This is a genomic window from Massilia sp. LMS1-1-1.1 (genome assembly GCF_040815535.1).
GTDB classification, from domain to species: domain Bacteria; phylum Pseudomonadota; class Gammaproteobacteria; order Burkholderiales; family Burkholderiaceae_D; genus Janthinobacterium; species Janthinobacterium aestuarii.
This window is the reverse complement of record NZ_JBFPNG010000066.1, coordinates 172,037-229,707: the sequence shown is the minus strand read 5'-3', so window position 1 is coordinate 229,707 and position 57,671 is coordinate 172,037. Positions and strand designations below refer to the sequence as shown.

Below are 57,671 nucleotides of genomic sequence, written 5' to 3'. Positions count from 1 at the left end.
CTCAGCGCGCCGCCGGGATAAGCCGCCGCCAGCAATTCATCATAGTGCTTGCCTTGTTTGGCCTGGCGCACCGCCTCGCTCCACGCCATCGTGCCCTCGGACGGCAAGTTACTGTGATAGCGCACGGTGACGCCATCGACGATCAGCTGGTCGGTCCACCGCGCAATGGCCAGGGCCGCCGGCGTGGCGGGGCTGGGACTGACACGCTGGGTCGCGCTGCTGTCGGCGATCTGCTGGCAACCCGCCACCGTCACCGCGTTCTGCTGCAGATAGGTGCGCGCGGCAATCGCCAGCGCCTTGGCCGCTTCCGGCTCACTAGTACTCGCTTCGCGATCGAGCACGCGCGCCACATATTCATTGACGCCGAAGCGGCCGCGCAATTGCGGACGGCCGCCCTTCTCTTGCAGCAGCATCAGCTCGCCGGTGCTGCGCAAGGCCAGGTTCTGGCCATTTTCAAAGCGCACGTGGTAGCGGCCATTCAGCGGGCCAGGTACGGCCACGCCACGTTCGCCGCGCACGGCACGGATCGGATAGCGCTTGAAATAATCGACCACCACGCAACCGCCGTCGTCTGCCGCACCCATTGGCGGCAGAGTGGCAGCCAGCCTGGGCGCCCACTGCTCGAACACATTGCTGCTGCCGCCCGCGCCGCCAAACCAGATCGGCGTGCCATCGGCCAGCCAGCCGGCCGCACCGCCGATACGTTCGTCTGCCCGGCGCTGCTGGTGCCAGGAATACGTTTTGACGCGCAGCTGGCTGCCGAACCAGCGTGCCGTACCCGCGCCGCGCCCATCGAGCACCACGCGCAGCAAGGCCGCTTCGGCGTCCACGCGGCTGGCGGCCGGGATGCTGTCGAGCGCGCGCAGCAAGCTGTCCAGGCGCACCGTGCGCGCCGGCGCCAGTTGCGCAGGATCGGACAGCCAGGCAAAGTCGCCTGCCGGCGCGCTACCCAGGCGGCCGGTCCAGTATTTGCGCCACGGCGTGGCAGTGATCATCAGACGCCTGGGCGAGAAAAACGGGCCGCACGATTGCGCCAGTGCCGCGTCGTGGCCGATGCTCTGGCCCGCATCGCAGCAATACACTTCTTCCGGGTCACGGCCGCCGCAGCGGTAGTCCGGCATCGCCACCTTGTTATCGCTCGCGTACACATACACGAACAACTTCCACAGGCTGGCCAGCGGCACTTGCCGCGCACCGTCGAACGGCGGTGGCGCCGCACCGCCCTGGCGCAGCTGCCGCACTTCGATTTTGCCGTCGCGCCACCAGGCCACATCCAGCGAGGCCGCCCATGCAGGCGCGGCCAGCAAGGTGGCAAGCAAGGTGGCAAGCATCAAGGCTGGACGTGCAAAGCCCATCACTCGACCTTCAGCGCGCGCGTGGTCTTGCCGCCGCCTTCGAAGGCTTTCTGCTCCGGCTGGTACATGCGGTAAAAGCGCGCCGGCGGCAGCACATAATTGCCCTTCTGCGCAAAGCGCAGCAAGTGGCGCACGGTCACGTCACCTTCCATCGGCTCGATCGGCACGGCGTAGCCGTCGCGGCGCTCCGTGTGGCGCGCGCGTTCCAGCGCGGCCGGCTTGTCGCCCGCCATGACCATGCCCCAGGTAGTCGATTCGACCATGGCACCGGGCGGCAGCGCCACTTCCAGCAAGCCAAAACGGTGCTTCGCACCCGGCGCTGCTTTCAAGGTGATTTCATCAAGATACAGCGCGTCCGTGCTGAGCGCTTCACCCGGCTTGACCAGCTCCGTCGTGTAGCCGCCCTTGCCCGCCTTCATGCGCAGGATGCGACGCTCGACGGCGACCGGCAAGGTTTGCGCTTCGGCGGCATGGCTGTCGTACTGCAGCACGGCCACCGTGCCGGCCGGCGCCGGTGCGGCGAGACGCAATTTATCGGGAATACTCTTGGTGTCGCTCCAGTGCCAGAGCGCCTGGCCACTGCGGCTGTCGCGTTTTTGCCAGGCGCCGTCCAGCGCGACGACGGGTCCCTTGCCGAACGATACGCCGCCCAGCTTCTTTTGTACCCACATCAAGGTCATCGCGCGGTCCAGAGTCGGCATTTCGGCGCGCACGCCGGCCAGCACCGCCTCGGCCTGGGTAGCTGGCACTTCGCCGGCCAGCATCAGTAGAGCCTGCGCCACCGGCGCTTTGGACTCGCGCAGCACCTGCCACGAGCTGGCCACCTGCAGCTGCAGCGAATGCGGCAGGGCGATGCCGTTCTGGGCGGCGACTAGCGCCACCAGGCCCAACGACATCGCTTGCGCCTCACGGTCAGAAGCTCCGCCCAGCAACAGGCTGCTCGTGTCGCCAGCCTGGCGCGGCTTGCCGCCCAGGACGGCGATCGCGCTGTCATCCACCAGGCCGGCCGCCAGGGTCTGCGTGGGCAGGCCCATCTCACGCGCCATCCACAGCACCAGCGCGCGGTCGCCCATCGCATCCGTCAAGCCATGTTCGCTGTAGACGGCCAGCAGTTTGTTCCAGTGCTCGGGCGGCAGTTCGATGCGCAGCGCACGCGCCGCGTACCAGTCGGCGTAATAGGCGTACGCCGTCATCAAGGCATTGCCGGCCGTGGCGTTGCCCCACCAGCCGAAGACGGCGTTCGGGCCGGCCATCGATACCAGGCGCAAACGCTGCGCCGTGAGCAGCGTTTGCAGGCGTTCGCTTGCAGCACCGGCGTCCGGCCCCAGGCTTTGCGTCGCCAGCGCCAGCGGAATCAAACGGCTGGCCGTCTGCTCGACGCAGCCATACGGATAGTCGATCAGGTCGTCGGCAATGCGCGCGAACTGGCTGGCCGCTCCCTGGGCGAACGAAACGCGGATATTGCGCGCGTCCGCCGGCAGCTTGAGTGGAATATCAGCGGTGACGCCATCGAGCGGCAGCACCAGCGAGCGCGGGCTGCTCCAGGCAGCGGGCAAGGTTTGCATGGCCGTGTCGAGCGCGTCGACCTGTTTGCCATTCTGTTTCAGCTCCAGGCGCAGCGGCCCGGTAGCGTCAGCGGCGAGCGGGAATTCGACGTAATTGACACCTGGTTTGGCGGACATCTTTTCCGTCTTCGGCTGCGCCCCGCCTGAGAGAACGACGTCGAGCGCCTGCTCCTTTCCCGTCTGGTTGAACACGGCCACCGAAGCGCGCGGCGCATCGCCGGCGCGCATCCAGTCGGGCGCCGTCCACTTGGCATAGAAGTTTTTATCGGAACGCAGATAGGCCGTGCGCTGGCCGACGCGCCCCTGTTCATCCATCGCGCGGCCCGTGATCCTCCAGCGGGTCAGCGCGTCGGGCATGGTAAAACTCACGCGCGCATTGCCATTCGCGTCGGTCTTCAGCGATGGCGCCCAGTACGCCGTATCGATATTGTCGCGGCGCGGACGCTCCAGCACCTTGACGCCACGCTCGTTGTAATTGTGGCGCGCCGGCGCACCCGCCGTGCGGCCCTGCGCCATGTCGTAGCTGATGAAGGACAGGCTGGCCGTCGTGCGCACGTTGTTGCGGCGCGGATGGTAGAAGAAGTCACTGATATCTGGCGCGATTTCCGGCTGCAGCACGTAGATCATTTCATCGACCACGCCCAACGCCACCATGGTGCTCAAAGGCTTGCCATCGAGGGTGGCCTTCACATCGAGCGTGACCTTCTCGCCCGGCTGGTAGACCTCCTTGTCGCTCTTGAATTGCAGCGCGATGCGCGGCTCGATCACTTGCAGGCCCGCGTTCTCGAAGACAAAGTCGCCATTGCGCGTGTACGCCACCGAGAACGTCATGTTCGGGCCATGCTCTTCTTTTACCGGGATGCGCACTCTCCACTGCCGCGGCGCCACGCGCTTCGCCTGGTACCAGTTGGCGGCGCCGGCCATCAAGCCATGGTGTTCCACCTTGTCGCGCTCGAGCGTCAACAGCGCCTGGTCGACCTTGTCGGAGAACGTGATCAAGGCCTCGGCCGTGTCGCCCGGACGATAGCGGGTGCGGTCCAGCACGATCTCGATGCTGCCCGGCGTGGTCTGGATTCCATCGCCGGCGACCCAGTGGCTGGCGGCGGCCAGCAGATTGCCGCGCTCGTCGCGCAGCGCCAGCTGATACGAGCCCGATGCGGGGAACGTCACGTCCCAACCCTTGGCATTTGGATCGAACGCGCCGTCGGTCTTGCTCTGTTTTTCCAGCTGCACCATCTCCCAGCGCACGGGCTTGGCCGCGCCCTGTCCATCGGCCAGCAAGTCGAAATGCACGGCTTGGCCAGGATCGGAAAACTGGCGCGTGGCCTTCAGCTGGTAGCTGCTGCTCGAGCGTTCTATCATCAGCTCGCGCGTCGCCTTGACGCGGTAGGCCGCGCCATCAGTCGCCAGCACGGTCAAGATGTAGCGCGAGGGATCGGCGGCGGGCGGCAAGCTGAAGTCCACATTGCCGCTGCCGTCGCTCGTCACTTCCTCGGTCTTCAGGGCCACGGGGAACAGGCCACTGTAACGCAGCTCGCCTTCGACCATGGTGTTTTGCTGGCCACGCAAGGACAGGGTCATCTTCGCGTTTTTCACGGGTTTGCCATCGGGGTAGCGCAGCGCGATGCTGCCCTTGACCGCCTCGCCCGTCTTGAATTCCGGCTTCGATGGCTGGACATTGATTTCAAAATGCGGCTTGACGTATTCGGCCACGCGGAAAGCCGCGCCATACACGCCATCCTTGTAATTGAAGCGCAGTTCATAGCCGCCGGCCGTGGCTTCCGTGGGCAGACGGAAGCGCGTGTCGGCACCCGTATCGCCGGACAGCTGCAGCGTTTGCGTCAGCAGCGGCGTGCCGTTCGGATTGAGCACGCTCAAGCTGATCGGCGCCGCGCTTGCTGCCTGCGAGTTGCGCGCCGAGGTGAACTCGCGGCCCAAAAACTTGACGTTGACCTCGTCGCCGGGCCGGTACAGGGGCCGATCCGTTACGGCATAAATCTTGGTGTTGTAGATTTCGCTGTCATAGTAAAAATTCTCGGACACGAACACGCCGCCGGCGCGGTCCTGGCCCAGCACATACGTGTGTTCCGGGCTGCCGCGCTCGAGCGAGGCGACACCATCGGCACCCGTGATGGCCGATTGCAGCACGCCGGTGCCGTCGGTCCACGCCACGCTGGCGCCAGCCACGGCGGCGCTGTTGTCGCGCCGCGCCGTCCATACCAGCATCTGGCCGGACGACACCTTGGTCACAGCCACCGTGTCCGACACGAATACCAGGGTGGTGGCGCGGTGTTCGCCAATGATCGCTTCGACCAGGTACAGGCCCGGCTTGCGTTTACCCAGCGGTATCATCACGTTGCCGGCGCCGGCGACGATGAAGTCGCTGCTGGAGCCATCGAGCTTGACGCCTTTGGGCGGCGCGATGGCCTTGGCTTGCCAGATCGGATAGCGGAAGCTGTCGACCAGTTCCATGCCCTTGATCGGCTTGTACTGCGGATGGTTGGCGAATACGGTGCGCCGGCGGATCGCGTCATTCGTCGCCAGCTGCGGCTGTTCCTTCGTTACCGCGAGGCGCGCTTCGCCGGAAAACAGCTTGCGCCAGGCCAGGCGCGACTGCTTCCACCAGCTATCCCACAGAAAACTCAAGGTGTTGGCCAGGCCTTCGCCCTGGTAATTGCCCTCGACCTGGATGCGGTGCAGATTGCGCTGCTTTTTCAGGAACTCCATCGGTTCGGGCACGCGGTAGACGACGATGTCGGCGCCCGAATATGCTTCCAGGTTCATGCGTCCCATGTCGCGGCCCGGCACCTCGAGGCGCACGCGCGCTTCATCAAGACTGCCATAACTGGCGTCCGACAGCAGGAAGAACGGTTCACCCTTGAAGGTCGTGTAATTGCTGGGCTCGCGCTGCTGCGCGGAGGCGCTGCCCAGCATGAGCAGCGCCAGAAAGCCCATGAATAGCAGCTTCATGACAAAAATCGGCTTCATGATAAAAAGGCCAGCCGGAACACCCCGGCGAAATTGGGATTGTTGACCACAGGTTGCCACCGCGTGTCCTTCCAGCTCGTAAGTTCTTTGATATCGACGGTCCGCAGACCATTGTCGTCGGGGGTGACGGTACCGGTGTGGTAGGCGATGCGCGCTCCCATCCAGACCATCAGATGCTGTTCGTCGCCCTGGTCGAAAAACAGCAGGTCGCCGGGCAGCGCCTGGCTGATTTCGCGGGCGATGAAACGGCTGTTGTGCTGCACCAGCGCCAGCGCCGTGACGAAGTGGCCGACATTGCCGCCTGTCTGCACCCAGCGGTTGCGCAAGGCGGCCTGCTTCGCATCCAGTTCCAGCTCGGGCGGCAGGCGCCGGTCGCTGGCGATGCCGTTCGCATGCAGCCACTTCGCGTCATGCACGGTGAGCGCTTCATTGACGGCAAAGCGCACCAGGCCGGCGCAATCGCGGTGCGTCCAGCGCGGCGACGGCCCCCGTTCGATCTGCGCGTTGACGATGCGCAGCATCCAGGCCTGGAAGGCGCGGCTTTGCGCCTGCGACAGCAGCACTTGCGGCTCGGCGGCCGCGCGCAGGGCCCAGGCGGGCATTGCCACGGTGGCGGCGCAAGCCGCCAGCCAGCGCAAGGCGGCACGCCGTCCATGCCGCCCATGCCACAGCGTCATCGCGCGGCCTCTTGCCATTCCAGCGTTTCCCAGGACGTACCGCTGGCTGGCTGCCGCTTGAGCACCATGCGTAGCGGCGGATATTTTTTCAAGGCGTTCAGGCGCGGCACCAGGTGTTCGTTGGCGGCCGCGCGCAAGACCGGTTCATTATTCGCCGGCAGGGTATCGAAGACTTCCAGCTGGATCAGCCGGGCCAGCGACGCCGGCGCGATCAGGCCGATCGTGCGCGCGCCATCGGGCAGCAGGTCGCTGGCGGCCGGCGCCTGCTTGCGGCGCACGGCCAGCACCTGGTCCACCAGCTTGCCGTCGGTGGAAAAGACAACGGTATTGCCGGCCACGGCCAGCGCAGGCGTGGACTGGCCCAAGGCTGTGGCGACGCTGCGCTCCCAACGAACGGCACCATCTTTACCTGTCGTTTTGCGCACGGGGTCCTTGCCGCCGATGGCCGCCTCGAACAGGCTGCCATAGACAGCGTCATCACCGGCCTGCGCACTGCGGGTGGCAACAAAAACCGGTGTATGCAGGCGGGAAGTGCCGTACCAGCACGCGGCGGCAGGGCCTTGCAAGTGTTCGGCCAGCGGCGCCACGGGCGCGGAGGTCTTGCTGCCCAGGCGCTTGAGCACAGGCTGCAGCGCGGTCCAGTCGACCGGCACGCTGAAACAGGCGCTCGGGTTGTGCGGCAGCTGCGGCCACAAGGCGCTGCTGTCATAGCCGCCGTTTTTCAGTTTATCGGCATTGAGCAGCACCTTCGATTGCCAGGCGCCCTGTTGAAAATCGAAGCGCAGCGCCTCTAACGCGCCAAAGAAAGGCTGGTAGCCGAAGGACAGGAAGTCCGCCTTGACGGCGATGCTGTGGCCCTCGGGCGCGGCGCCGTCGAGATGGAACTGCGCATGAAAGACGTTTTGCTTGGCCGGCTCCGACGCCAGCAGGCTGACTACGGTTTTCTCGGCCGTGCCATCGCCATGCTTGCCGTCGCTGCCGCCATACAGCATGCCGGGATGGGACAGGATGACCAGGCGCTGGCCGTGCGCGGCAAACAGCAAGGTGCGCTGGTAGGCATAGTTCAACGCATACACGGGCACCTGGCCGCCATCGACGCGCAAGCTGCCGGCCACGCGCATCTGCGTATCCTTCAAGGCGATCTTGCCCGCTTCTTCCAGCAAACGCGTGAGCTGGCTGCGCGACACGGCAATGGCGAAATGCTTGAGCGAGCCGTCGGCGTCGCGCCACAAGGCCACTTCCGCCGGCTGGTCCAGCACCATGCGCAGCAACTGGTCGCCCCAGCCCAGCTCATGCTCGTAAGCGATGCGGCGCAAGCTGCCCTTGAGCCCCAGCCGGTCTTCGCTTTGCTCGTAATAGAACAGGAAATCCTCGCGCAACACATCGCGCGCCAGCGGCACCGTCAGCAAGTCGCGCGGCAAGGCCGACAGGCTTTTCGTGCGGACCAGCGCGTCGGGCCGGGATAAATCGAGCTTCAGGCCGTTGACCGGCCCCATCGCGCCCCAGCCAAACACCCGATAGCCGACCAGTGCGGCGGCTACCACGGCCACGCCGGCAAGCGTCCCGAACAGGACTTTTTTATTGCGTACTTTTTTCGCCAGCACCTTGTATCCCTTTTAGCCTGCCGCAGCATTGACAAGTTAGTAATTATTGACAAATGGTAACATGGCATTTGTTGCCGCAGCGCACAGCTGATGCGACAGCGTAAAATAGCGGTTTCGCCGTTTTCATCGCCTCCCATGACCATCCTGCTCTCCACCCTGAACGCCCGCTACACCCACGCCTCGCTGGGATTGCGCTATCTGCTGGCCAATATGGGGCCGCTGCAAGCGCAGACGCGGCTGCAGGAATTCGTCATCGGCACGAAAACCACGGAACTGGTCGAGCGCATCCTCATCAACAAACCCCGCATCATCGGTTTTGGCGTGTATATCTGGAACGTCGAGGAAACGACAAAACTGGTGGCCATGCTCAAGCGCGTGGCGCCCGAGGTCATCATCGTGCTGGGCGGGCCGGAAGTGTCGCATGAGGCGGGCGAGCAGGAAATCGTCAAGCTGGCCGACTACCTGATCACGGGCTGGGGCGATGTCACCTTCCCCAAGCTGTGCGGCGAGATCCTCAACGGACCGAAGCCGCTGATGAAGATCCATGCGGGCGTGCAAGCGCCGCTGGCGGAACTGCAACTGCCCTACTCCTTGTATACAGACGACGATATCCGCCACCGCACGATTTACGTGGAAGCGTCGCGCGGCTGTCCGTTCAAGTGCGAATTCTGCCTGTCGGCGCTGGACAAGACGGCCTGGCCCTTTGCGCTGGAGAACTTCCTGGCCGAGATGGAGTCATTGCATGCGCGCGGTGCGCGCCTGTTCAAGTTCGTCGACCGCACCTTCAATCTGAACATCAAGACCAGTTTGAAGATCATGCAGTTCTTTCTCGACAAGATCGAGGCGAATCCGGACGACCCGATCTACGCCCACTTCGAGCTGGTGCCCGACCACTTGCCCGACGCCTTGAAAGAAGGCATCAGCAAATTCCCGCCCGGCGCGCTGCAGTTCGAGATCGGCATCCAGAGTTTCAATCCGGACGTGCAATCGCTGGTCAGCCGCAAGCAGGACAATCAAAAAGCGGCCGACAACATCCGCTGGCTGTGCGAGGAATCGAACGCCCACCTGCACGTGGACCTGATCGCCGGCTTGCCGGGCGAGGATGAAGCGAGCTTCGCGGCCGGCTTCAACAAGCTGGTGGCCTTGAAACCGCATGAAATCCAGTTCGGTATATTAAAACGGCTGCGCGGCACGCCCATCATTCGCCATACGGAAAACTATGGCATGGTGTTCGACCCGCACCCGCCGTACACCATCCTGGCGAACAAGCAGCTCGATTTCATGAGCATGCAGCGCCTCGTGCGCTTTGCCCGCTACTGGGACCTGGTCGCCAACTCGGGCCGCTTCGCCAATACGGTGCAATGGATGCTCGGCGATGCGCCATTTGAAAACTTCATGGATTTTTCGAACTGGCTGTATGCCCATACGGACGCCACCCACCGCATCGCCATGGAACGCCTGGCCAAGCTGGTGGCGCAATGGCTGCAGACGCGCGGCATGAGCGCGGTGGAGGCCAACGCCCTCGTGGCCAGCGACTATGCGGGCGGCGCGCAAGCGGCCGCACATGCCAAGCCAGCCGAAGTGAGTACTGGCGGCGCCAAGGTGCGCCCGGACGTCGCCCTGCCGCAGCGGCAGGCGCGCCACCTGGCATCCTGAGGGGCCGGTGATTGAACAGCGGTGGCGGTCTGCGCCATTCTCCCTTAAACTGGCACGATGCCGACTGTACAATCGCCGAAACTGACCCTCTCCCAGACCAGCTCCCAACAGGGAGCCCTTGTCACTGCCAGCGGCACCTGGCAGGTGCACGCGCTGGCGCATGACAATGCCATCAAGGCCATCGACGCCCAGCTCAAGCCCTTGCAGGGCGATGCCAAGGCGCAATGGGACCTGTCGGCCATCGACAGCATGGACCATATCGGCGCCCAGCTGTTCTGGAATGCCTGGGGCAAGCAGCGCCCCGCGCAGCTGACCCTGGCGCCGTCGCAGGAAGAGTTTTTTCGGCGCATCGAAGAAACGGGGCCGTTGACGACGCCGCCCTCGCGCGCCAACCGCCTCACGCCCGTGATGAAGCTGGGCATGGCCATCCTGCTGTTTTTCGAACATTTGAAGGGCTTTATTGCCTTGGTCGGCCAGGTGACGCAGGATATCGGCCGTTTCGCGCGCCATCCGATGCGCGGGCCATGGCGTGAAATTTCCGCCAATATCTTCCATGCGGGCTTCCAGGCGCTGGGCATCACGGCTCTCGTCGGCTTTCTGATCGGCGTCGTGCTGTCCTACCTGTCCGCGCAGCAGCTGCGCGCGTTTGGCGGCGACATCTACCTGGTCAACCTGCTGGGCATGAGCGTCATCCGCGAACTGGGGCCGTTATTGGCGGCCATTCTCGTGGCCGGGCGCTCCGGTTCGTCCATCACGGCCCAGCTGGGCGTCATGCGCGTCACGGAAGAGCTCGATGCCATGCTGGTGATGGGCATTTCGCACGGTTTCCGCCTGATCATGCCGAAAGTGCTGGCCCTGGCCATTTCCATGCCCCTGCTCGTCATCTGGACGGATACGGCCGCGCTGATCGGCGGCATGGTGGCGGCCAAGGTGGAATTGAATCTGTCGGCGCGCTACTTCATCCAGAAGCTGCCCGACGCCGTGCCGCTGGCCAACTACATGATCGGCCTGGGCAAGGGCGTGATTTTCGGCATGCTGATCGCGCTGGTCTCGTGCCACTTCGGCCTGCGCATCAAGGCCAATACGGAAAGCCTGGGGCGCGGCACCACCACCGCCGTCGTTACGGCCATCACCGTCGTGATCCTGGCCGATGCCGTGTTCGCCATCGTCTTCAATGGAGTGGGCTACTGATGGCGGACGACACCAATATCGCGTGCGGCACCGGCAAGGAAGGCCAGTTCAACCTGCACGGCAGCGCGCCCGTGGTGGACATCACCAATCTGTGGACCAAGTTCGGCCGCACCGTCGTGCACCAGGACTTGAACCTGGAAATCGAACGGGGCGAGATCCTTTCCATCGTGGGCGGTTCCGGCACGGGCAAGACGGTGCTGCTGCGCCAGATGCTGGGCCTGGAACATCCGGCGCGCGGCTGCGTCAAAGTCTTTGGCGAAGATATCAACAAGGCAAGTTCAGACCAGCTGCAACAGTTGCGCAACCACTGGGGCATGCTGTTCCAGCAAGGCGCACTGTATTCGGCACTGACCGTGTTCGACAATGTGGCCCAGCCCATGCGCGAATTGCGCGTGCTGCCCGAAGCGCTGGTGCACGACGCGGTATTATTGAAGATGAATATGGTGGGCCTGGGCCCGGAGCATGCGCTCAAGATGCCGTCGGACTTGTCGGGCGGCATGATCAAGCGCGTGGCCCTGGCCCGCGCCTTGGCGCTGGAACCGAAGCTGCTGTTCCTCGATGAACCGACGGCGGGCCTGGATCCGGACTTGTCGGAAAGTTTTGTCGCCCTGATCCAGTCGCTGCACCGCGAGCTGGGCTTGACGGTGGTGATGGTCACGCATGACCTCGACACCTTGTTCGCCCTGTCGACGCGCATCGCCGTGCTGGCGGAAAAACACGTGATCGCCATCGGCCCCACGCGCGAGGTGATCGAAGTCGACCACCCGTTCATCAAGCAATTTTTCCTCGGCGACCGCGGCAAGCGCGCGCTGGCCGTCCTCGATGAGAAACAGGCGGCGGCGGGCACGGCGGCGCAGCCAGGCGACGACGCCGGCACAGACACGAAAGCGGAGAAGTAATGGAAAACAGATCACATGCCCTGATGACGGGATTTTTTACACTGACCTTGCTGGTGGCCGCCATCCTGTTCGGCGTCTGGTTCAACCGCGACCGCGTGGAACGGGTGCCTTACCTGCTCGCCACCACCCTGTCCGTACCAGGCCTGAACCCGCAGGCGACCGTGCGCTACCGGGGCCTGGAAGTGGGCAAGGTCGACGCCATCGACTTCGACACGCAAAAGGCGGGGCAAATCCTCGTGCATATCAGCGTGGCGCCCGACACCCCCGTCACCAACACGACGTTTGCCACCCTCGGCTACCAGGGCGTGACAGGCATCGCCTACATCCAGCTCGACGATGAGCACGTCGGTTCCAAGTTGCTGGGCACCAGCAAGGACAAGCCGTCGCTGATTCCCCTGCGCGCCGGCTTGCTCGACCAGCTGGAAAAACGGGGCAAGCGCATCCTCGACCAGGCCGAGCAGATCACCAACAAGGTCAATAATCTGCTCAGCCCCGACAATCAGGCCGCCATGCTGGGCGCTTTCACGGAAGTGAGCAAGGCAGCCAAGGCCTTTGGCGCCATTCCGCAGCAGCTCGAGCCGACCCTGACGCAATTGCCGCAACTGACGGAACAGACGCGCCAAACCCTGACGGCTGTCAGTACGGCCAGCAAGAATGTGTCGGACCTGACGGCCACGTGGAAAAAACTGGGCAACGACATCCAGGCGCCGGGCGGCGTGCTCGACAAGGTAAATGGCACGGTCGACCGGGTCGGCAGCTCGGTGGAAACGGTGGCCAATGGCGTGTCGCTGGAAGTCTTGCCGCAAGTCATCGAGCTGAGCGGCGAAGCGCGTTCCTCGATGCGCGCCCTGAAAACCACCATGAGCACGCTCAATGAACAGCCGCAGAGCATCTTGTTCGGCGCCCCAGACATCCCGCCCGGCCCGGGCGAGCCCGGTTTTTCGGCACCGGGCAAATAAGGAGAACACCGCATGCCTATCCCACGCAATCTCAGCGCACTCATCCTGGCCGCCGCATTCCTGCTGGGCGGCTGCGCCAGCCGCGGCCCCGTCCCCACTTTCTATGATTTCGGCCCGGCCGCACCGCTGGTAGCCGCGCAGCCGGCCGCGCCGGCCGTGCCCGTGCTGGTGATCGCCGACGCCAACGGCCCGTCCTGGCTCGACAGCCAGCGCATGTATTACCGCTTGCTGTACGCCGATGCTCAGCAATCGCGTCCGTACGCCTACAACCGCTGGAACACGCCGCCGTTGCAACTGCTGAGCCAGCGCCTGAAAACCCGCGTGGCGCAAAGCGGCGTGAAAGTGCTGTCGACCACGGACGCGGCCGCCGGCATGCCCCTGCTGCGCATCGACGTCGATGATTTTTCGCAAAACTTCGATACGCAGACGCAGAGCAGCGGCCATGTGTCGCTGCGCGCCTCGCTGTTTCGCGGCCACCGCCTGATCGACCAGAAAACCTTCAGCCGCAGCGGCCCAGCCGGCAGCGCCGATGCGCAAGGTGGCGCGCAAGCGCTGGCGGCGGCATCGGACGCCATCGCCGCCGACCTGCTCACCTGGCTGGGCACGCTGAATATCACGAAAGAATGACCGACCCCGCATCCCCAGCCAGCCCGGCGGCGCCGCTGCCGCCGGTCCGTTCCTCGCCCGTATCGCGCGCGACCCTGCTCGCCTACGTCTTCCTGATCGTGTACGCGAGCTGGTTCCCGTTCACGGGCTGGCACAGCAATGGTTTGTCGCCACTGACTTTCCTGGAAAACACGCGCATGCCCCGCTACTGGACGGGCTTTGACGTGGGCATCAACGTCGTCGGCTACATCCCGCTGGGCGCGCTGATCGTGTATTCGCTGTTTCCGAGGATCACCGGTTTCTTTGCCGTCATCGTCGCCAGCCTGTGCGGCATGTTGATTTCGGGCAGCATGGAAGCCGTGCAAACCTATTTGCCCAGCCGTGTCTCGTCGAACCTGGACTTTTATACAAATGCGGCCGGCTGCTGCATCGGTTCCATCATCGGCGCCCTGACGGCGCGCAAGCTGCTCGACCAAAGTCATTTGTTCCGCTTGCGCCAGCGCTGGTTTGCCCAGCACGCCAGCCAGGGCCTGGTGCTCGTGGCCCTGTGGCCGCTGGCGCAAATCTATCCGCAAGGCTATTTGTTCGGCCTGGGCCAGCTGCTGCCCATCCTGTCGGATTGGCTGTCGCAGCTGGCGGGCATCGACATCGACCTGGCCGCGTATCTGCGTCCCGACGTCGTATTGACGGTTGAGCAATATTGGCTTTCAGAAACCATCATCACGGCTTGCGGCATGACGGGCGCCGTGCTTACCTTGCTGTGCCTGCTGCGCCGCGCCGCGCCGCGCACCATCTTGATGCTGGCCCTGATCGCCGCCGCCTTGATCGTGCGCTCAATGGCCAGCGCGCTGCTGTTCTCACCGGAAAATGCCTTCGTCTGGATCACGCCGGGCGCCCAGGGCGGCTTTTTGATCGGCCTGATCATGCTGGGCGGCCTGGCGTTCGCGCCGCACGTGGCGCAGCGCCGCATCGCGGCCGCCACCTTGCTGCTAAGCCTGGTGATGGTGAATACGACGCCGATCAACCCGTATTTCATGTCAACCTTGCAAGGCTGGTTCCAAGGCAAGTTCCTCAACTTCAATGGCGCGGCGCAATTTTTGGCCTTGCTGTGGCCCTTCATGGCCCTGTGGTTCCTGTGCCTGCCCTCGCACCGCCTGAACCGGCAGGAAGATGTGCAGCGCCAGCGTCGCGAAGACCCTCCATAAGCGTTATCATGACGCATTGATGATTCCGCAGGAGCATAGTATGAGCGACGCACCGTATTTTGAACGCCACGTTTTTTTCTGCATGAATAAACGTGAAGACGGCCGCAACAGCTGCGGCGACCATGGCGCGGAAGCGGCGCAAAAGCATTGCAAGCGCCGCATCAAGGAACTCGACATGAATGGCGCGGGCAAGATCCGCATCAACCAGGCCGGCTGCATGGACCGCTGCGAAGAAGGCCCGCTGCTGGTCATCTACCCGGAAGCGACCTGGTACACCTATGTCGACACCAGCGATATCGATGAAATCATCGATACGCACCTGGTAGGCGGCAAAATCGTCGAACGCCTGAAAATCTGAGCCGCATATTTAATTTCAACGTTTTAACTTCAAATTAAGCCTACGCCACCAGTATGAGCATCATGAACAGAAACTCGGAAAAATTTACCCTCGCCGGCCATGCAGGCAGCATGGAAGGCTTGCTCGATTTCCCGGCAGACACTCCGCGCGGCATCGCCCTCGTTGCCCATCCGCACCCGCTGTACGGCGGCACGATGGATAACAAGGTCACGCAAACCCTGGCGCGCGCGTTTGTCGCGCTCGGTTACGTGGTGGCGCGCATCAACTTCCGCGGCGTCGGTGCGTCCGAAGGCGTGCACGACCATGGCGTGGGCGAAACGGACGACATGCAGTTGCTGTATGAACACATGCGCGGCCTGTACCCGGGCTTGCCCGTCGCACTCTCCGGTTTCTCGTTCGGCACCTTCGTGCAATCGAAACTGCAGGAACGCCTGGCCGCCGCAGGCACGCCCGTCGAGCGCCTGGCGCTGATCGGCAGCGCGGCCGGCAAGTGGGCCATGGCCGACATTCCCGCCGACACCATCTTGATCCACGGCGAACTGGACGACACGATCCCCCTGTCCGCCGTCTTCGACTGGGCCCGTCCACAAGACATACCCGTGATCGTGATCCCCGGCGCCGACCACTTTTTCCACCGCAAGCTCAATCACATCAAGAACCTCGTGATTGCCCTGTGGCATGGTGACAAACCCGCAATTGCAGCAGATGATCATTGAAGTGTGGGCTTACTAGCGCCTCCACGGCTATAATTGATCCGTTTTTTCCACGCGGCCATGCAAGCAGCAACAGCATGGCCCTCAGCCTTCATCTTTTTCTCGCAGACCAGCCTCCATGAAAAAACTTTTAGCGGCACTGGCCTCCAGTGTATTTTTCTTTTCCGCCGCCTACGCCCAGAGCGTTCCAGCCCCGACCATCGCCGCCAAGTCCTGGCTGTTGCTTGACGCCACCAGTGGCCAGATCATTGCTTCGCAAGATCCGGACGCGCGCATCGAGCCGGCTTCGTTGACCAAGATCATGACGGCTTACCTGACGTTTGCCGCCATCCGCGAAAAGAAACTGGCGCTGGACCAGAAAGTCAACGTGTCCGTGCGCGCATGGAAAGTCGATTCGAGCAGCTCGAAGATGTTCATCGACCCGGCGACCCCCGTCTCAATCGACGACTTGCTGCACGGCCTGATGATTCAATCGGGTAACGACGCCGCCGTGGCGCTGGCGGAAGCCGTTGCCGGCGATGAAGGCACGTTCGTCGTGCTGATGAACCGTGAAGCCCAGCGCATGGGTCTGAAAAATACGCGTTTTGCCAATCCGCATGGTTTGCCTAGCCCCGATAACTATTCCACGGCGCAAGACTTGTCCGTGCTGGCCAAGCGCGTGATCGCCGACTACCCGGAATTCTACAAAATCGATTCCATCAAGAGCTTTACTTACAACAAGATCACCCAGCCTAACCGCAACCGCCTGCTGTGGCTGGACCCAACCGTCGATGGCATGAAAACGGGCCACACGGAAGCTGCCGGCTACTGCATGATCGCGTCGGCCCGCCGTCCAGGCGGCACCGGCGAGCGCCGTTTGATCTCCGTGGTGCTGGGCACTTCGTCGGACCAGGCCCGCACGCAGGAAAGCCAGAAGCTGCTGAACTGGGGCTTCCAGAACTTCGATACGGTCAAGCTGTACTCGAAGGGCCAGGCCGTGGCTACGCCGGAAGTGTGGAAAGGCTCGAAAGGCACCGTGAAAATCGGTTTCGCCCGCGATGTGCTCGTCACCGTACCAAAAGGCACGGCTGCCAAGATGAAACCTGTGCTGGAACGCAAGGACCCGCTGGTCGCGCCATTGGCTGAAAACGCCCCGGTCGGCAAGCTGAAAATGATGGTCGACGACAAGGTCCTGCTGGAACTGCCTGTCGTGGCGCTGGAAACCATCAACCAGGCAACGATCTTCGGCCGCGCCTGGGATTCGATGCGCCTGTGGATGAAATAAGTCTTTAGCGTTCCCCATAAAAAATGCCCGCAGATGCTGCGGGCATTTTTTTCGTCTGTCCCGCCGCCGATTTCTCCACAGCATGCTGTAGCGTAGCTGGCTATAATCGTGGCGTCACCTTCATCTCCACCATCAGAAAGCCAGCCCATGAGCCATGTGTTCCCCGCCAGCCTGCAAGCGCCGCGCAGCCGTTTAAGCAGCAACGGTCCCGAACTGTCGCGTATCGTTGCCGGCATGTGGCGCATCGGCGAGTGGAATATGTCGGCGCAGCAGCGCCTCGCTTTCATCGAACAATGCCTGGCGCTGGGCGTGTCGAGTTTCGACCATGCCGACATCTATGGCGATTACAGCGCCGAAGGGCTATTTGGCGAAGCGCTGGCCCTGCAGCCGGGCTTGCGCGACAAGATGGAACTGGTCAGCAAATGCGGCATCAAACTGCTGTCGCCGCACCGTCCCGGCCATGCCATCCAGCATTACGACACGAGCGCGGCGCACATCACCAGCTCCGTGGAACACACCTTGCGCCAGCTGCACACGGACCGCCTGGACTTGCTGCTCATCCACCGTCCCGACCCGCTGATGGATTTCGACGAGATCGCCGGCGCCTTCACGCAATTGAAAGCGGCGGGCAAGGTGCTGCACTTTGGCGTGTCGAACTTCAGCCGTCACCAGTTCGAGTGCTTGCACCGGCGCTTCCCGCTGGTGACGAACCAGGTGGAATTTTCGCCGCTGCACGTGGCGCCCCTGTTCGACGAAACCTTCGACGGCTTGCAGGATCTGAAAGTGGCGCCGATGATCTGGTCGCCGCTGGCGGGCGGCCGGCTGTTCCAGGGCGGCGATGCGAATGTGGAGAACTTGCGCAATGTGATCAAGCAGATCGCCGACCAGCTGCAGCGTCCGTTTGCCAGCGTCGTGTTTGCCTGGATCATGCAACTGCCTTGCCGCCCCCTGCCGCTGACGGGCACGGGACGCATCGAAGCCGTGGGCGTGGCCGTGGAAGGCACACAATTTACGCTCAGCCGCAGCGACTGGTTCGCCATCCTGCGCGCCGCACGCGGGCACGAGGTGGCTTGAGATTAATCGATCTCGTCAGGGTCGTTGAAAACCTGAGGTAAAGCAATGCCGCGCCAGCCCAGGTACCACGCCAGGTTGAGCAGCAGGGTGGCGCCGATGTAGACGGCGAAGAACAGCGCGAAGAAGCTGGTCTTCAGCCACACGAGCAGGGCGATGGCCACGATGAGCACCAGCAGCGCGGCCAGGCTTTTCTTTTGCTTGGAGCTGGGGAAACGCAAGGTCGACACCATCAGGCTGCCCACGCCCACGAGCAGCAGCATCAGCAGATAGCTGTGCAGCATGGAATCGATGGGCGCCGGCCAGGCCACCACGACGGCCGCCACGCAGGCGGCCCCGGCCGTGATCGGCATGCCGACGAAATACAGGGGGTCCGTACGCCCCACGTTCACATTGAAGCGCGCCAGGCGCATGGCGCCGCACGCGACAAAGAAGAAGCTGGCCATGCCGCCAAAGCGCAGCAGCAGCGGATCGTGCACGCCCATCTGCACGAAGCCGTAGCAGTACAGCAGGACGGCCGGGGCGCAGCCGAAATTCATCACGTCGGCGATGGAATCGAGCTGCACGCCGAATTGCGAACTGGTGTTCGTCAGGCGCGCGACATAGCCGTCGAGCGCATCGAACACGCCGGCCAGCACCAGCAGTGCCGCCGCCAGGCGGTAGGCATCCGCGTCGCCCACGGCGGCGTTATCGACGGAAATGACGATGCTGGCAAAACCGCATGCTATCGAAAGCAAAGTCACCATGCTGGGCAAGGCGTATTTGGCGCGCTGCAGGCGCGACTTGGGCAATGTATTCAAATGTATGGACAATCAAAGTAGCGGAAATAAGGCAATGCAGCGGCAAACGCTGCGCTACGCTCATTCTACCCTGCGCCGCTGCGGCACCGTCCGCGCACAAGCGCGACATATCTTTTCATGGATGCGCTACGCGGTATCAAAATACCTTAGAATCGTTTTACAGGACAGCACGCTGGCCCCACCGCTGTCCGCCTACCTATACAGGAGCCAACTTGATTGCCTCGTCACTGCGTTGGAAATACTGGATACCCGCCCTGCTGAGTGCAGCACTGCTGAGCGCCTGCGGCGGCGGCGATAGCGGCAGCAATACGTCGCTGAGCACCTCGACCCCGGCCGGACAGCTGACACAGGAGCCGGGCGCTCCCGTCCTCAGCAACAATATTGCCACCGATGGCTTTAACTGGTTCAACTACCGGCGCAGCCAGATCGGCCTGTCGCCGATGGTGCGCAATAGCCTGATCGACAGCGCGGCCCTGGGCCATTCCAGCTATCTCAATCTCAACAGTACGGTGGCGCACGAGCAGGTGCAGGGCAAGCCCGGCTTTACAGGCGTCAAGCTGGGCGACCGCCTGGCCAAGGCCGGCTACGTCGTCACCTCGCTGCAGGGCGAAGTCATCGCCGGCGCGGGCAACACATCCGGCTTTTACCTGGCCGAAGAGCTGGTCACGGCCATCTATCACCGCTTCGTCATTTTCGAGCCGCTGTTCAAGGAAGGTGGCGCGGGCGCGGCCGTCAGCGGCGCCGGCTATGCGTATTTCACCACCGACATGGCCGGCAACCGCAACTATGGCCCCGGGCTGGCGGCGGGACAGATCGTCACCTATCCTTTCAGCGGACAGCAGAAGGTGGCCGTCAGTTTTTCCAGCGATAACGAATCGCCCGATCCCGTGCCGAACCAGGACGTGGTCGGCTACCCGATCAGCGTGCATGCCAACTACGGCACGCCCGTCAGCGTGACGTCGTTCAGCGTGCGCCAGCGCGGTGCCGCCACGGACTTGGCGGTGCGCCTGCTCACCAGCGGCAACGATGTGCATACGCCGGTCTCGGCCGCATCCATCATCCCGCTGGCGACCTTGAACGCGAACACCAGCTATGACGTGAGTTTCATCGGCAAAGTCAATGGCGCGGACGTCACGCACAGCTGGTCATTCACGACGCGCTAGCCATGCCAAGCGGGCGCGGCGTCGAAGATGACTGGATGTAGAATAGCTGTTCCTGCTTTACGGCAATTGAGAAGTTTTGGGGCGCTCTGTACAGCATGCTGAAACCACACGCCACTTGTGATGATGATGCCGCCGTTGCGGCATCCGACATGGTCCGTATCCTCGACGTCGAGAACGGACTGGGCCGCATCATGGGCGACCGCATCCTGTACCTGAAAATCCTGCGCCGCTTCCTGCACGACCACGGCACCACGCCGTGCCAGATCCGCGCCGAATTCGACACGGGCAACTACGCTTCCGCGCGCCTGAAGGCGCATACCCTGAAAGGCGCCGCCGGCATGATCGGCGCGCGCCACGTGCACAGCCTGGCGGAAACCCTGGAATCGGCACTGCGTGCGCAGGCGCCCGACCTGGCCAAGCAGATGCTGCAGCTGGAACTGGCGCAGGATCAATTGCTCGGCGCGGTCAGCAGCATGCTGGGCACGCCGGAAGCGGCCCATACGGCGGCGCAGGACGTGGCGCCCGACCCGGCCGCACCCGCCATCCAGCTGCTGCTGGCGCGCCTGGCCAGCCACCTGCGCGAAGGCGACGGCGCGGCCATCGATATCCTGGAAAACTCGGCCAGCCTGCTCGCGGCCAGCCTGGGCGTCAACGTCTACCAGGAAGTAGCAGCCGCCGCGCACGAGTTCGATTTCGAAGGCGCCCTGGCGGCGCTGCTGCGGCGCCGCTAGCGCTCAGCTGTTGTACTGCGCCTCCTCCGCATACGCCACGCAACAACTCTTGCAACAGAAACGGCGCACGGCATCGAGCGGCTTGTCGCAGTACCAGCATGCGCCTTTTGGCGGCAGCGCTGCGATCAATTGCGGCAGGGAAGGCAATGGCGGCGCCACCATCCCCCTGCATTCCACGACTTCCGGCTGTTCGCTGTCCATGGCGCTTCCTTTCCTAGCGGCACTTCAAGGCCGCTCAGCAAGATTACGTCAGCGTCGTTTGAAGCCCATGACATTTCTCAACCGGGGCCACGCTTGCCCCATCGGCCCCTTGAAATTTCCAAACGACAACGTTGTCACTTCACACTACAATCAGTGTTCCGTTCACTTGCGCGCTCGCCATGAAACACATTCCCCTGCTGCTCTCCTGCTTGCTGCTCAGCGCCTGCGCCACGCGCGCGCCCACCGCCTACACCCTCAATTCAGGCGCCGAACGCACGCCGGAACAATTGGCGGTGGTGTTCGAACACGCCGACCTGACCCTGCGCATCGACCCTGCCAGCCGCAGCATTGCCGGCGATGCGCGCCTGACCTTCCTGGCCACGCAGCCGATCTCGCGTTTCGCGCTGGACCTGGACCGCAACCTGCCCGTCGACACCATCGAAATCGACGGCAAGGCGCTGCGGCCGCAAGACTATGCCAATCCGGACGGGCGCCTGAGCATGACCTTGCCGGCCACCCTCGCGGCAGGCGCGCGCACCACCATCCGCGTCGTCTACCACGGCGTGCCGCACGTCGCAGTGAAAGCGCCGTGGGATGGCGGCATGGTGTGGTCGAGCACGGCCGATGGCGCGCCATGGATCGCCAGCGCCGTGCAAGGCGAAGGCTGCGACCTGTTCTGGCCCTGCATCGACCATCCGATGGGCAAGGCCCGGCTGATCGACCAGCACATCATCGTGCCGGCGCCGCTGGTGGCCGCCGGCAACGGCATCGCGCTCGGCATGGACGAGGCCGACGGCTGGCGTACCTGGCACTGGCGCGCCAAGCATCCGAGCACCTATGGCATCGCCCTCAACGTGGCGCCCTACCGCAGCATGCAGAGCGAGTATGTGAGCCGCTACGGCAACCGCATCCCCCTGCAATTCTGGTATCTGCCGGAAAGCGAGGCCAAGGCTGGCGCCCTGTTCGCGGAATTGCCGCCCATGCTCAACTTTTTTGAAAGCGTCATCGGCCCCTACCCGTTTGGCGATGAAAAAGTCGGTATCGCCGAAACCCCGCACAAGGGCATGGAACACCAGACCATCAATGCCTATGGCAACAAATTCGCCAAGACCAGCTATGGCTACGATGAATTGCTGCAGCATGAATTTGCCCATGAATGGTTCGGCAACCAGCTGACCAACAGCAACTGGGACGATATGTGGCTGCACGAAGGCTTCGGCACGTATATGCAACCGCTGTACATGCAATATCTGCGGGGCGAGCAAGAGTATTTTGCTTCATTGCAGCAAATGCGCGCCGGCATCATCAACAAGGCGCCCATGGTGTCGGGCAAGCCGAAAAGCGAGGAAGAAGTCTACGACCTGAAAAAGGGCGGGCCGGGTGGCGACCTGTATGTGAAAGGAGCGCTGGTGCTGCACACCTTGCGCGGCCTGATCGGCGACGACGCCTTCTTCCGCGCTGTGCGCCTGCTCGTCTACGGCACGGAACAGCCGCAGCCGGGCCAGTTCCAGCCGCGCTATGGCAGCACGACGGAATTCATGGCCATCGTCAACAAAATCACGGGCAGCAATTACGACTGGTTCTTCCAGGTCTATCTGTATCAGGCGGCATTGCCCGAGCTGTCGGCCGTGCGCGACGGCGACACCTTGCGCCTGCTATGGAAGACGCCTGCCGACATCGTCTTCCCGATGCCGGTGGAAGTGCGTATCGGCAAGGAAATCCATACCGTTTCCATGTCGCTGGGCTTTGGCGAACTGCCCCTGACGGCTGGCGCCACATACACGCTCGACCCGCACTCGCGCGTGCTGCGCCGGGCCGAGCATATCGAGACGTTCCAGAAGTTCAGGGAAGAGCAGGCGAAGGGGAAGAAGGGCTAACAAACCCTGGGGTCAGACCCCCTCGCACGTTAGCGATGACCTTTGTGTTGGCGGTGTTGAGGGTCTGACCCCGGCCTTTTCACCGTTCGGACTTACTTCCGAAAGCTCCTGACCGCATCATTTGCATGCGCGTCGATGACTTTTTTGATCGCCGGCTGTCCCGCATACTTGGCGGACAGCCGCTTCCACTGCCGCTGCGCCTGGCCGCAAGCATCGTCCACGGCAGCGATGATCTCGCGCTGGCGCGCCTTGTCGTTGTCATCCCACTCGCCGGCAAAGTGCTCGCACATCTGGGCGTGCTCGACGAACCGCGCCACGTCCTTCGGCAGTTTTTCCTGCGCGCCAGCCAGCATGGGCAGGCAGCCCAACATGAAAACGAGCACAAGCTTCATCGAACCCTCCTTATTTGCCAATACAGAAACGGCTGAAGATCACGCCCAGCAGATCGTCAGGCGAGAATTCGCCAGTGATGCTCGACAGTTGCACCTGCGCCAGGCGCAGCTCTTCGGCGAACAGGTCCAGCGACTGGTCGTCCTGCGCCGCGTGCGCGGCCGCGATATCGAGATGCTTGCCGGCCGATTTCAAGGCGATCAAATGGCGTTCGCGCGCCAGGTACAGCGATTCGCCCGTCTGCTGCCAGCCGGCGATGCGCAGCAGCTCGGCGCGCAGCAAGTCGATGCCGATGTGCTCGTGCGCCGACAGGTACACGTGGGTGGCGTCGGGCATGCTGTCGACGCCGGGCTTGTGGCCGGACAGATCGATCTTGTTCCACACGCGCACCACTGGCACGCCTTCCGGGAAGGCGGCGACGATGGTTTCATCGGCCAGTGTCGGGCCGTGGTCCGCATCGAGCAGGTGCAGGATCACGTCCGCCTTGCCAATTTCGCCCCAGGTGCGCTCGATGCCGATGCGCTCGACGGCGTCGACGGTGTCGCCCGCGCTGCGGATGCCGGCCGTGTCGATGATGTTGAGCGGAATGCCTTCGATCTGGATGGTTTCGCTGACCTTGTCGCGCGTGGTGCCGGCGATCGGCGTGACGATGGCCACGTCGGCGCCCGCCAGCGCATTCAACAGCGACGATTTACCCACGTTCGGCTGGCCAGCCAGCACCACGTTCAGGCCTTCGCGCAGCAGCGCGCCCTGCGCCGCCTGGGCAAACACTTTATTCAAGGCTTCGATGACGGCTTTCAATTGGCCGCGCGCATTCGATTTTTCCAGGAAGTCGATTTCCTCTTCCGGGAAATCCAGGGTCGCCTCGACCAGCATGCGCAAGCCCGTCACCTGCTCGACCAGCGCGTGTATCGTGTTCGAGAACGCGCCCGACAGCGATTGCGAAGCGGACTTGGCCGCCGCTTCCGTGGACGCGTCGATCAGGTCGGCCACGGCTTCCGCTTGCGCCAGGTCCAGCTTGTCATTGAGGAACGCGCGGCGCGTAAATTCGCCCGGCTCGGCCAGGCGCAAGCCGCTGTCCCTGCCCGCTTCGAGCACGCGCGCCAGCAGCAGCTGCAGCACGATGGGGCCGCCGTGCCCCTGCAATTCCAGCACGTCTTCGCCCGTGTACGAATGCGGGCCCTTGAAGTGGATGGCGATGCCCTGGTCGATGATGCTGCCATCGCTTTCCGTGAATGGCAGGTAGGTGGCGTGGCGCGGCTTCAGTTGCTGCGCGCCGAACAGGGCCGTCATCAAAGGAGCGAGGTTTTTGCCGGAGGCGCGTACCACGCCGATGCCGCCGCGGCCAGGAGCGGTGGCGATGGCGGCGATAGGGGAAGAGTCGAGTTTCATGGGGATATTGTAGATTAAAAAAAAGCCCGCGCGAGGCGGGCTTTCGATTCGCTGGCCGGACTTACTTGACGGCAGGCGCGTATTTCTTGGTGATCACCCATTGCTGGCCGATCGACAGGACGTTGTTGACGACCCAGTAGAGTACCAGGCCCGACGGGAAGAAGAAGAACATCACCGAGAATGCCAGTGGCATGAACAGCATCATCTTCGCTTGCATCGGATCGGCAGGAGCCGGGTTCAGCTTGGTCGTGATGTACATCGAGATCGCGTACAGCACAGGCAGGATGCACCATGGGTCATGCTGGGCCAGGTCGGTGATCCAGCCGATCCATGGCGCGCCGCGGATTTCCACGGACGCGTTCAGCACCCAGTACAGGGCGATAAAGACGGGCATCTGGATCAGGATCGGCAGGCAGCCGCCCAGCGGATTGATCTTTTCCGTCTTGTACAGCTCCATCGTGGCCTGGTTCATCTTTTGCGGATCGCCTTTGTAGCGCTCGCGGATCGCCTGCATCTTCGGCGTGACCAGTTTCATCTTGGCCATGCTGCGGTAGCCGGCGGCCGACAGCGGGAAGAAGGCCAGCTTGATCAGGATCGTGAAGGCGATGATGGTCCAGCCCCAGTTGCCCAGCACGCTGTGGATCTGTTCCATGACCCAGAACATCGGCTTGGCGATAATGGTCAGCCAGCCGTAATCCTTCACCAGTTCCAGGCCAGGCGAGACCGGCTCGAGCAGGTGGGCGATTTGCGGACCCGAATACAGCTTGCTGTCCATGCTGGCCGAGGCGCCTGGCGCCAGGGTAGGCAGTGGCAGCACGTTGCCGATGGCGTACAAATTGGTGCCGACCTTCTTCGTGAAGATGTCGCGCTTGGCATTTTCAGGCGGAACGAAAGCCGAGACGAAGAAGTGTTGCGAAATCGCAAACCAGCCGCCATTCGCCGTGGCCGGATGCAGGCCCTTCATGGCGTTGTCGTTGCCCTTCTTCTCGTCTTCCACTGCCGCTTTTTCGATTTTCTCGAACGTCAGCTTCTGGTACTTGTCTTGCGGCGTGTACAGGGTCGGACCCGTGAAGCTGCTGTTGAAGAACGAGTCGCCGACCGGCTTGTTGCCGTCATGCGTCAGTTGCAGATACAGCTGCGGCGTCACGGGCGCTGCGCCCACGTTGGCCACGTCATGGCGCACGTCGATGACGTAGTCGCCGCGCTTGAAGGTAAACGTCTTGGTCAGCTTGACGCCGCCTTCGAGCGCTTCCATCACCAGTTGCACTTGCTTGCCGTCGCCGAGGGTGCGCACGCCAGGCTGCACGGTGAAACCGCTCGCATGGGTGGGGAATGGACCGCCGACCAGGCCCGATTGCGCCAGATAGGTGCGGTTCGCGCCTTCGTCGAACAGCACTTCGTTTTGCTTGCCATCGTCAGGCTGGCACCATTTGAACAGGCCGAAGCAGCCGCCGAACCAGCCCGGATTGCCCGCGCCCTTGAACTTCAGCAATTCCAGACGCTTGACCTGGCCGCCCAGGGTGTCGATGTCGACCTTGATGACGTCGGTGGTGATGGTAATCACTTCGCGCTTGAACGCGGCGGGATCGGTCGCTTCGCCAGGCACGGCGGCTGCGCCGGCAGCCGCGGCAGCCAGGGCGTCCGTCTTGGCCGGGGTGACAGGCGCCTTGGCGGTTTGTTCCGTGTTCGCGGAGAACATCGACGGCTTGCCGTTCGAGATCATCCATTCGTTCCAGAGAATTACCAGCGAGACGGAAAACACGATCCACAGGATGGTACGTTTATTGATATCCATTAGGGTATTTGTCAGGAGTGGTTGCAACCGCAAGCGGTCGTTGAAGATTGTTTACCGTCGGCCGGCGGCACCGGGTCGACGCCCCCTTCATTCCAGGGGTGGCAACGGCACAGGCGCTTGGCAGCCAGCAGGCTGCCCTTGGCCGTACCGTGCACGCGCAGCGCTTCCATCGCGTAATGCGAACAGCTCGGATAGAAACGGCAATTCTGTCCCAGCATGGGGCTGATCAGCAACTGATAAGCGCGCAGCAGGAACAGCAGCAGGGTTTTCATGGCGCGGATGGTGGTGGCGCAGCAACAGAACGGGCCTGGGCGGCGATTTGCGCCGCGAACAGGCGGCTCAATTCTTCACGCAGCTCGGCTTTGAGCTTGGTCGTGGTGGCCGGGCCATCCTTGCTGTTGACGGCGCGCGACAAACGCACCACGCAGTCGACCGGCGGCATCGCGCTGTTGCGAAACAGCTCGCGCGTGACGCGCTTGATCGTGTTGCGGGTCGCCGCGCGCGGCGCGAAACGCTTGGCCACAACGACGCCCAGCCGCGCATGCGGCAATTGATTGTGTCGGGTGTACAGCACAAAATGCGCTGTTTTTTGCGAAGGGCGCAAACGAAAAACGGATGAAAATTCATCCGTTTTAACGATACGCCGAACGCGCGCGAAGTCGTGTGAACCTTCGCGTTGATTGCCGACTGGAGTACAGCTAGCCACGCGATCAGCTGTCAACGACAAGCCTAGACGGCCAGACGTTTGCGGCCCTTTGCGCGACGTGCGTTGAGCACATCACGGCCACCACGGGTAGCCATACGAGCGCGGAAGCCGTGCGTACGCTTGCGGCGAACGACGGAAGGTTGGTAAGTACGTTTCATGTTGGTCTCGCTAAAAACAAAAAAAATGCAAAATCGGGTCTGACGTCCCGTCAGTTTTTGGTGCCAATGACAATCGCGCACTTATGCCAAGGCACAAGCTGGCCAATCTCATCGCCCGCTTAATCCACGCTTAGTCCATATTGTCGTTCCAAATGAATAAACACGGAATACGGGCGGGGAACCCTGAATTATTCAGCATATGCCCCCCTCTTGTCAAGGATTGCCGTGATCGCCTGGAAATTTCCGCGCCGACCCCCATCTGCTTGCAAGGCCCCGCCACAGGCCGCGCCAGCACTGCTTGTGACGGGATAACCGGGGGATAAGTCGCCTCTTATGCACATGGCGCCCCACCCCGCCACAGAAAAATAAGCGTCGTGCCTGTGGATAACTTTCTCAGTCGGGAGTAGAATAGCGCGTTACGTGTGGCGAGCCCTCGCGCGACGCCGGCCTTGCAACACGGTGAACGCAGGGCAGAATCGATACGCCCTCCCACACCTTTTCACATAGACATACATGGATAATTTCTGGCAGGCCTGTTCCGCGCAGTTGGAACTGGAGCTGACACCGCAACAATTCAGTGCGTGGATCAAACCGCTTATCCCTCTCGATTACGAAGAGGGCAAGCTGCGCATTGCTGCGCCCAATCGCTTCAAGCTCGATTGGGTCAAGACCCAGTTCGCCAGCCGCATCACTGCCCTGGCCATTCAGTACTTCGAAGCGCCGACGGAAGTGCAGTTCGTGCTCGACCCGCGCCTGGCCTTGCCGAAGAAGCCCGTTGCCGCCAGCACCCCGGCCAGCGATCCGAATGGCGGCGCGCCCAGCGCGCGCGCCGCGGAGCCGCAGCCCAGCGTGCCGGAACTGAGCATCGGCGCCGCCCCGCGCCGCGAACAGAGCCGCATCAACACCGACCTGACCTTCGACAGCTTCGTGACCGGTAAGGCCAACCAATTGGCACGCGCCGCCGCCATTCAGGTGGCGAACAATCCGGGCGTGTCCTATAACCCGCTGTTCTTCTATGGCGGCGTAGGCCTGGGTAAAACCCACTTGATCCACGCCATCGGCAACCAGGTGATGGCCGACAATCCGGGCGCAAAAATTCGCTACATCCACGCGGAACAGTACGTTCGCGACGTAGTGACCGCTTACCAGCGCAAGGGTTTCGACGACTTCAAGCACTACTATCACTCGCTCGACATGCTGCTGATCGATGATATCCAGTTCTTTGGCGGCAAGAGCCGCACGCAGGAAGAGTTCTTCTATGCGTTCGAGGCATTAATTGCAGCGAAGAAACAGATCATCATCACCTCGGATACGTATCCGAAGGAAATCACGGGCATGGACGACCGCCTGATCTCGCGCTTCGACTCGGGCCTGACGGTGGCCATCGAACCGCCGGAACTGGAAATGCGCGTAGCGATTCTGTTGAAAAAAGCCAAGCAGGAAGGCGTGACCTTCTCCGACGACGTGGCCTTCTTTGTCGCCAAGCACTTGCGCTCGAACGTGCGCGAGCTCGAAGGCGCGCTGCGCAAGATCCTCGCGTACTCGCGTTTCCATGGCAAAGACATCACGATCGATATCGTCAAAGAAGCCCTGAAGGACTTGCTGTCAGTGCAGAACCGCCAGATTTCCGTGGAAAACATCCAGAAAACGGTGGCCGACTTCTTCAATATCAAGGTTGCCGACATGTATTCGAAACGCCGCCCCGCGAATATCGCCCGGCCGCGCCAGATCGCCATGTACCTGGCCAAGGAATTGACACAGAAGAGCCTGCCGGAGATCGGCGAGCTGTTCGGCGGCCGCGACCACACCACGGTACTGCATGCCGTGCGCAAGATCGCGCTGGACCGCACCAAGAATCCGGAATGCAACCATGAATTGCATGTGCTGGAGCAAACATTAAAAGGCTAAGCGCCGCTTGAGCAAGACTGGCTCAAAACGTGCTTTACCCTTATCATCTGGGAGGGCACCGCAGCCGGTCTGTCGGGGCTCCCTATGGTAACAATTGTTAAATTAATACGTTAAACGTCGTACTGTTCAACCTATACATTGAGGATAAATATGCAATTGGTCAAAACCACCCGAGATACCCTTCTCCGGCCACTGCAGATCGTGAGCGGTATTGTCGAGCGTCGGCACACTATGCCGATTCTGGCCAATATCCTCATCCGCAAAGACGGTGAAAATGTCTCCTTCCTGTCGACCGACACCGAAGTGCAGATCACCACGCACGCGGAAATCGGTTCCGGCGCGGACGTCACCGGCACCACCGTGGCCGCGCGCAAGCTGCTGGACATCCTGCGCGCCCTGCCCGAATCGGGCGACGTCACGATGACCTTGCTGAACAAGCGCCTGACCGTGCAAACGGGCAAGTCGCGCTTCGCCCTGCAAACCCTGGCGGCGGAAGAGTTCCCGACCGTGCAACAAGCGGAAAGCTACAACGCGTCCGTCACCCTGCCCCAAAAAACGCTGAAACACCTGTTCAACATGGTGCATTTCTCGATGGCGCAGCAAGACATCCGCTACTACCTGAACGGCTTGCTGCTGGTTCTGGATGGCAATAACGTCATCGCCGTGGCCACCGACGGCCACCGTCTGGCGTTTTGCCAGGTCGCCACCGAGCAGACGTTTGCACGCCAGGAAGTGATTATTCCGCGCAAGACCATCATCGAACTGCAGCGTCTGCTGGAAGAGAACGATGAGCCGGTCCAGCTGGACATCGCCGCCAACCAGGTGAAACTGACCTTTGCCGACATCGAGCTGATCTCGAAGCTGGTGGAAGGCAAGTTCCCCGACTACACGCGCGTGATTCCAAAAGGCTACAAAAACGACTTCACCATCGGCCGCGATGAATTGCTGCGCTCGCTGCAACGTGCCGCCATCATGACCAGCGACAAATTCAAGGGCGTGCGCTGCATCATCACCCCGGGCAGCATGAAGATCAGCTCGACCAATGCGGACCAGGAAGAAGCCGTCGAAGAGCTGGAAATCGACTACGGCGGGGACTCCGTCGACATCGGCTTCAACGTGACGTATCTGCTGGACGTGCTGAACAACCTGAAATGCGAATACGTCAACATCGCGCTCGGTGATTCGAACTCGTCCGCCCTGATCTCCATCCCCGACAATGCCGACTTCAAGTATGTCGTCATGCCGATGCGCATCTAAAGACCACAGCAGTGACGTAGGTCGGATGAGCGCAGCGTAATCCGACATGCTGAACCGCCGTCTGTCGGGTTACGCCGTTCCGGCTAACCCGACCTACGGTCATCAGCCAGCAGCCCCGAATCAATCAGCAATCGTTATTTGAGAAAGCAGTCCATGTCCGAGAATCCACAAGACACCCCGATCCAGGCCAAAACGGAAGAATACGGCGCCGCCTCCATCCAGATCCTGGAAGGCCTGGAAGCCGTACGCAAACGCCCGGGCATGTACATTGGCGACACCTCGGACGGCACCGGCTTGCACCATCTGGTATTCGAAGTGCTGGACAACTCCATCGATGAATCGCTGGCCGGCCACTGCACGGAAATCCACGTCACCATCCACAGCGACAATTCGATCTCGATCACCGACAATGGCCGCGGCGTGCCGACCGGCCTGAAAATGGACGACAAGCACGATCCGAAACGTTCGGCGGCGGAAATCGTCATGACCGAACTGCATGCGGGCGGCAAGTTCGACCAGAACTCCTATAAAGTCTCGGGCGGTTTGCACGGCGTGGGCGTGTCCTGCGTAAATGGCCTGTCGAAACTGCTGAAACTGACCATCCGCCGCGATGGCAAAGTGCACCACATGGAATTCGTGCGCGGCGTGCCGCAAGACCGCCAGATCGTCATGGTCGGCGACATCGCCACCTCCCCGATCCGTGTCATCGGCGAAACGGACAAGCGCGGCACCGACGTGCATTTCTGGGCCGACGAAGAGATTTTCACGCACGTCGAATTCCACTACGAAATCCTGGCCAAGCGCATCCGCGAACTGTCCTTCCTGAACAATGGCGTCAACATCAAGTTGTCCGACCAGCGCACGGGCAAGGAAGAAGTGTTCGCCTTCGAAGGCGGCACGCGCGGCTTCGTCGAGTACATCAACAAGGCCAAATCGGTCTTGCACCCGACCATTTTCCAGGCCACGGGCGAGCGCATGTCGGACCAGAACACGAACATCTCGGTCGACGTGTCGATGCAGTGGAACGATGCCTACAATGAACAGGTGCTGTGCTTCACGAATAACATCCCGCAACGCGACGGCGGCACCCACCTGACGGGCCTGCGCGCGGCAATGACGCGCGTCATCAACAAATACATCGATGAACACGAGTTCGCCAAAAAGGCGAAAGTGGAAATCAATGGCGACGACATGCGCGAAGGCCTGACCTGCGTGCTGTCGGTCAAAGTGCCGGAACCGAAATTCTCGTCGCAGACGAAAGACAAGCTGGTATCGAGCGAAGTGCGCGGCCCGGTGGAAGAAATCGTCGCCAAGACCCTGGCCGACTACCTGCAAGAAAAACCGAACGACGCCAAGATCATTTGCGGCAAGATCGTCGAAGCGGCACGCGCCCGTGAAGCGGCCCGCAAGGCCCGCGATTTGACCCGCCGCAAAGGTATCATGGACGGCCTGGGCCTGTCGGCCAAGCTGGCCGATTGCCAGGAAAAAGACCCCGCCCTGTGCGAACTGTACATCGTCGAGGGTGACTCGGCAGGTGGCTCGGCAAAACAAGGGCGCGACCGCAAGTTCCAGGCGATTCTGCCGCTGCGCGGTAAAGTGCTGAACGTGGAAAAAGCCCGTTTCGAAAAAATGCTGTCGTCGGAGCAGATCACCACCCTGATCGCCACGCTCGGCACCTCGATCGGACCGGACGAATTCAACGTCGAGAAACTGCGCTACCACCGCATCATCATCATGACCGATGCGGACGTCGACGGCGCCCACATCCGTACCCTACTGCTGACCCTGTTCTACCGCCAGATGCCGCAACTGGTCGAGCGCGGCCACATCTACATCGCGCAACCGCCGCTGTACAAAGTCAAAGCCGGCCGCGACGAGCGCTATCTGAAAGATGACGCCGAGGAAGCGAGCTACATGATGACCGTGGCGCTGAACACGGCCGTGCTGGTGCCGCGCGAAGGCGCGGAAGGCATTTCCGGCGAGACACTGACGGAACTGGTGCGCAAGTTCAACCTGTCGAACACCATCATGACCCGTCTGACGCGCGTCATCGACCGCGCCGCCCTGACGGCCATCATGACGGGCGTGCAGCTGGACCTGTCGACCCTGGACCTGGCGGAAGCCTCCGCCCTGGCCCTGCAGACGGCCATCAACGACAGCGCCGTGCGCGTGCACGTGCGTTCCGACGACTTGTCGGAAAAACACAAGCTGCACATCGAGCGCATGTACCACGGTAACGTCAAAGTCACGGCCATCGACGCCGACTTCGTGCAAGGCCCGGACTACGCCGTCCTGAGCAGCGGCGCCGCCACCTTCGAAGGCCTGATCGGCGAAGGCGCGTTTGTCCGCCGCGGCGAAGGCGAGCGCATGAAGGAAATCGCCGTGGTCGACTTCCACCAAGCCATGCAATGGCTGCGCGACGAAGCCGAACGCACCGTTTCGAAACAGCGCTACAAAGGTCTGGGCGAAATGAACCCGGACCAGCTGTGGGAAACGACGATGGACCCGACCGTACGCCGCCTGTTGAAAGTGCAGATCGAAGACGCGATTGCCGCGGATCAGATCTTCACGACGCTGATGGGAGATGATGTGGAGCCGCGCAGGGCGTTTATTGAGAATAATGCGCTGCGCGCGGGGAATATTGACGTGTAAACCTGTCGGGTGACACGGAAAGTGAAAACTGTGCCAAGTTAGTAAAAAATCCGTGTCATATAAAATGAAAAAAACGCCAGCCGATGTTGGCATTTTTCAGGTGCGCAGAAAGTGAAAACTGTGACAGGTAAGTGAAAAAGTTTAACGCTGGTAGAAAGAATACCTCCTGCTCCGGCCATTTATTTAATTGACGTGCGTGGTCGAACTATATCTTCAGAATATTAATAAAAATACAGACCGCTCTCGACCAGCCGCAGACGTACCTATTAGGTTCATTCTGCTAAAAATTCGTTATGGACTAGCCGAAAGAAAAACATGACGGAAGCCTTTCACTACCCACCCGAACTTTTTGAGCTACTTATTGAGACAATTGCACGCCTCAGTCGTGGAAAAAAGGGAGTGGTGCTATTCTTTCGCGGATCTGGCGTTGCTGCAGAAGACCTCAATGAAGTTGACGGGATTGTGAACCTCACCCCTAACGCTATCAACAAATTCGAGATCGTTCGCAACGTTCTCACAAAGGTTAATGCCCGTGGGGATAGTGGTTTGCGACCACGTCGCGAAATTATCAAACGTGTGGTGGAGTTCGAACATTTCGAAACTTGTTGGCCTGAAGATCAACTCAAGGCCAAAGGCTTAGTTACGAGTGTTCGTGAAGCGGTTAACACCAAAGATGCGTTCACACGTATGAAACAGGAGCGTGATGCCGAGCGGGAGCAAACTTTGCAACGTCAGCAAAGTGTACATGCAGCTGCAGTAGAAAAACGCGCCAAAATTGGCGACGTTGCCGTTCGTCTATCTGCACTTTTCAGCATGGACGATAAGCCTCAAGAACGAGGCAAGCTGCTAGAAGGCGTGCTCAACGATCTCTTTCGCGCATATGGAATACACGTACGCGAGGATTTCCGTCGCAAAGACCCGGACACTTCGACGGTGCTTGAACAAATCGACGGTGTTATCGAGCTTGATGGTGCAATACACCTGGTCGAAATGAAATGGCTCAAGACTCCCGTGGGGGTAAACGAGTTCTTCCCACATCTAAGTCGCCTTTTCCTACGTGCAAATGCTCACGGGATCTTCATTTCCTCAGCCGGCTACACGGAACCAGTAATCAAGGAATGCAGAACAGCGCTCGCACAAAAAACCATGATACTCTGCTCCTTGCAGGAGATTGTAATGTTGCTGCAAAGACAAGACAAGACAATTTTGTCACGTTTCTCAAACAAAAATCCCACACTGCAATTGTCGATAAGAATCCATACTTGGAAATATTGCAATGACGATGCGTTACAATTGAACTGGATAATTCGTATTGAGCGAACTGATAATGTCACGGGAGGGTCAAGTCAGTTCTGAGTATTCAGGCTGCAAACTAAATACTGCATTGGCCCTGGGATCGCATCCGATTTTTCGTCTTGCTATCTGATTGCATGTAGCAACGACGAACAATTCAGCATGCTGCTTGCTAGCGCCCTTCAATGCCCACTAGATGGAAAAATCAATTGCGCCACTCAACTCAACATCGCGACTAAATCGCCATGACTTTCCTAGACTCGTTCATAATTTTCTTTATGAATAGTTTTATTTGATCAAATTATCAGGCGGCAGTATTAGAGAACCTGATGCAAAACAACAGAATAATCGTGACTGCGTATACTGCAAGAATTATCATAGTGAAACCATTTCCACATTAGTGTGATTGCATGGCAAAATCTCGTTTTCCGCAAAACTTCCCTCCGCATCTCACTCCGTTTACGCCAACTGAACCTCTGCTCGGCATTGGCCCATTAGGCAATCATCCGCTAAGATTCCAAGACATGCACGCGGCACAGTTCGAGCAATTCTGCTGGTGGCTACTGCAACGAGACTATGACATTGAAGGATGCCAAATAATTGGCGGGAGTGGCCTATCTCAAGGTGGTATCGATCTGTTTGGTTATTCTAGAGATGCCAAAGATCAAGTAATCGTATTCGAGTGTAAATGTTGGAAGGATCTCGAGCCTAGAGAGCTAAAAAATGCAGTTCAGCGGTTCTTAGCCGGCCCTTGGGCAACACCCGGCACGAAGTTCGTCCTCATTGTCGCACAACAAAGCACCAATAGATTTGCAGAAGCATGGAATGAAGCGCGCCGGCTATTGAGAGCTCAAAACATAATTTGCACACTCTGGACTAGCCTACACTTAACAGAATTGGTTCGACTTCATCCAGACGTCCTAGTCCGCTTTTTCCCCGATGCAACGGTTAATGTCTACTGCAATGAGTGGATGCGCCGCGTAGGCTTCATGATGCAACTACAAAAGGCTCTCGTGGACGAGCGTCCTGCAATCCGAAGGCTCGCAAATGAATTTCTCGGCCAAGAAAATCAAGATACTCAAAAATTAAAGCTAGAACAGATAAACGCATTTGAGGATAACTGGACTTTCGATGCTCCTTGGGTGCACTTGGACACAATACTTCCGAGCAAACGCTTTACGACCGGGTCGTTGGCCATTGTGGTTAAAAAGCAAACGACTTCTGGACTCACCGTCGCGCTATCTCAAGAATGGTTGCTAAAAAACCTCCTCGCACTTCCGGGGGCTCCGGCAAAAAATACCTATCGACCGTTTATTTACGGTCCAGCCACACCCTCCCTAGATGCAGATGTCGTTATAGATCTTCATAGCGCTCGTTTACAGATTCCGTACACGGGATTAACAGCCATGTGCCAAGCTCTGGATAGGTTGATGCCGGTTTATACAGATGCACTACGCTCGCTTGAACAACGCTGGGACGCAATAGGCCACCCATTCATTGGTCATAACGACAATACAGTAGTTGCAATCTGTACAATCCCGTCACACATTTGGAGACTAATGTTGGAGTTCGTATGTGAACATGATGCAAATGATGGGGTAAGTGATTGGCACATCTTCGACGCAAATCCTCATTACATTAAAATCTATACAACGAAATCCCATCCAAATTTCAACCTTGGCTACCATACCTTTATTCAGGCGCGTGACGACTTAGAAGAGCTCTGCTATGGCGACGATGTTGTCCTCACGTGGGAACCACCTAATTCTTTTCAAAACTTTGAGTTAGAGCCAGGGCGATGGATGTCATGCACTGAAGCTTTGAACTGGTTGCGAGATAGCTTCCTTCCTGAAGTAGGCAGATGGCTCATTGAACGTGAGCTCCGAACAAGCTGGCCATGGCAACGACCAGCAAAGCGTAAGAAATTGGCTGCCATATGGACTCAGCAAACCAGAATATGGGTGCATCACGAGCATCCGTTATCATCTAACGAAGAGCAACAATCAGTTGGATTGATAGCAATAGTTGAAAAGCTGCAATCAAATATGGGCTATGGTTCGCCTAAGTTGTATCTGAACATTGATGAAACACGATCACTCTATCGTTCCGTTATAGCCGTGATGAAAGGCGGACGTGGTCATGTACCGTACATTAGTTCTAACTTAAGCTTAGGGAACTTGTGCCTATCCCATCATGACATCGTCCAAGTATTAGAACAGCGCATACAAATGGACAATTCATCCTTGTCTGAATACGCAGTCAGACATCTGCTCAGCGCAATGCTGGAAGGGTTGAATGACGATGATAGCTGGATCGAAGGAACACAAAAAGAGCTAATTTTTGCGGGGTTGATGCCACTGATGCACTACCACGATATGGTTCAACTATTTAAACGACATTCGAAATGGCCATAAGATCAGTTGACCACAACAGCCTTCCGTACCCTTATCTTGGTAAAACGATAGAGATAATGGTCTTGTGGCCGAATAGCATCCTCACCGATGCGCGCCGCATCTACGACAAAGCAGGCTTCCAGTTGATCGAAGAAGAGGCGCATCACAGCTTTGGCAAGGACCTGGTAGGTCAGGTGCTGGCACGCGAGCTGTAACGACGTGCTTGCGCCGCGGTCTGTCACTGTGGCGGCGGCAGGCCACTGGCCGCCGCTTTCCTCTTCCCGATCCCCACTGCCGCCAAGAAACCAGTACACTAGTTCCTGAGCGCAACTATTTTGTGCGCGCGCCATGCCGCCTGCCGTTGCCGGGAGGCGTCCCTGCCGCAAGGCGTGTTGTCTGCCTGGACGAATGGAATGTTCACTTCTCGCAGCCTGTCTCCTGCCTTCTATTACCTGTTCTTTTCAGGAGAACGGGAGCAACAGCAGCGCTTTTTCAAGGAACTGCATTTCATTTCGATAGCCATCCTGACGTTTGGCCTGGCTTGCTGGCTGGTCACGTTCAGCCTGACCTTGCCGCGCGCTTCGTTCGATCATGCACAGGCGGCGCTGGGCGTGACGGGCATGCTGGGCGGGCTGCTTCTGACCGTGTATGCGAAGTCCTTGCAGGCGATTATCGCCAGCGGCACCATCAGCGTGCTGTTCATCGCTTTCGGCTTTCGCGTGCTGATGCTGAGCACGGAAGACCCTGCTTTCTGGGTGTTGCCGTTGGGCGTGATGATCACCCTGACGACGGCGCCCATCTTTAGCGGCATCGCGTATTACCTGGGCGTGTCGCTGTGCGTGTGGGCCATGTTGGGGCTGGGGCAATTTCCCGTGCATGCGGGCCAGGCCGACCAGCATTGGCCCGTGCTGGCCGTCACCATCAGCGTCATCATCGGCCTGGCACTGAATATCTATTTTCTCGTCTTGCGCATCCATAACTACCGTGCCCAGCGCGAACTGGCGACGATGGCCTATAAGGATGGTTTGACGGGGCTTAACAACCGCCGCATGTTCACGCAGGGCGCCCGCACCCTGCAGCGCACGGCGCGCACGCCCGCCTATTTCCTGATGATCGATATCGACGACTTCAAGCAGATCAACGACGTGTACGGCCATGACGTGGGCGACGAGGTGCTGAAAAAGATCGCCGACGTGATCGCCAAACTGTCTGGCGAGCACCTGTGCGGACGCCTCGGTGGCGAGGAGTTTGCCGTCATTTACCTGGGCGAAAAGAACGCGGCCTGCGCCTTTGCCGCACAGCTGGTCGACAGCGTCGAGGCGGCTTTCGTGCCGGAACGCAAGGTGTCCGTCAGCATCGGCGTCGCAGAGCTGCTCAAGGAAGCGGACTTGTCGCACAGCTACCGGCGTGCCGATGAATCCTTATACCAGGCCAAAAAAAGCGGCAAGAACCGCTACGTGCTCAACGCCGCCTAGGCATTGCCGCTGGGTCCGGCATCGAGCAGCGCCAGCACGGCCTGCGGGGAAAGCTTCCAGGGATCGCGCTGCTCTGGGTCCACCTCGTACCAGCTGTCCTGAGCGCCGATCTTGAGGATGCTCAAAGGGATGTCATTGCTCTCAAAGAACGCCAGCATGGGGCGAATCAAACGGCTCACCTTGGCGTGGTCTTCTCGGTACAACGAACTGGTATAGAAGCAGCCCTTCTCTCCCATGCGCAATTTCCTGGCCGCGCCGACACACGAGATCTGGGCCATGGCAATGGGGACAGTGATTCAATAGCCAAGCTTGGCAGAAAGAGATTTATTCCTGAAATGCTAAGATCGCGGCCCGCGCATGCCGGCAACCGGTCCGGCATGGCGTCTCGACAAGGACGGCCATTGAACACCCCAGGAAAAATCACTCTACGCATGCTGTCGCTGTGCGCCACGCTGTGCCTGCCGCTTTCCACCATGGCAGAAACTATTTCTGCCGAAGATGCCGCCTTCTTAGCCGCCACGGTGCCCGTGCCATCGCCGCCGCTGCGCCTGAGTGCGCATCCGGAGATCCGCGCCGACATCTTCAAACTGCTCGGTTATGCGCGCGGCAGCTATACGCAGGGCAACACCCTGATCGCGCGCCAGGTGCTCGACAGCATGTATTCACTCGACGACATCACGCGCACCATGCTGCCCGACGGGCGTTCCGTGCTGGCCTCCATCGATGCCGGCACACACGGTGCACGGCGCGCCGCCATGCTGTTCGATCCGAAGCGCAAGCTGTTGGCGCTGGGCCTGGTCAACGGCCATTGCCAGGCCGCCATCGGCGGCGCGGCCCCCGCCTGCCTGCCATCCACGCACGCCGTGCTGACGGTGTTCCTGCCACCGGGCGCGGAGGATGAGATGGCCGCACCGCTGCTCGTGTGGGCACGGCAGTTGCCGACCACGCTGGCACAGGCTGCACCGGCACAGCGACAAAGCATTGCTGCCGTGGAATACATCACGACCCGCCCCGGCCAGCCCGGCTGGGAACCGCGCGACGTGCCGCCCGGCTTTCCCGCCAGCCTGTTGCACCTGCTGCTGCCGAATGCGGAATTGAACAGCAGTTCCAGCGGCGGCAAGATCGTCACACCGACGGGCCTGGCCGGTTTGCCCATGCGCACGCCGACGGAAGCGGCCGAGGCCGGCGACGAGCCCATGCCCGATGCCGACATCACCTTGCGCAGCTATGCCGATTTCCACTGGGTACTCAACACCTACGCCAAACTGGCCAAGGGCGCGCAAGTGAAAGGCCATGATGACAAGGTGGTGTTTACGGGCAGCGATACGGGCGGCCGCTACACGGTGACCTTGCGCGAACCCAACAAGGACGATGGCGTGCTCATCACCGTGGCCAGCTGGCGGGAAAAATAAGGTAGGCGCATAGGGAAAGCATTGCCATTACGCACAAGAACATGGCATTTTGGCATTTTGCGGTATGATTTCCGGCCGTGCGCCGCGGCCCTGTCCCTGCCCACCCTGCCCTTCAAGCCAGTCACGCTTGCGTCGCATCCTGCCCCTAAGGAATTCATATGTTCGGTTTTAACTTGCGCGTTGCCAAGATGGTGTGGACGGCTTTCCTCATCGCCTTCCTGCTGTTTCTCACCTACAAGGTTTCGTCGACCCTGATCGTCGTGGTCTTTGCCATTTTCTTCAGCTACCTCGTGTATCCGCTGATCGGCCTGCTCGAACGCCATGGCCCGAAACGCTTGCCGCGCACGGCCGCCATCGGCATCGTCTTCCTCGTGGTGATCTTGCTGGTGGCGATACTGGGCTCCATCTTCGGCGCGCGCATCGAGGAAGAAGCGATCAAGCTCAGTAATCAGTTGCCGACCCTGCTCAAGGGCAACAACTTTGCCGAGCGCATCCCGTTGCCGGAATTCATGGAGCCGTTGCGCGCGCGCCTGCTGTCGTTCATGCAGACGCAGCTGAGCAGCGGTACGGGACAAGCGATGCCGCTGGCGAAAGAACTGGGTTTGACCGTCATGCATGCGGCCAGCAACCTGATCTATCTGGTGCTGGTGCCCGTGCTGAGCTTTTTGCTGATCAAGGAAGGGCCGGACATGCGCGACGGCTTGCTGTCCCTGCTGAACCGCCCGAACAAGAAACTCTGGGGCGCCATCATCGATGACCTCGACATCTTGCTGTCGCGCTATGTGCGCGCCCTGCTGCTGTTGTCGATCGCCACCTTTGTGTCCTACAGCATCGCCTTTTCCCTGATGGGCGTACCGTACAGCCTGCTGCTGGCCGGCGCGGCCGCCTTGCTGGAATTCATCCCGTTTGCCGGCCCGCTGGCGGCGGCCGTCATTGCCGTGGTCGTGGCCGGTTTCAGCGGTTTCGAGCACGTGTTCTGGCTGATCGGCTTTATCGCCGCTTACCGTTTGTTCCAGGATTACGTGGTCAACCCGTATTTGATGAGCGAAGGCGTGGAAGTGAGCCCGCTGATGGTGATCGTCGGCCTGCTGGCCGGCGACCAGCTCGGTGGCGTGGTCGGCATCTTCCTGTCCGTGCCCGTGATGGCGGCCATCAAGATCGTCTTCGTGCGCGCGCGGGCAGCCTTGCAGGCGCGCCATGATGCGCTGGAGAAAGCGGAACAGGCTGCGGAAGAAGCGCGCGCCCAGGCCCTGGCCGAGGCGGCGATGCTGCAGGAACAGGGCAGCAAGGCCACCCTGCCGGCGCAGTAATTTAGAACTCTTCCCACTCGCCGCTATTATCGGCGGCAGGCTTGGCAGAACGGGGCTGTGCCGGAGCGGCTGCCGCAGCGCGGCTTGGCGCCAGGCGCAGCGCCGGGCGTTTCAAGGCCGTGCTGGCGGCTGCCACGACAGGCTTGCGCAAGGCAGGCTTGGCGGCAGGACCGCTATGGTTGGCGTCGAGTTTGAAGATGCTGACCATTTCGGCCAGCGCCGCCGCCTGTTCCTGCATCGATTCCGACGCAGCTGCCGCTTCTTCCACCAGCGCCGCATTCTGTTGCGTCACGGTATCCATTTCCGCCACGGCCTGGTTGATCTGGCCGATGCCCAGTTCCTGCTCGCGGCCGGCAGCACTGATTTCGCCCATGATGTCCGTCACGCGGCGGATGCTGGCCACGATCTCGTCCATCGTCGTGCCCGTCTGGCTGACCAGCGCGCTGCCAGCGCCCACGTTCTGCACCGACGCTTCGATCAGTAGCTTGATGTCCTTGGCGGCGCTGGCCGAGCGATGCGCCAGGTTGCGCACTTCGGTGGCGACGACGGCAAAGCCGCGGCCCTGTTCGCCGGCACGCGCGGCTTCCACGGCCGCATTCAAAGCCAGGATGTTCGTCTGGAAGGCGATGCCGTCGATCACGCCGATGATGTCGGCGATCTTTTTCGACGATTCGCTGATGGTGCCCATGGTATCGACCACTTGCGCCACCAGCGCGCCGCCCTTGACGGCCACATCCGAAGCGGAGACGGCCAGCTGGTTCGCCTGGCGCGCATTGTCGGAATTCTGCTTGACGGTCGAGGTCAGTTCTTCCAGCGACGAAGCCGTTTCTTCCAGGCTCGACGCTTGCTGCTCCGTGCGGCTGGACAGGTCCAGGTTGCCCGAAGCGATTTCATTGCTGGCCGTGGCGATGGCGCCGCTGCCGTCGCGCACGCCGCGCACGGTGGTCGACAGGCGTTCCTGCATTTTCTGCAAGCCCGTCAGCAAGGCGCCCATCTCGTCGTGGCGCGTGATGACGATGTCGTTGGCCAGATTGCCGTCGGAAATGGCGCCGAAATGGCGCAAGGCCTGGTCCAGCGGGCCAAAGATGGCGCGCAGCAGCAAGATGCTGGAAATAATCGTCAGCAAGGCGCCCACCAGCACGCCGCCGATGGCCATTGCCACCTGAGTACGGTAGCTGGACTGGCTTTCCGCATACATCCGGGCGGCCGAAGTGGTCTGGTATTGCGTCAATGTTTCGGCGGCCTGGTCCAGGCTGCGGTACAGGGGCGTCAGCCCCGTCATCATCAAACCGTCCGCTTGTGCGACGTTGCCTTCACGCAAAGCCTTGCTCATGACCAGCAAGCCGTTGCTCATGTACTCGCTGCGCTTCTTGTCCATGTCGTCGGACAGGCGCTTTTCGTCCGTGCTTTGCGGCAAGGCCAGGTAGACCTTCCAGAACTTGTTCGAGGCTTCCATGAATTGTTCGGCACGGGCCAGGGTATCCTTGGCGTCGGCCGCTTCGGGATGCACCATCACGCGGTCCATCGTGAACCGGGCGCGGCCCAGGGCAATTTGTGATTCGCCGATCGCTTGCGTCGATGCCAGCTGATTGCTGTAGACCTCGTTAAGGCTGTTGTTGGCCGATTTCAGGCTGATGATACTCATGACGCCCAGCACGGCGATCATCAAGCCCAGCACACTCATGGTGGCAATCAGGCGCATTTTTATTGTTATGTTAGACAGCATGCAGTTTTCCTTGGTAGGGGCGCAACCATGCCTGCGCCCGCCAAACGGGATAGCAGCAAACGCCTGATGGGCGGGTCACGTGAATTGTTCAGGACAGATCGATACGGCGTGTGCGGCGGCAGGGGGGAAGGCGGCCCGCGCATATCGTCAGGAGTGCAAGACAGGGCAACGAGGTCGAGGTTTCCTGTACTTTTATTTCCTGACTGCAAGATACAGGGAAAGATTACTAGTAGCAACATCCAGCATGGATTTTCACGCTTTGTAACAAGTAGATGATGTTTTTTGCGCAGAACTGGCATTCCGCAATCGTGCGCGCTCGCGTGGAAATGCCAGTTATGTTAATAGATGGTTTCTGCAATCGAGCATGGTCAGCATTTGCCAGCCACCGTCCGGCGTCGCCTTTTACAGCCCCTGTTTCACGTCATCGACATACAGGCCGCCACCGCCAGGTTCCACCCACTGGCCCTGCTTCTTGCCGTTGACATAGTTGCCCTGCCATTGCACCACGCCGTCAATGCGGCGTTCGCTGGGGCCGTTCAAGCGGTCTTTCACAAACGTGTCATAACCGGTGAAACTATGCATGTCCACTTCGCGCCATGCGGCCACGCCCGGGCTCACTTCCCAGCGGCCCGTGCGCTGGCCACGCTGCATCATGCCCGTCGTCGTTTCATCGCCGCTTTCATACGTCCACGGCCCTTCGGCCTTGTCATCGACAAAGGCGCCAAACGAGCGGATGGTGTTCGGCTCTTCGTAATGCCACTGCCCCGTGCGCTTGCCCTGTGCATACTGGCCACGGGCATACACGCTGCCCACGCAGCAATTCACGTTGTACTCGATGAATAGCCCATCCTGGCTGGCGGCAAAGCGCTGCGGCTGCGTTTCCCATGTGATCCACTTGATGTGATAGCTGGGTGCGCGCTTCCCTTTCCAGCCCTTGCCCAGCAGATACGTGACCGTGAGAAAATGGCCATCCTTTTCCTCGAAGGTTTTTTTATAGGCAAACGCCGGGGCATCGGCCGGCTTGCCGGGCAATAAATCGCCATCGATATTGAAATAGCCGACCAGCTTGCCATGGCCATGCTCGATGGCGTCGAACTCGGCCACGCCCGTGGGTGCGTAGACGATGCTGTCGTCGATCTGCGGCACATGGACCAGCGCCGTGCGCACCTGCGCCTCGTCCATGGTTTTCGCGCCGCGCTCGACGGTGCTGGCGGTGGCCATCGGTTTACCGTCGTAGAACCGCGCCGCCTGCGCTGGCGCCAAACCTCCCAGCGCCAGCAGCGCCGCCATCGTGCTCATCCAAAATGTTTGCCGCATGCCCACTCCACTGCCTGAAAACCGCCATTATGCATGGCCGTTCAGGCAAGACCGGATACGCGAGGACGCTGGCCAAACAGGGGCCGCTGCACCGTCTGCGCCAGCAGCACGCCCAGCAGCGAAATGCCGCCGCCGACCAAGTGGTACACATGCATGCTTTCGTGCAACCAGACGATGGCCAGCAAGGCCGTCAGCAGGGGCAGCAGGTTGACGTAAATGCTGCAGCGGTTCGGTCCCAGCAGTTTGACCCCTTCGATCCACAGATAGGACAGCACGATGGACGAGCCAATGCCCGCATAGCCGATCAAGGGCAAGGTGGTGGCGTCCAGCCTGGCGCTGCCGGGCGGCAAGAGCAGGAAGAACGGTAACATGCACGCCAGGGCCGCCAGCGCCTGGCAATAAATGGCTTGCCAGGCGGGAACGGACAACCGCCAGCGGCGCAGCAGCACGCCGTACAGGGCGAAGCTCAGGGAGGCGAGCAGCATTAGCGCATCGCCCGCATGCACGCCTTGCTGCAGCAAGGCCAGCACGTCGCCACGCCCCACCAGGTACAGCAAGCCGCCAAACGACAGCACGCCGCCGGCCGCCATGCCGACCGTCAGGCGCTCGCCCAGCAGCAGCACGCTGAGCAGGGCCGTCATCAGGGGCGCCAGCGCCGTGACGATGGCCATATTCGTCGCCGTGGTGCTTTCCGCGGCGCGGTAGGACAAACTCTGGAACAGGGCCATCGACATCAGGCCGCACAGGGCCAGCTGCCACCAGTGGCGGCGGATGGCCGCGCGGTTGCGCCACAGGGGCCGGGCGATAAATGGCGTCATCACGAGCAAGACCAGCACCAGACGGTAAAAGGTGATGGCCGTGGGGGCGATGCTGGACGCGGCCAGCTTGGACACGACGACGTTGCCGGCCCACAGCAACATGGCCAGAAACGGATACAGATAGGCGCGCACAGGCATGCGAAACTCCGGGAATAGTTACGGGAAACCATCATGCCGCAGGCGCGCCGCGCCTTCTCGCGCTAAGATGTCCGAACCTATCGCAAAACTGACCTTATTTGATGGATTGTTCCTCTCCCGCCTTTCAGGAATTGCTGCCCGTCACGGCACGCGCCATGGCGCTGGCCGTCGACTATGCGCACGGCCACGTGATTTCCGCGCACCGCCACACGCATGCGCAGTTGCTGTACGCCATCGAGGGCGTGATGACCATCGAAGCGCAGGGCGGGCGCTGGGTGGTGCCGCCCACGCGCGGCGTGTGGCTGCAGCCCGGCATCGCGCACAAGGTGCGCATGAGCGGCGCCGTCAAGATGCGCACGGTGTTCGTCAACTGCGCCAATTCGCCATTGCTGCCGGGTCACAGTTGCGTGCTCGACATCAGTCCTTTGCTGCGGCAATTGATCGTGGCGGCCGTCGACATCGCGCCCGATTTCACGGAAGGCAGCCGCGACTGGCATCTGCTGCAATTGCTGTTGCATGAGCTCGACAGCCTGCCCGTGCTGCCCCTGTATCTGCCGCTGCCCATGGATGCGCGCCTGCGCGGCATTTGCGCGCGGCTGATGGAACAACCGGGTGAACAGCAGACGGTGGCGCACTGGGCGCAGGAACTGGCGATCACCGAACGCAGCCTGCACCGATTATTCCAGAAACAGACGGGCATGCGCTTTGGCCAGTGGCGCCAGCAGGCGCGATTGCTGCGGGCACTCGAACAATTGGCGCAAGGCGTCAAGGTCATCGACGTGGCCATGGACAACGGCTACACGAGCCAGAGCGCGTTCACGGCCATGTTTAAAAAACATTTCGGCACCACGCCCACCGCGTTTTACCAGGCTAAAGTCATTGCGGCGTAAAAAAAATGCTGCTATGCATCAATAATCATGGGCGATTGGGGGCAGGCTTGTTATCATCGCAAGCCTTATCGCACCGCGCCCATCCTGGCAGCGGTGTTGACCTCAGCTCACACCACCATGACACAGAATTTCTTCCAGACATTTATCCTGCTCTTGCTCGTCACCGACCCGTTCGGCAACGTTTCCCTGTTCGTCAATGCCCTGAAACGGGTGCCCATCGAGCGGCGCTGGAAAGTGGTGGTACGCGAGTGCATGATCGCCTTTGGCATCTTGCTGTTGTTCATGTTCTTCGGCCGCCATTTCCTGAACGCCTTGCAATTATCGGAAGTGGCGCTGCGCATCGGCGGCGGCGTGATCCTGTTTCTGATCGCCATGCGCATGGTGTTTCCGCAGCCAAACGCGGGCAATAGCGACCACGAGATGGGCGGCGAACCGTTCATCGTGCCGCTGGCCATCCCCGCGCTGGCCGGCCCGTCGGCGCTGGCCACCGTGCTGCTGTTTTCCTCGCATGAAATGAACGAAGTGATCGCCCACGTGGCGGGGCTGACGGCCGTGGCCGTCGTCTGGCTGGCCGTCTTCCTGTGCGCCGAACGCTTGCAGCGTGCGCTCGGTCCAAGGGTCATGACGGCATTCGAGCGCCTGATGGGCTTGATCCTGACGGCCATGGCCATTGAAATGCTGCTCGCCGGCATACGCGCATTCCTGAAATCCGTTTAACATCAGCATTCATCCACTGAAGGAGTCCAGCATGAGCCGTTGCGCCCACATTTGCCTGATGGCCGATTACAACCAGTGGATGAATGCCAAGGTCTATGCGGCGGCGGCCAGCCTGCCGGCGGAAGAACTGCAGCGCGAGCGGGGCGCCTTTTTTGGCTCCCTGCTGGCCACCCTGAATCACGTGATGGTGGGCGACACCCTGTGGCTGCAGCGCTATGCGAAGCACCCGGCCGGCTTCCCCCTGCTCGACCCCATCCGCGCCATCACGCCGCCTGCTTCGCTCACGCACCCGCTGTTCGCGGCCGAGGATTTTGCCGCCATGCACGCGCACCGGCAATGGCTGGACCAGCTCATCGTCGGCTGGGCCGCCTCCATCCGCGAAGAAGACCTGGACCATTTGCTCGACTACCGCAACAGCAAGGGGCCGAACCGGCGCGAGTTTTTCAGCCTGCTCATGCATTTCTTCAACCACCAGACCCATCACCGGGGCCAGGCCAGCACCCTGCTGTCGCAAGCGGGCGTGGACATTGGCGACACGGATTTACTGTTTCGCATCCCCAACCATCTTGCCGACTGACGGCGCGCGGTACAGCCACGCTTTCCCGGCAATCGCCGCCAGCGCCAAGGCACCCAGCAGCGCGCCGCAGCCCAGCGCCCCCGGCATGCCGTAGGACTCGATGGCGATGCCGCCCGCCATTGCACCCACCGTCACGCCCAGGTTGATGGCGGCGATATACACGCCGATGGCGAACGCGGGCGCCTCGCGCGCTTCGCTGCTGAGCCACACTTGCGTGACGATCAGCCCGCTCGTATGCGCGGCGCCCCAGAACAGCAGCAAGACGGCCAGCGCCAGCCAGCTGATACCCGTGCCCGCATACTGGTACAGCAGCCAGTATGCCAGTCCCAGCAGCACGGGCTGCAGCAGCACCGTGCGCAGCACGTGCGTACCCAACTGGCGCCCCGCGAACAGATTGCCCGCCACGCCACCGATACCAAACACCACCAGCGCCAGCCCCGTCTGGCGCGCCGACAAGCCCACCTGCTGCTGCAGATATGCGGCCGCATACGCATACACGGCAAACATGGCGGCAAACACGAGCACGGCGGCGGCAATGGTGAACCACAGGGCCGGTTTGCGCAGCACGGCCAGCTGGCGTCCATATGCCATTGGCGCTTCCTGCGGCGTGTCGGGCAGGAACAGATATAGCCCCAGCGCCGCCAAGGCATTGACGAGGGCGCAGGCAAGGAACGATGCCTCGTAGCCATATTGGGCGGCGATCCACGTGGTGAGCGGGATGCCCAGCACCATGCCCATGCTGGTGCCCGTGAACGCGTGCGCGCCGGCCCGCGCCGCCTGTTGCGGCGGATACAGGGCGGCAGCGGCCACCATGGCCAGCGAGAAATACACGGGGTGGAACAGGGCCGGCACGATGCGCAGCGCCAGCAGCAGCTCGAAGCGGGGTGCATACGCCGACACCACGCTGGCCAGCGCGAACACGAGCAGGGACGCGATCAGCACGCGCTTGCGGCGCCAGCGCGTAGCCAGCAACACGAGAAAAGGGCCGCCCACGGCGATCACGAGGGCGAACAGGCTCACCAGCGAACCCGCCTGCGCGGCCGTCACGCCGTAGCGCTGCATGATCATCGGCAAGATGCCGACCACGCCAAACTCGATGCAGTACACGCCGAACAGGCCCAGCGCGAGGAAGACGATCGGGTGCGGGCGCGTCATGGCGTTTCCTTGGCGCCATACACTGCCTGGCACAGTTCCGCCACGAACGGCCCCGCCATGCCTTCCAGTGCCGTATTCGTAAACGCCACCACGGACAGCTCTTGCGCAGGGTCGACAAACCAGGAATGGCCATAGGTGCCGCCCATGCGCCACGTGCCCACGGACTCCGGTGTGGCGGCGGCAAGCGGGTCCGTCAACACGGTAAAACCGAGGCCAAAGCCCCGCCCCGGCCAGAACGGCAAATCGAAGCCGCCCGTCTGGCTCGTGCCCATCTGCTGCGCCAGACCGGCTGGCATCAGGGGCGCGCCGCCCTGGCGCAACGCTTCCAGCAAACGCATGAAATCAGGCGCGGAACCCACCATGCCCGCGCCGCCGGACGGATAGACCTGCGCATCGCAGGCGCGCGCCGGAGATAACACAAACCCGGCCATGCCATCGAGAAACGGCAGATGGTCTTCGCCCTCGTCGCGCAAGCGGCGCGGCCGGGATTCTCCCGCTGCCCGGTCCGCATACACGACGGCCAGGCGCGCCGGTCCCGTGGCCACAAAACCCGTGTCGCGCATGGCCAGCGGCACCGTCACCAGATATTCCACGGCGTGCGCCAGCGGCATGCCGGCCGCCTGTTCGATAACGGCGCCCAACACATCGGTGGCAATCGAGTATGCCCAGCGCTCGCCCGGTGCATACGCCAGCGGCACGGTGGCCAGGCGGCGCAGATTGTCCTCCAGGGAAATGCGGGACGCATCCATGCCGTCGGACACCCCGGCCTGCGCATACGCGCCGCCCGGCGGCTGGAAGAAGCCATAGTCGAGGCCGACCGTGTGCGTGAGCAGATGCCGCACGGTGATGGGCGCCACCGTACCGTCCGGCTGGCGCGGCGCAAAATACGGCAGCCAGCGTGTCACCAGGTCGTCCAGGCCCAGCCGGCCCTGCCCCACCAGCGCCAGCGCGGCCGTCGACACGATGGGCTTGCTGACGGACGCCAGGCGGAAGACGGCGTCCTCAACCATGGGTATGCCCGCCTCGAGGTCCAGGTGGCCGGCCGCGCGGCGGTACACGTCCTTGCCACGCTGGCGCACCAGGACGACGGCACCCACCAGGCGCTGCTGCTGCAAAACAAAGTCGAGCAAGGGATCGATGCGGGCGGACAGGGCCGCAGGAGAGAAGTTGTACATCATGGCGTAGCCTTTCAAATGATCAGGCTGCCAAGGTAAGGCAGGTGCGATCAAAGAAAAACAGGCTATAGTTTCTGTCTGTGCGGACGTTGGCATCCGCAATCAATGAGGATCGACATGGATAACCTGGCGGGATTCACGGCCTTCGTGCAGGCGGCCGAAACGCGCAGTTTTGTCGCGGCGGGCCGCGTGCTCGGTATTTCCGCCTCGGCCGTGGGCAAGAGCATCGCGCGGCTGGAAGAGCGTCTCGGCGTGCGCCTGTTTCACCGCAGCACGCGCAGCATTGCGCTGACCAGCGAAGGCACGGTGTTCCTGGAACGCTGCCGGCGCATCCTGGGCGAGATCGAAGCTGCCGAACTGGAGTTATCGAACAGCAAGAGCGCGCCGCGAGGCCGGCTGCGCGTCAGCTTGCCGCAGGTGGGCAGCTTGCTCAATCCCGTGCTGGCCGCGTTCGTGCGCGCCTATCCGCTGGTGGAACTCGATCTCGACTTCAGCGACCGCCGGGTCGACGTGATCGAGGAAGGCTACGACGCCGTCGTGCGCGCGGGAGAAAGCGCCGACAGCCGCTTGATGAGCCGCCAGCTGGGCCAGTTCCAGCTGCAGCTGGTGGCCGCGCCCGCCTACCTGGCGCAACACGGCACGCCGCTGCTTCCCGCCGACCTCGCGCGGCACACTTGCCTGCTGTACAAATTTCCCAGCAGCGGCAAAGTCGAGGCCTGGCCCCTGCCCGAGTGGCAGGCCCTGCATGCGGCCGGCTTGCCGGCCCTGCTCCACTGCAACAATGTCGACACCTTGCTGCACTTTGCCGAAAGCGGTCTGGGCATCGCCGCCCTGCCCGACTTTGCCGTACGCGCCGCGCTGGCCGCAGGCCGCTTGCATCCGGTGCTGGACGCGCACCGCCAGCACGATGGTGCCTTCCGCATCCTGTGGCCCAGCAGCCGCCACCTGACGCCGAAACTGCGCGCCTTCATCGACTTCCTCGCCACCCACGTGTTTCCGGAAAGCTGAACCCCCATCAGCGCCGCGCTCGTTGTTTCCACACGACAACTTAGTCAAGTTGCTACCAGTTTTTCAGCTTTTCACGGACTTGATACAAGTTTTTGTATTGCAGTGCGGAATTTTGAGGAACAATTACAGGCTGGCCGCCGCTACGTATAAACCCGTAGCCCCGGCCTGTCCGATGTTTTCCCTCACTTCCGCAACACGAAAGCAATCATGTCACTCACACAATTCAAAATCGGCACCCGGCTCGGGATCGGGTTTGCTGTCGTCCTCGGCCTGCTGGTCGCCGTCTTGCTCGTCGGCTTGTATTCCATGGGACAACTGAGCGCGCGCACGCACGACATCGTGGCCGACAAGAACGTCAAAATGGCGGCCGCCAATACCATGAGCGACAACGTGCGCAACATTACCCTGGCGATCACGAGCATTGTGGTGGCGCCGACGGAAGCGCTGGTACAGGCGGAACTGGCAAAGATCGGCGAGTCGCGCAAGAAATACGGCGCCGCCAAGGAAACCTTGCAAAAGAAAATCTCGACGGACAAGGAAACGGCCTTGATGGCCGAGCTGGACGCGGCCCTGAAATCGGGCGCACCGCTGAACAACAAGGTCATCGAGCTGCGCAATGCGGGCCAGACGGAAGAAGCGATCGCTTTCCTGACGCAGCAAGCGGCGCCGAGCCTGAAGCGCGTGCTGGGCGCGCTCGACAGCCTGGTCGCGTATGAAGGCGAGCAGGCGGCGCAAGCGGCAACGGAAGCCGAAACGCTGAGCAACAGCGCGCGCGCTTCCATGATTACCTTGGGCAGCGTTGCCGTGCTGCTGGGCGCTTTTGTTGCCTGGATCATCACGCGCTCGATTACCCAGCCCATCAATGCAGCCGTCAGCGTGGCCGAAACCGTGGCCTCGGGCGACTTGTCGTCGCACATCGTCGTCAATTCCAGCGATGAAACGGGCCGCCTGCTGGGCGCCCTGAAAGCCATGAACACCAGCCTGCTGGGCGTGGTGGCGCAAGTGCGCAACGGCACGGATGCGATCTCCACGGCATCGAGCGAAATTGCCGCCGGCAACCTCGACCTGTCGTCCCGCACGGAAGAGCAAGCCAGTTCGCTGGAAGAAACGGCGTCGGCCATGGAAGAGCTGACCTCGACCGTAAAGCAGAATGCGGACAATGCGCGCCAGGCGAACCAGCTGGCGAAAAGCGCATCGGAAGTGGCCGTGCGCGGCGGCAGCATCGTTTCGCAAGTGGTCGACACCATGGGCACGATCAACGCCTCGTCGCGCAAGATCGTCGACATCATCGGCGTCATCGACGGCATCGCTTTCCAGACCAACATCCTGGCCTTGAACGCGGCCGTCGAAGCGGCGCGCGCGGGTGAACAGGGACGCGGTTTTGCCGTCGTGGCCTCGGAAGTGCGCAACCTGGCGCAGCGCTCGGCGGGCGCGGCGAAGGAAATCAAGGAGTTGATCGCCGCCTCCGTCGCCAACGTGGACACGGGTTCGCGCCTCGTCAATGAAGCGGGCCAGACCATGGGCGACATCGTCGACAGCATCGTGCGCGTGACCGACATCATGGGCGAGATCACGTCCGCTACGCACGAGCAGACCATCGGCATCGAGCAGATCAACATGGCCATTGCCCAGATGGATGAAGTGACGCAGCAAAACGCGGCCCTCGTGGAAGAAGCGGCGGCCGCCTCGCAAAGCATGCAGGACCAGGCGGGCGAACTGGCGCATGTGGTCGGCTTCTTTAAAACCGGCAACCATGTTGCCAGCGCACCCAAGCTGGCGCCTGTGCGCACGGCACCAGCCGCCCCCGCCATCGCGCGCCCTGCGGCCAAGCCAGCGCCAGCGCACAAGGCCGTCGCGGCCGCGCCGGCACGCCGCAGCAATGCGGCTGCAGAGAGCGAATGGGAAGAGTTTTAATGCACGAGTTTTAACCCTCAGCAACATCGCAACGGGGGAAGGCCAGGCAGGAAGTTGCTGCCTGGCTTTTTTTCGTCTGCTAATACCACTTTTTTTGCCGTAAAGCCCGCGCAATAGACAAAAGTGCAAAACGTGCACCGCGCATACGCTTTACAATCCTCGCTCGCTTTACAAAATATTGGTCATCATGAATCAGGCAGAACAGCAGCGCCTCCTGGCTATCCTGGAGTATTGGCACAAGATCGAATTCTTTATCCCGTTTGACCTGAATCAAATCACGGACGTTGAAGACCAGTCCACCGTGCGTCTCCTGCACCGCGAACAGCTGGCGCAATTGCCGCCGCAGTTCGCCACGCAATGGCAAGTGCCGTCCGACCGCGAGATCGACGGCTACTCATTGTTCCTTGGCGTGTTCGACAAGGCCGAAATCAACAAGGCTTGTCCGCCGGCCACCGGCCCGGAAAACATTGCCGAAACAGAAAAAACAGAGTTGCTGGGACGCTCGTGCTTTGCCCGCCTCAATCTCAACGCGCTGGGCGAGCCGCAGTTCGATCCCGTGTCCGTGTCGACCTTGCCGTGGGCGCTGGGCCGCGCCCGCACGCCGGACTGGTCGGGCTTGAGCCTGGATGCGTTCAGCGACAGCCAGCTGGCGCTGCAAGACAGCCTGCGCAACTTCGCGGCCAGCCGCACGCCACAGCAAGTGACGGACGAGGCGGGCAATGTCTCGTCTCCCCTGTCCGGTATGGAAATCGCGGCCCTGGCCGACCTGTTGCGCGACTGGGCCGGCTTCCACCCGTCGGCCGGCCAGCCGCTGGCCGTGCTGGAACTGCGCACGCGCAAGAAACGCGCAGCGGTCACGGAAACCGATGCGCTTGAATCCAGCCAGAACCGCAGCCTGGACTTTGGCGACGCGGTGGAACCATCGATCGATATCCTCAACAGTTTTTACCTCGATGATCTGGAACAGATCATTCGCGCCTTGCGTGGCGGCAAGTTACCGGCGACGGTCGCCGCCTACCTGACGCCGCTGGCACAGGATGAGCGCATCGACCTGTACAGCCCGGCCGGACGCCAGGCGCTGGCCGCCATGCTCAATCCAGGCAATATGAACCGGGGACACTGGCTGGAAGACGCCAGCTACGCCATGAGCCTGATGCAGCAGTTCGCCATCCACGGCGCGCGTACGGGTTTGAGCGAACGGGGCATCTTTTCCGTCAATGGCCCGCCGGGCACAGGCAAGACGACCTTGTTGCGTGAATTGTTTGCCGACAACATCGTGCGCCGGGCCAGCGTGCTGTCCTGCCTGGACCGCGCCGGCGACGCCTTCATCGGCAAGGTGGCCGTGGCCTTCGAAGGCGTGCGCGACCCGATCACCATCGCCCGCTTGCGTCCGGAACTGACGGGCTTTGAAATGGTCGTCGCTTCGTCGAATAACGCGGCCGTGGAAAACATTTCCGGCGACCTGCCAAAACCGAAGCAGCTGGGCAAGGAATGGGCGCGCACGCGCTACTTTGAAAGCGTGGCGCGCCGGGTCGTGGCCGATGGCAATGGCGCCAACCGCGCCCTGGGCGAAGCGGAAGCGCCATGGGGCTTGATGTCCTGCGCGCTGGGCAATAGCGCGAACCGCCGCCGCTTCGTCAGCAATTTTTATGACGACGACTGGGACAAGACCACGGCGCGCAAGACGCCGAATGCGCAAAATATCCGCCAGTGGCTGGCCAGCCACCAGGGCGTGAGCTTCGCGCAGGCCGCGCGCGAATTCCGCGAGACGGAACACGTGGTGGAAAAGGCGTTGGCCGAGCACGCCCAGTACGCGGCCCTGTGGCAAGCTGTGGGCACGTGCACGGAAGCCGAATTCATCCACAGCAGCCAGCAGGCGCTGATCGCTGCCGAGCAGGAAATGGATGCGGCGAATGGCGCCCTGTCCGACGCGCTGGCGCAGCAAGACACCCTGCTCGCCAGCAAAAAGGAATTGCTGGAAGAAGAACGCCTGGTGGCGCTGACACAGCCCGGTTTCTTTGCCCGCCTGTTCCGCACGGCACCGGCCCGCGCCTACAAGGAAGCGGTCGTGGCCAATGCCGAAGCGCAGCGCCAGGCCGCGCGCGACGTGTCCGCCATCAAGCTGCTGCTGAAGGGCGAGCTGGAGCCGCGCTGCGAACGTGCCCGCAACAGCCTGCACATTGCCCTGCGCACGGCGCAATCGCGCCAGCGCGAATGGGATGACAGCACGGAACTGTTGCGCCGTGCGCGCATGCGCTTCCCCACCATCGCCGCGCCGGCGACCCTGGACGAGCTGGACGGCGACGCGCTGCAAATTGGCGGCCTGTGGCATGAACCGGCCCTGGCGCGCCTGCGCTCGCGCCTATTCGCCAAGGCCCTGGCCCTGCATGAAGCGTGGCTGGCGGAAGTGGCAAAGAAAGGCGGACCCGGCTTTGGCGGCAACTTGCTGGCCGTGTCGAAATTGCTGAAAAACAAGCGCGCCTACGACCAGTCGCATATCGCCATGGTCTGGCACAGCCTGTTCATGGTGGTGCCCGTCGTGTCGACAACGTTTGCCTCGTTCGCGCGCCAGTTCCAGGGCATGGGTCCCGAATCGCTGGGCTGGCTGTTCATCGATGAAGCGGGCCAGGCCGTGCCGCAAGCGGCGCTGGGCAGCTTGTGGCGCGCCAAGCGCGCCGTCGTCGTGGGCGATCCGCTGCAGATCGAGCCCGTGTTCACGGTGCCGGGCCGCCTCGTGCAAACCTTGTCCGCCCTGTCGCCGCACACGCAGGATGGCAGTTATGCGCCAACCTCCGTTTCCGTGCAGACACTGGCGGACAAGGCCAACCGCTATGGTGCCGTCGTCGGCGCCGGCAGCGCACAGCCCTTGTGGATAGGCAGCCCCTTGCGCGTGCACCGCCGCTGCGTGGAGCCGATGTTCTCGCTGGCCAACAGCATCGCCTACGAAGACAAGATGGTCTATGGCTTGAGCGAGCGCACGCCGCCGGCCGGCGCGCGGGGTCTCACGAAAGGCCCCAGCTGCTGGATCGATGCCATCGGCGCCGTCAGCTACAAGCAGGTCGTGCCTGTGCAACTCGATTTCGTGCTGGAAGTGCTGCTGAAACTGTACCGCCGCGACGGCAAGCTGCCCGACATGTATGTGATTACGCCATTCAAGGCCGTGCGCAACGAATTGCGTTCGCGCATCGTCGACATGGACTGGGACCGCCGCCTCGGCTACGGTAAGGCGCCGACGGCGCGCGAGTTGCGCCAGTGGAGCAGCCAGATGGTGGGCACCGTGCATACCTTCCAGGGCAAGGAGCAAAGCGTGGTGATGCTGGTCCTCGGCGCCGACGACAGCACGGTGGGCGCCGCGCAGTGGGCGGCTGCCACGCCCAACTTGCTCAATGTCGCCCTGACGCGCGCGCAGCACCATGTGTACATCGTCGGCAACCCGCTGCTGTGGGGGCAATTGCCGCATTTCGCGCCGGCGTGCGCGCAATTGCCGCATACGGGCATGCATGAGTTTTTGGTGGAGATGGGTTGACGGCCCCATGACCATGCTTTACGGCGTAGGTCGGATTAGGTCCGCAGGACCGTAATCCGACAATATGGTTGGCGCATGATGTCGGATTACGCGCTTGCGCGCTAATCCGACCTACAGTCCTCGAGCGGAAACACTAAAGTGAACGTCGTGGCGGCCGCATCGGACGCCACGGTCGCGCTGCCGCCATGCAACTGCATGATGGCTGTGACGATGGCCAGGCCCAGGCCTGTGGAAGCGGCCGAGTCGCTGCGGGCCGGATCGGCGCGGTAGAAACGCTCGAACAGGTGCGGCAAGTGGCGCGCGGGGATGGCAGGGCCGAGGTTGCTCACGCTCAGTTCCACTCCCTCGTTCGTCGCATGCGAACGCAGCAGTATCGTGCTGCCCGGCGCCGCGTGGCGGATGGCGTTCGACAGCAAATTACCGAGCGCACGGCGCAGCAGTTGCGGCTCGGCCGTCACATTGCCGCTGCCGTGGCAAGCCAGCGCCAGCTCGCGCTCTTCGGCCAGTCCCTCAAAGAAATCGGCCAGGCGCAAGAATTCGTCCTGCACGGGCAGGACTTGCTTGACGAGCACCATTTCATCCTGCTGCGCGCGCGCCAGAAACAGCATGCTGTCGATCATGCGCGACAGCCGTTCCAGCTCTTCCACATTCGACGACACCAGCTGTTCATATTCTTGCGCGCTGCGCGGGCGGGCCAGCATGACCTGACTTTGCCCCAGCAGATTGGTGACGGGCGTGCGGAATTCATGCGCCAGGTCGGCGGAAAATTGCGACAGCCGCGCATAGCCTTCCTGCAGCCGCGCCAGCATGGCGTTCAGGGCGTGGATCAGCGGCAAGAGTTCCGTCGGCGCGCCGCGTGCATCGAGTTGCTGCTCCAGCTTGCCCGGCCGCACGAGGGCCGCATGGGCGGCGATATTGCGCAGCGGCCGCAGTCCCCGCAGCAGCATCAGGCTCGCCAGCAGCGCCGCCACCAGCGCGCTGACGGCCACCGAGACGACGATCTGCCAGCGGTAGGCGGCAAACATGGCCGTGCGGTCGCCATAGACCCGGGCGACGGAAATGTCCGCCATCTGCGCCGGGTCGCCGATGCGCGCGCTGGCCGCCACCACGCGTGCGGGATAACCGTCGCGGCTGGTCCAGCTGACGATGTCGCTGTCCGTCACGGGCGCATCGACGGCCACGGGCACAGGATGCGCCACCGCCTCGCCGTTCGGGTTGACATCGATCAAACGCGTGCCATCGGCGCGCACGATGCGCACCAGGGAATTTTCTTGGCCGCTCATGGTGTCGCGGAAATACTGGGGCCGCTCGCGGATGATGTCGAGGGTGCCCGCATTACCCAGCAGCTGCTGGATCTGCCGCAGTTTACCCAGCAATAATATGTCGTCGCGGCGCTCGATTTCCGCCACAAAAGAGCGGTATAAATGCATGCCCAGCCCGGCCGACACGAGCGCCACGATCAGCACGAAGACGAGCGTGACGCGCAGGGTCAGCGAGCGGCGGAGTTGCGCCAGCTTCATGCGGCCGCGCCACTGTCAGGTGCGGCAGGCGCGCGCAATTCGCAGACATAGCCCATGCCCCGCAAGGTGTGGATCAGCTTGGGCTCGAAGGGATCGTCGAGCTTGCTGCGCAGGCGACGGATGGCCGCGTCGATGACGTTGGTGTCGCTCTCGAAATTGATGTCCC

Annotated in this window: 48 protein-coding genes (2 of these 48 running past the window's edge); 28 read left to right on the top strand and 20 right to left on the bottom strand. The window is 61.7% G+C overall.

Annotation, left to right across the window (positions count from 1 at the left end):
- The 4 genes in view from MRBLMS1_RS29020 to MRBLMS1_RS29005 are tightly spaced (each overlapping or abutting the next) and all read right to left on the bottom strand, a layout consistent with a single transcriptional unit that may run on beyond the window.
- Positions 1 to 1,355: the 5' portion of a DUF2300 domain-containing protein gene (locus MRBLMS1_RS29020; protein WP_485883832.1), read on the bottom strand. 340 nt of this gene lie to the left of the window's left edge; 1,355 of the gene's 1,695 nt are visible here — the first part of the coding sequence; its start codon is at positions 1,353 to 1,355; its stop codon lies beyond the left edge, outside the window.
- Positions 1,355 to 5,908 (bottom strand): alpha-2-macroglobulin family protein, encoded by a 4,554-nt coding sequence (locus MRBLMS1_RS29015; protein ID WP_485883831.1) that lies wholly within the window; start codon positions 5,906 to 5,908, stop codon positions 1,355 to 1,357. Before MRBLMS1_RS29015 ends, MRBLMS1_RS29020 begins: the two co-directional genes overlap by 1 nt.
- The gene (locus MRBLMS1_RS29010; protein ID WP_485883829.1) at positions 5,905 to 6,585 is read right to left on the bottom strand and encodes a DUF1175 family protein; all 681 of its coding nucleotides are present in this window, start codon (positions 6,583 to 6,585) and stop codon (positions 5,905 to 5,907) included. Before MRBLMS1_RS29010 ends, MRBLMS1_RS29015 begins: the two co-directional genes overlap by 4 nt.
- Positions 6,582 to 8,189, bottom strand: coding sequence for a DUF2138 family protein (locus MRBLMS1_RS29005; RefSeq protein ID WP_485883827.1), 1,608 nt, complete (start codon positions 8,187 to 8,189; stop codon positions 6,582 to 6,584). The genes MRBLMS1_RS29010 and MRBLMS1_RS29005 overlap by 4 nt, the downstream gene beginning before the upstream one ends.
- 135 nt (positions 8,190 to 8,324) lie before the next feature.
- Here MRBLMS1_RS29005 and MRBLMS1_RS29000 point away from each other — a divergent pair, with 135 nt between their 5' ends.
- The 10 genes from MRBLMS1_RS29000 to MRBLMS1_RS28955 all read left to right on the top strand — a co-directional run bounded on the left by MRBLMS1_RS29000 (position 8,325) and on the right by MRBLMS1_RS28955 (position 18,114).
- Entirely contained in the window at positions 8,325 to 9,845 is a 1,521-nt protein-coding gene (locus tag MRBLMS1_RS29000) for a B12-binding domain-containing radical SAM protein (RefSeq protein WP_485883825.1), read from the top strand.
- A 57-nt stretch (positions 9,846 to 9,902) separates the two neighbouring features.
- Positions 9,903 to 11,036: an MlaE family ABC transporter permease gene (locus MRBLMS1_RS28995; protein ID WP_072457592.1), complete on the top strand. Its 1,134-nt coding sequence runs from the start codon at positions 9,903 to 9,905 to the stop codon at positions 11,034 to 11,036.
- Positions 11,036 to 11,935, top strand: a complete 900-nt coding sequence (locus tag MRBLMS1_RS28990) for an ABC transporter ATP-binding protein (protein WP_485883822.1) — start codon at positions 11,036 to 11,038, stop codon at positions 11,933 to 11,935. Before MRBLMS1_RS28995 ends, MRBLMS1_RS28990 begins: the two co-directional genes overlap by 1 nt.
- Positions 11,935 to 12,894 carry an MlaD family protein gene (locus MRBLMS1_RS28985; RefSeq protein ID WP_485883820.1) on the top strand — a complete coding sequence of 320 codons (960 nt, stop codon included), beginning with the start codon at positions 11,935 to 11,937 and terminating at the stop codon, positions 12,892 to 12,894. The genes MRBLMS1_RS28990 and MRBLMS1_RS28985 overlap by 1 nt, the downstream gene beginning before the upstream one ends.
- 12 nt (positions 12,895 to 12,906) lie before the next feature.
- Entirely contained in the window at positions 12,907 to 13,521 is a 615-nt protein-coding gene (locus MRBLMS1_RS28980; RefSeq protein WP_128140530.1) for an ABC-type transport auxiliary lipoprotein family protein, read from the top strand.
- A complete protein-coding gene (locus tag MRBLMS1_RS28975; RefSeq protein WP_485883818.1) occupies positions 13,518 to 14,705 on the top strand; it encodes a VanZ family protein in 1,188 nt (395 codons plus the stop codon). Before MRBLMS1_RS28980 ends, MRBLMS1_RS28975 begins: the two co-directional genes overlap by 4 nt.
- 40 nt (positions 14,706 to 14,745) lie before the next feature.
- A complete protein-coding gene (locus MRBLMS1_RS28970) occupies positions 14,746 to 15,063 on the top strand; it encodes a (2Fe-2S) ferredoxin domain-containing protein (protein WP_034781335.1) in 318 nt (105 codons plus the stop codon).
- A gap of 62 nt (positions 15,064 to 15,125) precedes the next feature.
- Positions 15,126 to 15,779: an alpha/beta hydrolase gene (locus MRBLMS1_RS28965; protein WP_058050378.1), complete on the top strand. Its 654-nt coding sequence runs from the start codon at positions 15,126 to 15,128 to the stop codon at positions 15,777 to 15,779.
- Positions 15,780 to 15,894: 115 nt separating this feature from the next.
- Complete coding sequence (locus tag MRBLMS1_RS28960) at positions 15,895 to 17,040, top strand: D-alanyl-D-alanine carboxypeptidase family protein (RefSeq protein ID WP_034754313.1); 1,146 nt, start codon at positions 15,895 to 15,897, stop codon at positions 17,038 to 17,040.
- A 147-nt stretch (positions 17,041 to 17,187) separates the two neighbouring features.
- A complete protein-coding gene (locus MRBLMS1_RS28955; RefSeq protein WP_072457582.1) occupies positions 17,188 to 18,114 on the top strand; it encodes an aldo/keto reductase in 927 nt (308 codons plus the stop codon).
- Between the two features lie 2 nt (positions 18,115 to 18,116).
- Here the strand turns inward: MRBLMS1_RS28955 and pssA are convergent, their stop codons facing one another.
- Entirely contained in the window at positions 18,117 to 18,857 is a 741-nt protein-coding gene (gene pssA / locus MRBLMS1_RS28950; protein WP_226941593.1) for a CDP-diacylglycerol--serine O-phosphatidyltransferase, read from the bottom strand.
- Positions 18,858 to 19,123: 266 nt separating this feature from the next.
- On the opposite strand from pssA, the gene MRBLMS1_RS28945 reads away from it, so the two are divergent.
- Together MRBLMS1_RS28945 and MRBLMS1_RS28940 are read left to right on the top strand one after the other, a co-directional pair.
- The gene (locus tag MRBLMS1_RS28945; RefSeq protein ID WP_485883814.1) at positions 19,124 to 20,074 is read left to right on the top strand and encodes a CAP domain-containing protein; all 951 of its coding nucleotides are present in this window, start codon (positions 19,124 to 19,126) and stop codon (positions 20,072 to 20,074) included.
- Positions 20,075 to 20,223: 149 nt separating this feature from the next.
- Complete coding sequence (locus tag MRBLMS1_RS28940; protein WP_485883812.1) at positions 20,224 to 20,805, top strand: Hpt domain-containing protein; 582 nt, start codon at positions 20,224 to 20,226, stop codon at positions 20,803 to 20,805.
- Positions 20,806 to 20,808: 3 nt separating this feature from the next.
- Here the strand turns inward: MRBLMS1_RS28940 and MRBLMS1_RS28935 are convergent, their stop codons facing one another.
- Positions 20,809 to 21,006, bottom strand: coding sequence for a hypothetical protein (locus MRBLMS1_RS28935; RefSeq protein ID WP_128140534.1), 198 nt, complete (start codon positions 21,004 to 21,006; stop codon positions 20,809 to 20,811).
- 179 nt (positions 21,007 to 21,185) lie between these two features.
- On the opposite strand from MRBLMS1_RS28935, the gene MRBLMS1_RS28930 reads away from it, so the two are divergent.
- On the top strand, positions 21,186 to 22,883 hold the full coding sequence (locus MRBLMS1_RS28930; protein ID WP_485883810.1) for a M1 family metallopeptidase: 1,698 nt from the start codon (positions 21,186 to 21,188) through the stop codon (positions 22,881 to 22,883).
- A 92-nt stretch (positions 22,884 to 22,975) separates the two neighbouring features.
- Here the strand turns inward: MRBLMS1_RS28930 and MRBLMS1_RS28925 are convergent, their stop codons facing one another.
- From MRBLMS1_RS28925 to rpmH, 6 genes are all read right to left on the bottom strand, one after another.
- The gene (locus tag MRBLMS1_RS28925) at positions 22,976 to 23,275 is read right to left on the bottom strand and encodes a hypothetical protein (RefSeq protein ID WP_485883808.1); all 300 of its coding nucleotides are present in this window, start codon (positions 23,273 to 23,275) and stop codon (positions 22,976 to 22,978) included.
- A gap of 10 nt (positions 23,276 to 23,285) precedes the next feature.
- Complete coding sequence (gene mnmE, locus MRBLMS1_RS28920) at positions 23,286 to 24,665, bottom strand: tRNA uridine-5-carboxymethylaminomethyl(34) synthesis GTPase MnmE (RefSeq protein ID WP_485883806.1); 1,380 nt, start codon at positions 24,663 to 24,665, stop codon at positions 23,286 to 23,288.
- 61 nt (positions 24,666 to 24,726) lie between these two features.
- Positions 24,727 to 26,460 carry a membrane protein insertase YidC gene (yidC, locus tag MRBLMS1_RS28915; protein ID WP_485883804.1) on the bottom strand — a complete coding sequence of 578 codons (1,734 nt, stop codon included), beginning with the start codon at positions 26,458 to 26,460 and terminating at the stop codon, positions 24,727 to 24,729.
- Positions 26,461 to 26,471: 11 nt separating this feature from the next.
- Positions 26,472 to 26,732, bottom strand: coding sequence for a membrane protein insertion efficiency factor YidD (gene yidD, locus MRBLMS1_RS28910; RefSeq protein WP_034754335.1), 261 nt, complete (start codon positions 26,730 to 26,732; stop codon positions 26,472 to 26,474).
- A complete protein-coding gene (gene rnpA, locus MRBLMS1_RS28905) occupies positions 26,729 to 27,166 on the bottom strand; it encodes a ribonuclease P protein component (protein WP_099403828.1) in 438 nt (145 codons plus the stop codon). The genes yidD and rnpA overlap by 4 nt, the downstream gene beginning before the upstream one ends.
- A gap of 23 nt (positions 27,167 to 27,189) precedes the next feature.
- Positions 27,190 to 27,324 carry a 50S ribosomal protein L34 gene (gene rpmH, locus MRBLMS1_RS28900; protein ID WP_010401996.1) on the bottom strand — a complete coding sequence of 45 codons (135 nt, stop codon included), beginning with the start codon at positions 27,322 to 27,324 and terminating at the stop codon, positions 27,190 to 27,192.
- Positions 27,325 to 27,837: 513 nt separating this feature from the next.
- Between rpmH and dnaA the strand changes: the two genes are divergently transcribed.
- The 7 genes from dnaA (at position 27,838) to MRBLMS1_RS28865 (ending at position 38,302) form a co-directional block, all read left to right on the top strand.
- Positions 27,838 to 29,232 carry a chromosomal replication initiator protein DnaA gene (gene dnaA / locus MRBLMS1_RS28895; protein ID WP_034754339.1) on the top strand — a complete coding sequence of 465 codons (1,395 nt, stop codon included), beginning with the start codon at positions 27,838 to 27,840 and terminating at the stop codon, positions 29,230 to 29,232.
- A gap of 150 nt (positions 29,233 to 29,382) precedes the next feature.
- Entirely contained in the window at positions 29,383 to 30,489 is a 1,107-nt protein-coding gene (gene dnaN, locus MRBLMS1_RS28890) for a DNA polymerase III subunit beta (RefSeq protein ID WP_034754341.1), read from the top strand.
- 153 nt (positions 30,490 to 30,642) lie between these two features.
- Positions 30,643 to 33,141 carry a DNA topoisomerase (ATP-hydrolyzing) subunit B gene (gyrB, locus tag MRBLMS1_RS28885; protein WP_338680078.1) on the top strand — a complete coding sequence of 833 codons (2,499 nt, stop codon included), beginning with the start codon at positions 30,643 to 30,645 and terminating at the stop codon, positions 33,139 to 33,141.
- A gap of 315 nt (positions 33,142 to 33,456) precedes the next feature.
- Complete coding sequence (locus MRBLMS1_RS28880) at positions 33,457 to 34,497, top strand: restriction endonuclease (protein WP_485883800.1); 1,041 nt, start codon at positions 33,457 to 33,459, stop codon at positions 34,495 to 34,497.
- 347 nt (positions 34,498 to 34,844) lie between these two features.
- Entirely contained in the window at positions 34,845 to 36,848 is a 2,004-nt protein-coding gene (locus tag MRBLMS1_RS28875) for a restriction endonuclease (protein WP_485883798.1), read from the top strand.
- Positions 36,849 to 36,910: 62 nt separating this feature from the next.
- On the top strand, positions 36,911 to 37,042 hold the full coding sequence (locus MRBLMS1_RS28870) for a hypothetical protein (RefSeq protein WP_485883796.1): 132 nt from the start codon (positions 36,911 to 36,913) through the stop codon (positions 37,040 to 37,042).
- 198 nt (positions 37,043 to 37,240) lie between these two features.
- Positions 37,241 to 38,302 carry a GGDEF domain-containing protein gene (locus tag MRBLMS1_RS28865; RefSeq protein ID WP_070302912.1) on the top strand — a complete coding sequence of 354 codons (1,062 nt, stop codon included), beginning with the start codon at positions 37,241 to 37,243 and terminating at the stop codon, positions 38,300 to 38,302.
- On the opposite strand, the gene MRBLMS1_RS28860 is transcribed toward MRBLMS1_RS28865, so the two are convergent.
- A complete protein-coding gene (locus MRBLMS1_RS28860; protein ID WP_485883793.1) occupies positions 38,299 to 38,538 on the bottom strand; it encodes a hypothetical protein in 240 nt (79 codons plus the stop codon). The genes MRBLMS1_RS28865 and MRBLMS1_RS28860 overlap by 4 nt on opposite strands.
- Before the next feature lie 165 nt (positions 38,539 to 38,703).
- Between MRBLMS1_RS28860 and MRBLMS1_RS28855 the strand changes: the two genes are divergently transcribed.
- Both MRBLMS1_RS28855 and MRBLMS1_RS28850 read left to right on the top strand, forming a co-directional pair.
- A complete protein-coding gene (locus MRBLMS1_RS28855; RefSeq protein ID WP_485883791.1) occupies positions 38,704 to 39,714 on the top strand; it encodes a hypothetical protein in 1,011 nt (336 codons plus the stop codon).
- Between the two features lie 158 nt (positions 39,715 to 39,872).
- Positions 39,873 to 41,024, top strand: a complete 1,152-nt coding sequence (locus tag MRBLMS1_RS28850; RefSeq protein WP_128140544.1) for an AI-2E family transporter — start codon at positions 39,873 to 39,875, stop codon at positions 41,022 to 41,024.
- Between the two features lies 1 nt (position 41,025).
- On the opposite strand, the gene MRBLMS1_RS28845 is transcribed toward MRBLMS1_RS28850, so the two are convergent.
- From MRBLMS1_RS28845 to MRBLMS1_RS28835, 3 genes are all read right to left on the bottom strand, one after another.
- Entirely contained in the window at positions 41,026 to 42,750 is a 1,725-nt protein-coding gene (locus MRBLMS1_RS28845) for a methyl-accepting chemotaxis protein (RefSeq protein WP_485883789.1), read from the bottom strand.
- Positions 42,751 to 43,152: 402 nt separating this feature from the next.
- Positions 43,153 to 44,067 carry a toxin-antitoxin system YwqK family antitoxin gene (locus tag MRBLMS1_RS28840; protein ID WP_485883787.1) on the bottom strand — a complete coding sequence of 305 codons (915 nt, stop codon included), beginning with the start codon at positions 44,065 to 44,067 and terminating at the stop codon, positions 43,153 to 43,155.
- A 41-nt stretch (positions 44,068 to 44,108) separates the two neighbouring features.
- Positions 44,109 to 45,023, bottom strand: coding sequence for a DMT family transporter (locus tag MRBLMS1_RS28835; protein WP_128140548.1), 915 nt, complete (start codon positions 45,021 to 45,023; stop codon positions 44,109 to 44,111).
- Between the two features lie 101 nt (positions 45,024 to 45,124).
- On the opposite strand from MRBLMS1_RS28835, the gene MRBLMS1_RS28830 reads away from it, so the two are divergent.
- From MRBLMS1_RS28830 to MRBLMS1_RS28820, 3 genes are all read left to right on the top strand, one after another.
- Complete coding sequence (locus MRBLMS1_RS28830) at positions 45,125 to 45,913, top strand: AraC family transcriptional regulator (RefSeq protein ID WP_083292680.1); 789 nt, start codon at positions 45,125 to 45,127, stop codon at positions 45,911 to 45,913.
- A gap of 117 nt (positions 45,914 to 46,030) precedes the next feature.
- The gene (locus MRBLMS1_RS28825) at positions 46,031 to 46,630 is read left to right on the top strand and encodes a MarC family protein (RefSeq protein WP_034754361.1); all 600 of its coding nucleotides are present in this window, start codon (positions 46,031 to 46,033) and stop codon (positions 46,628 to 46,630) included.
- Between the two features lie 31 nt (positions 46,631 to 46,661).
- On the top strand, positions 46,662 to 47,207 hold the full coding sequence (locus MRBLMS1_RS28820) for a DinB family protein (RefSeq protein ID WP_485883784.1): 546 nt from the start codon (positions 46,662 to 46,664) through the stop codon (positions 47,205 to 47,207).
- Here MRBLMS1_RS28820 and MRBLMS1_RS28815 read toward each other — a convergent pair.
- Both MRBLMS1_RS28815 and MRBLMS1_RS28810 read right to left on the bottom strand, forming a co-directional pair.
- Positions 47,172 to 48,362, bottom strand: coding sequence for an MFS transporter (locus MRBLMS1_RS28815; RefSeq protein ID WP_485883782.1), 1,191 nt, complete (start codon positions 48,360 to 48,362; stop codon positions 47,172 to 47,174). The genes MRBLMS1_RS28820 and MRBLMS1_RS28815 overlap by 36 nt on opposite strands.
- Positions 48,359 to 49,540, bottom strand: coding sequence for a serine hydrolase domain-containing protein (locus MRBLMS1_RS28810; protein ID WP_485883780.1), 1,182 nt, complete (start codon positions 49,538 to 49,540; stop codon positions 48,359 to 48,361). The genes MRBLMS1_RS28815 and MRBLMS1_RS28810 overlap by 4 nt, the downstream gene beginning before the upstream one ends.
- 114 nt (positions 49,541 to 49,654) lie before the next feature.
- Here MRBLMS1_RS28810 and MRBLMS1_RS28805 point away from each other — a divergent pair, with 114 nt between their 5' ends.
- The 3 genes from MRBLMS1_RS28805 (at position 49,655) to MRBLMS1_RS28795 (ending at position 55,985) form a co-directional block, all read left to right on the top strand.
- On the top strand, positions 49,655 to 50,545 hold the full coding sequence (locus MRBLMS1_RS28805; protein ID WP_485883778.1) for a LysR family transcriptional regulator: 891 nt from the start codon (positions 49,655 to 49,657) through the stop codon (positions 50,543 to 50,545).
- 207 nt (positions 50,546 to 50,752) lie between these two features.
- Positions 50,753 to 52,459 carry a methyl-accepting chemotaxis protein gene (locus tag MRBLMS1_RS28800; protein ID WP_485883776.1) on the top strand — a complete coding sequence of 569 codons (1,707 nt, stop codon included), beginning with the start codon at positions 50,753 to 50,755 and terminating at the stop codon, positions 52,457 to 52,459.
- 187 nt (positions 52,460 to 52,646) lie between these two features.
- On the top strand, positions 52,647 to 55,985 hold the full coding sequence (locus tag MRBLMS1_RS28795) for a DEAD/DEAH box helicase (protein WP_485883774.1): 3,339 nt from the start codon (positions 52,647 to 52,649) through the stop codon (positions 55,983 to 55,985).
- A gap of 101 nt (positions 55,986 to 56,086) precedes the next feature.
- Here the strand turns inward: MRBLMS1_RS28795 and MRBLMS1_RS28790 are convergent, their stop codons facing one another.
- Positions 56,087 to 57,505 carry a heavy metal sensor histidine kinase gene (locus tag MRBLMS1_RS28790; protein ID WP_485883772.1) on the bottom strand — a complete coding sequence of 473 codons (1,419 nt, stop codon included), beginning with the start codon at positions 57,503 to 57,505 and terminating at the stop codon, positions 56,087 to 56,089.
- Positions 57,502 to 57,671: the 3' portion of a heavy metal response regulator transcription factor gene (locus tag MRBLMS1_RS28785; protein WP_128140556.1), read on the bottom strand. The gene runs 541 nt beyond the window's last position; only the last 170 of its 711 coding nucleotides appear in the window; the start codon falls outside the window, past its right edge; it ends in the stop codon at positions 57,502 to 57,504. Before MRBLMS1_RS28785 ends, MRBLMS1_RS28790 begins: the two co-directional genes overlap by 4 nt.

Coding starts and splice junctions, on each gene's coding strand:
- MRBLMS1_RS29015 (WP_485883831.1), bottom strand. CDS start 5,908: ATGAAGCCGATTTTTGTCATGAAGCTGCTATTCATGGGCTTTCTGGCG.
- MRBLMS1_RS29010 (WP_485883829.1), bottom strand. CDS start 6,585: ATGACGCTGTGGCATGGGCGGCATGGACGGCGTGCCGCCTTGCGCTGG.
- MRBLMS1_RS29000 (WP_485883825.1), top strand. CDS start 8,325: ATGACCATCCTGCTCTCCACCCTGAACGCCCGCTACACCCACGCCTCG.
- MRBLMS1_RS28995 (WP_072457592.1), top strand. CDS start 9,903: ATGCCGACTGTACAATCGCCGAAACTGACCCTCTCCCAGACCAGCTCC.
- MRBLMS1_RS28990 (WP_485883822.1), top strand. CDS start 11,036: ATGGCGGACGACACCAATATCGCGTGCGGCACCGGCAAGGAAGGCCAG.
- MRBLMS1_RS28985 (WP_485883820.1), top strand. CDS start 11,935: ATGGAAAACAGATCACATGCCCTGATGACGGGATTTTTTACACTGACC.
- MRBLMS1_RS28980 (WP_128140530.1), top strand. CDS start 12,907: ATGCCTATCCCACGCAATCTCAGCGCACTCATCCTGGCCGCCGCATTC.
- MRBLMS1_RS28975 (WP_485883818.1), top strand. CDS start 13,518: ATGACCGACCCCGCATCCCCAGCCAGCCCGGCGGCGCCGCTGCCGCCG.
- MRBLMS1_RS28970 (WP_034781335.1), top strand. CDS start 14,746: ATGAGCGACGCACCGTATTTTGAACGCCACGTTTTTTTCTGCATGAAT.
- MRBLMS1_RS28965 (WP_058050378.1), top strand. CDS start 15,126: ATGAACAGAAACTCGGAAAAATTTACCCTCGCCGGCCATGCAGGCAGC.
- MRBLMS1_RS28960 (WP_034754313.1), top strand. CDS start 15,895: ATGAAAAAACTTTTAGCGGCACTGGCCTCCAGTGTATTTTTCTTTTCC.
- MRBLMS1_RS28955 (WP_072457582.1), top strand. CDS start 17,188: ATGAGCCATGTGTTCCCCGCCAGCCTGCAAGCGCCGCGCAGCCGTTTA.
- pssA (WP_226941593.1), bottom strand. CDS start 18,857: ATGGTGACTTTGCTTTCGATAGCATGCGGTTTTGCCAGCATCGTCATT.
- MRBLMS1_RS28940 (WP_485883812.1), top strand. CDS start 20,224: ATGGTCCGTATCCTCGACGTCGAGAACGGACTGGGCCGCATCATGGGC.
- MRBLMS1_RS28935 (WP_128140534.1), bottom strand. CDS start 21,006: ATGGACAGCGAACAGCCGGAAGTCGTGGAATGCAGGGGGATGGTGGCG.
- MRBLMS1_RS28930 (WP_485883810.1), top strand. CDS start 21,186: ATGAAACACATTCCCCTGCTGCTCTCCTGCTTGCTGCTCAGCGCCTGC.
- MRBLMS1_RS28925 (WP_485883808.1), bottom strand. CDS start 23,275: ATGAAGCTTGTGCTCGTTTTCATGTTGGGCTGCCTGCCCATGCTGGCT.
- mnmE (WP_485883806.1), bottom strand. CDS start 24,665: ATGAAACTCGACTCTTCCCCTATCGCCGCCATCGCCACCGCTCCTGGC.
- yidC (WP_485883804.1), bottom strand. CDS start 26,460: ATGGATATCAATAAACGTACCATCCTGTGGATCGTGTTTTCCGTCTCG.
- yidD (WP_034754335.1), bottom strand. CDS start 26,732: ATGAAAACCCTGCTGCTGTTCCTGCTGCGCGCTTATCAGTTGCTGATC.
- rpmH (WP_010401996.1), bottom strand. CDS start 27,324: ATGAAACGTACTTACCAACCTTCCGTCGTTCGCCGCAAGCGTACGCAC.
- dnaA (WP_034754339.1), top strand. CDS start 27,838: ATGGATAATTTCTGGCAGGCCTGTTCCGCGCAGTTGGAACTGGAGCTG.
- dnaN (WP_034754341.1), top strand. CDS start 29,383: ATGCAATTGGTCAAAACCACCCGAGATACCCTTCTCCGGCCACTGCAG.
- gyrB (WP_338680078.1), top strand. CDS start 30,643: ATGTCCGAGAATCCACAAGACACCCCGATCCAGGCCAAAACGGAAGAA.
- MRBLMS1_RS28880 (WP_485883800.1), top strand. CDS start 33,457: ATGACGGAAGCCTTTCACTACCCACCCGAACTTTTTGAGCTACTTATT.
- MRBLMS1_RS28875 (WP_485883798.1), top strand. CDS start 34,845: ATGGCAAAATCTCGTTTTCCGCAAAACTTCCCTCCGCATCTCACTCCG.
- MRBLMS1_RS28865 (WP_070302912.1), top strand. CDS start 37,241: ATGTTCACTTCTCGCAGCCTGTCTCCTGCCTTCTATTACCTGTTCTTT.
- MRBLMS1_RS28860 (WP_485883793.1), bottom strand. CDS start 38,538: ATGGGAGAGAAGGGCTGCTTCTATACCAGTTCGTTGTACCGAGAAGAC.
- MRBLMS1_RS28850 (WP_128140544.1), top strand. CDS start 39,873: ATGTTCGGTTTTAACTTGCGCGTTGCCAAGATGGTGTGGACGGCTTTC.
- MRBLMS1_RS28845 (WP_485883789.1), bottom strand. CDS start 42,750: ATGCTGTCTAACATAACAATAAAAATGCGCCTGATTGCCACCATGAGT.
- MRBLMS1_RS28840 (WP_485883787.1), bottom strand. CDS start 44,067: ATGCGGCAAACATTTTGGATGAGCACGATGGCGGCGCTGCTGGCGCTG.
- MRBLMS1_RS28835 (WP_128140548.1), bottom strand. CDS start 45,023: ATGCCTGTGCGCGCCTATCTGTATCCGTTTCTGGCCATGTTGCTGTGG.
- MRBLMS1_RS28830 (WP_083292680.1), top strand. CDS start 45,125: ATGGATTGTTCCTCTCCCGCCTTTCAGGAATTGCTGCCCGTCACGGCA.
- MRBLMS1_RS28825 (WP_034754361.1), top strand. CDS start 46,031: ATGACACAGAATTTCTTCCAGACATTTATCCTGCTCTTGCTCGTCACC.
- MRBLMS1_RS28820 (WP_485883784.1), top strand. CDS start 46,662: ATGAGCCGTTGCGCCCACATTTGCCTGATGGCCGATTACAACCAGTGG.
- MRBLMS1_RS28815 (WP_485883782.1), bottom strand. CDS start 48,362: ATGACGCGCCCGCACCCGATCGTCTTCCTCGCGCTGGGCCTGTTCGGC.
- MRBLMS1_RS28810 (WP_485883780.1), bottom strand. CDS start 49,540: ATGATGTACAACTTCTCTCCTGCGGCCCTGTCCGCCCGCATCGATCCC.
- MRBLMS1_RS28805 (WP_485883778.1), top strand. CDS start 49,655: ATGGATAACCTGGCGGGATTCACGGCCTTCGTGCAGGCGGCCGAAACG.
- MRBLMS1_RS28800 (WP_485883776.1), top strand. CDS start 50,753: ATGTCACTCACACAATTCAAAATCGGCACCCGGCTCGGGATCGGGTTT.
- MRBLMS1_RS28795 (WP_485883774.1), top strand. CDS start 52,647: ATGAATCAGGCAGAACAGCAGCGCCTCCTGGCTATCCTGGAGTATTGG.
- MRBLMS1_RS28790 (WP_485883772.1), bottom strand. CDS start 57,505: ATGAAGCTGGCGCAACTCCGCCGCTCGCTGACCCTGCGCGTCACGCTC.